The organism is Alteromonas sp. V450, from assembly GCF_001885075.1.
Lineage (GTDB): Bacteria > Pseudomonadota > Gammaproteobacteria > Enterobacterales > Alteromonadaceae > Alteromonas.
Window position 1 is genome coordinate 634,386 of record NZ_MODU01000004.1, and the last position, 57,671, is coordinate 692,056.

The following is a 57,671-nucleotide window of genomic DNA, read 5'->3' on the forward strand; positions in this document are numbered from 1 at the left end:
TTTTCACGTAAGGCATCAGCGCCTACATCGCCCGACGCACCCTTCATGGAATGGCTGTGAAATCGAATAGATTCGGCATCCTGTGCTTTTACGCCTTCGTGCAAAGCATGCTGTTTTTCTTTAATTTGAGCTAAAAACATCTCCACAATACGATTTAATAGGCCTTCATTGCCACCTAGTCGCGCAACTGCAGCATCTCTATTCCAAATTTGACTGTTAGTAGTTATGGTTACTTTATCATTCATCGCGTTTGATGTGCCCAATTGAATTGAAAGACAGCGTTAAATAATTTCATGGTTTTCCTAATAATAATAGTGTAGTCAATAAGTTATTTTTGTTGCAAGTTAAGAAGAGGGTTAGATAGACTAAAGATTAATATCAATTTATTGCTCAAGCGCGATACTTTTCTGTGTATTGCTTACTGAAGAGGTCTCGTATGGATGTTGAGATGCAAAAAGTAGTTATCATTGATGATGAACCAACAACGCTTTCAATACTGGAACACGCAGTATCGACGCTAGCGGATGTCATTCTTGTAAGCCAGAGTACGCAAGCCCTTTCCTCGATAAGAAAAACTAAACCAGATATTGTAATACTCGACATCAACATGCCCGAAATTTCAGGCTTTGATGTATGCCGTGAGCTCAAATCCTCTCAAGATATGCGTGACATCCCTGTTATTTTCATTACCTCACTTGCCGATTCTGAAAATGAGCAAATAGCCTTATCTTTAGGTGCGATAGATTTTATTACAAAGCCCATAGACATCGAGCTTTGTAAAATGCGTGTGCGGAATCATTTAACCATACAGCGTCAAAAGAAGATGTTGACGGATGTTAATAGCGCATTGGAAGCAGAAAAGAAGCAGCTAGCGATTACGCTAAAATCTATCGGTGATGGCGTGATATCGATAGATGCATCCGGCGACGTAACGTTTATTAACCCTGTAGCGCAACGGTTAACTGGTTTTTCAGAAAAAGAAGCATTATCTAAGCCCATCGAATCAGTGATGGACCTCAGAGATACGGCAACGGATGAAGCATTGCTCAATCCCGCGTTATATACGTTGGAAGTAAAGCGGCCTGTCGCAATGTCTTACGGTGCAATACTGATAAGCCGTCACGGACAACGATTTAGAGTGGAAGATACAGCGTCACCAATCATTGATGATGATGGCACTCTAAAGGGGGCAGTTATTGTCTTTCAAGATGTTTCTGAAGCAGTTGAAATGGCTGTGAAAATGACGCATCTGACTAATCACGATCAACTAACAGGATTGCCAAACAGGGTATTGCTACATGACAGGGTTGTTCAAGCAATTTCTCGTAGCTTTCACTCGAGACAGAGCATTGCGCTTTTACTTATTGATATTGATAATTTTAAGTATCTCAACGACAGCTTAGGGCATCAGGTCGGAGACTTTGTCATATCATCAGTTGCCAAACGCTTGAATAACATTATTGACGACAGAGTAACTCTTGCTCGCGTTGGTGGAGACGAATTCGCTTGTCTTTTAACAGCGGAAGACTCCCACGTTGGCGCTGATGTTGTGGCGGCTGAATTTCTTAAAACGGCTCGAGAACCCATAGAAATCGATGGCATTTCTCATCAACTTAGTTTGAGTATTGGCATAAGCTTATATCCCCAAGATGCTGTAAATGCAGAGGAAATGATGAGGCATGCCGATACTGCTATGTATCGTGCGAAGTCCAAAGGGAAAGACCGATTCAGCTTTTTTTCAAATGACCTACAGCGCGCGATGCACAATCGGCTTGATATGGAGTTAAAGTTACGTCGAGCGATTGAGGCGAACAGTCTTGCAGTATATCTACAGCCCAAATACGACTTTGAGTCAAAGCACGTTGTGGGAGCTGAAAGTTTAGTTCGTTTAATCGATGAGGACGGTGAAGTTATTTCGCCTGACCAATTTATTTCGTTAGCTGAAGAAACAGGCCTTATTCATCAACTCGGTAAACAAGTGTTGCAAAAAAGCTGCGAGTTTGTTGCTTCTTGTAGCCCTCATACTAGCGATTTTAAAATAGCGGTTAATGTAGCTGCCAAACAATTGGAAAACCCTAATTTTGCTGCGGAAGTTCAAGCAATTATAAAAGGTGCAGGTATAGCGCCAGAGTCCATCGAACTTGAAGTAACCGAGTCTGCATTAATGCACGATTTTGAACAGACCCGCTTGATTCTCGAGTCGCTGTCGGCTTTAAACGTCACGTTAGCGTTAGATGACTTTGGGACAGGCTATTCAAGTTTGTCGTATTTAAGACAGTTTCCTTTGAATGTTCTTAAAATCGACCGCTCCTTTGTTATCGATATGGACGACGAGCAGCAGGCGTTAGACATCGTCACAGCAATTGTCCGTCTTGCATTGAGCTTGAACATGACTATAGTGGCAGAAGGAATAGAAACCATGTCACAGTTTAATGCATTACAAGCATTAGGCTGTCATTTAGGGCAGGGGTATTTCCTGCACAAACCAATCGCAATGGCAGATTTTTTTGACAAATTTATTGCCAACATAGAAGTCGCATAGCAGAAGTAATGGGCCTCATCGCTCGCTTTGTCTATGACCAAATAAAAAGAACTTAATGCAAAATATTGAAGTAAAACCCTACAGTGAATGTAATATTCTTATCGTTGATGACGACGCCATAAGCAGGCTGTTGCTTGAGTCAATATTACATCCCCACTTTTTATGCAAAACGGCACAATCTGGTGATGATGCCATTGCACAATGTGAATCCCAACTTCCAGACTTAATTTTGCTTGATATGAACATGCCTGACGTAGATGGATTAACGGTGTGTTCGAAACTAAAAAAGCAGGCGCGAACCCGGAATATTCCCATCATCTTTGTTACATCGACGATGGATGTAGAATCTGAAAACGCATGTTGGGAAGTGGGGGCATCTGATTTTGTCATGAAGCCGGTAAATGCGTCGACCCTGACCCACCGAGTGAAAAATCATTTGCAGAGCAAATTGCGCACAGAGCAGTTAGCTCGAATGACCTTTTACGATCAACTCACTTCGCTTTACAACCGCCTTTATCTCACCAATGAAGTCCCATCGGTAATAAAGCAAGTTGCACGAAATAAAGGGAAAGTGGGCGCTATCATGGTAGATGTTGATCATTTCAAGCTATTTAACGATACATATGGCCACCTTGAAGGAGACGCCTGTCTACAAAAAGTGGCAACGCTTTTGGCCAAAACGGTGAAAAGGCCGCAAGATGCCGTCGTTCGCTTTGGAGGAGAAGAATTTTTGCTAATTTTGCCCTTTGTGAACGGCGAGGGTGTAAAACGTGTAGCGAGTAATTTGATACGAGCCGTTGCTGAAGCAAATATACCTCATAAGAAAGGGGTTAATGGACGCGTGTCCATAAGCGCAGGATTTGCGTGTTGGGACGCGGTAAAGGTTGTAGAAGAATCGTTAGAAGCTTTATTAGAAAATGCTGACGTTAACCTTTTTCAGGCAAAAGAAAAGGGTAGAGATCAGGCACAAGGATGGATTTAGGCAGACCCGTTCTAGCCTATTGTTTAATTTCGCGATGGTAAGCTTGGCGCTATTATAAAATGAAGAGAACTTTTTATATCAGTTTGATATTCAACACTGAATTTGGGTAGCGCATTATGGTCTATTTTGACGAACAGCATGGCGACAAACTAGAGCTAGAAGCTTCTTTGAAAGATTCGCTTCTTAAACTGCTACAAAATGGATGTGATGCGTTAGGCGTTTTTCAGGGGTTATTGGTTCAAGTAGAAAGAAATGCGTTAAATATTCTTCTCCAGGTGGGCGTGTCCCACGGTGTGAATTTCAAAACGATACCTTCATTCAGTGAGAGCGAACTTTGCGACGAACGTTTGCCCCAGAGTAGTGAAAACAGTTCTTTAGTATTTCAGCAATGGTTGAGTACATATTTCAAAGCAGATAGTTTTGTTCGAGGCCGTTTTCACGACGTTGACGGAAAAAAGCTTTGCCTCTTTTTTGTCAATGCTAACCCTAATCAAAGTAACGCTCAAAGCACTCTGCTGCTGTTAGACGAGTTACTAGACGCTACACTAGAAGCGCGTCGCATTAAAAAGGTAGAGTCCAACCAATATACACTGTTCGAAAAGCTTCAAAATGTGGCAAATATTGGCACTTGGGAAGTAGATTTAGTTTCAAACTCGTTAACGTGGTCTTCTCAAACGAGAAAGATACATGAGGTGCCAGATGACTTCAGTCCTACATTAGAGACCGCAATTGGCTTCTATAAAGCAGGCTTTGATCGCGAAGAGATAGCGCGTATTGTCGCACATACGATTGAAACGGGAGCACCATGGAGTGCAACACTGCAACTTGTTTCTGCAAAAGGTAACAGCGTATGGATTGAGACGCACGGTATGGCTGAAATGAAACACGGAAAGTGTGTTAGGTTGTTCGGCACCTGTCAAGATGTGAACAAATCAGTTCAATTACGCCTAGAGCTTGAAGAAAAAAGAAAAGAGGCTGAAGCAGCATCAAAAGAGCGGGGAATGCTCCTCTCTCGAATAAGCCATGAGCTAAAAACACCACTAAACGGCATTATGGGCATGCTGCAGGCAATTAAATTTGAAACGAAAGACAATATTCGTGTCAGAAAAGCCGATATCGCTTTGCACAGTGCCGATCGCTTACTTTCATTGATAAACGACGTTTTAGATTACACTTCAATCATCAATGGCGATTTTGCATTAAAGTACGATGATTTTTGTATTCGTTCTCTCGTGGAAGATATTGTTGATGTTTTCAAAGCTAAATGCGCGGAAAAGGGGGTTAGGCTGTATGCAGTACTCTCTTTTGACAATGACACGTACGTACATGGTGACGCGGCTCGGTTAAGTCAAATATTAAGCAACTTGTTGTCAAATGCTGTGAAGTTTACTCAAAAAGGGTACATCTCAATTCAAGTCACGTTAAAACAGCAAAATGATATTCCAATATTGCTTGCCTCTGTTGAAGATACAGGGGTAGGAATGAGAGAAAATATACTTGAGAGAATTTTTAGTCCGTTCCAAAACGATGCCATGAGCAACTCTGAAGAGCTTAATGGAAATGGACTCGGATTATCGATTGTAAAACAACTGGTTTCCAGTATGGATGGTGAGCTTGATGCTAGGTCGGAGTTAGGAAAAGGGACGTGTTTCGATATTGCAATTCCCATATCAATGGCAAGCAATGCTAGGTCAGCGCAAGCTACTATTGAATTGTCGTCCGAGATGTTGAGTATGCCGCTAGATATTCTGGTCGTGGATGATAACGACATCAATAGATTTGTATTGGCATCAATGTTAGAAAAGTATAACTATGTTCCTGACGAAGCCGAAAACGGTGAAGTAGCTGTGCAAAAAGCTCGATTAAAAAAATATGATATTATTTTCATGGATTGTGCTATGCCTGTTCTAGACGGAGTAAGCGCTGCTAAGATCATTCTTGATGAAAGGCTTTTGTCAGAGTATGGACGAATCATTGCCGTAACGGCTAATACTACAGCTGAGGACAAGCAAAAGTGCAGCGAAGCAGGTATGAATGAGTTTTTAGCAAAACCTGTTGAGCAACGAAGCGTAACACTTCAAATCAAACAAACGCTAGAGTGTAAATCTATAACCGCATAAAAAAGAGCGCACCGGTTTTTTCAGCGCGCTCTTCTGTTAACACTCAAGCTTATTTAAAACCTATAAGCAAATTTGGCGCTCCAATGACGCGGTAGCTCAGGCAAAACGATAGCCGTTCCGAACAAATCCGGGAAGTTAGAACGGAAATATTCTTCATCGGTTAAGTTTTTGACCGTTACGTTAACGCTCCAGTCTTCTGCCTGATACGAAAGTCCTGCGTTAACCAAGGTATATGAAGGTAGGGTAAGCGCACCTGAAAATCCAGAAGCAACCTCATCAGCATTAACAACGCTCACGCTTGCTGCATAACCATTTAAGAAATCATAGGTAGCCGTTAGACCGTACGTATTTTCTGGAATGCCGGCTTTAAGTGCAGAAGTGTTGCTGTAAGCCGTGTTACCGTTGGGTGTGCCGCCAAAGAAAATAGACGGATCATCGATATTGGCAAAGTCTTCAGCACCAAAGAAACCAAATTGGAAGCCACCCCCATCCAGTACGGTTAGGTTGGTCACTTCTATGTTCGTGTATACGGCGGTAAGAACAAGCTGTTCATTGACAACCCAGCGCAGCTCAAATTCAGTGCCTTCATTTAACGTAGTATTGTTCGTAACTGTCGACTGTGCATTGATATCGGTACGCTCTTGCTCATAAATTGATAATGCTACATATAAACTGTCGTCTAGGAAGGAGCCCTTCACACCATACTCGAACAGCTCTGAGGTATCAAAAAAGCCACCGGGAATGTTTTCAACATCAATGTTAGCTCCCTGGCCAGCAACGATAGTGGCTTGTTCTGCTACTGTAATATAAGGAATTAATCCAAATTCAGACTTATATGAAATACTCGCATTCCATGAAATACCGTCTTCCGTATCTTGTGCAGATACATCGTCATCACTTCCAAATAGCGTTATTCCTCCTGGCGTTGTACTTTCAGCGTCTACCGAGTCGTAGCGTAGTCCCAGTACAATATTGAGACCGTTTTCCCACGTTAAATCTGTCATGGCTGCAACGCCTAGGTTTAAATAATTACCCACGTCATAGTTTGAGTAGCCTACACCAGCGCGAGTGGCAAGAAGACGCCTGTCAAGGGCGGTAGAAGGACCTGTTAAGTCGCGTCGGTCAAAGTACTCATTTATAAAGTCGTCGCCGCTTTCAAAGTCGGTATATCTAATAGAGGGGGAAAACTGAAATTGCGCAAGAAGCGTATCGTTTTCATATTCTGTTGCAAATACAATTTTATCTTCTATAACGTAAGCATCGTGAGATTGTGAAAAGCCATAGGCATTCTCATTGAGGTTTTCATAACTTTCGTAGAAAAATTGGTTTTTAATTTCCCAGTTATCTGAGAAGTAAATCATATCAAAATATAGCGTTGTTACTTCATTCTCTAGAACATCGTCAGCGGCAATCAGGGTTTGATCTCTTCCCAATTTTGCGGTGCCGACATTGACAAGCGCCATCGCATCGCCAAAACTTGAACCGTCTTCGGTTAAGGGATTAATGTCGCCCACAAAAAGATTACCAGCAAAGTATTCAAAATGGCTGATGCTACCATCGCCATCTGCGTCTAATGGCTTAGCATCACCGGTAATATACGTACCGTTGTCGATGAGTTCTTGGGTTACACGGTTCCATCCAGCATTCTGGTTACCGTCAAATTTGTGGTACATCCCGCCAAATTCTATGCTCAGATTATCTGTGAGGTCCATATCGAATGCTGCTTGCACCACGGTTTGGTCTGTTTCACTGTTACGATAAAACGAGTCAGAGTTCTCAAGTTCGGCATATACGTAATAACCCAGATCTTTTCCTGCTACTTTACCAGGGCCGCCCACTTCAGCAGTAAGGATGTTTTTGTCCCAAGAGCCCGTCGTATAGGAAAACTGTCCCGTTGGATTGTCCAAATACTGGCCTCTGCCTACTTTTGCTGATTTGGGATTGAAGTTTAAGTATCCCCCTATTTTTGCAGGGCCATAAATGGGTGAAGCGGGACCGCGCACGATATCAACGCTGCTCGAAGCACCAATTGGCGTTGGATAGTTTCCTGGATTATCTAGTCGACGTACGCCACGGAAGTAGACCTCACCGGGAGTACCGCGCACATCCAATGAGCCAGCTACACCAAAAAACGATTGTGTAAAAGTTCCTGGTGCAAAAGCAACCAGCTCATCAATATCGGCAACGTTAAATCGCTCCATTTGTTCTTGTGAAATGGTTGAAGCGGAACGAGGGGTTTCAAGTATAGATTTACCAAAGCCAAAAACAGACTCGACATCCTGACCTGGAAGACTACCAAGCGATCCGGTTACTTGAATTTTTTCAACTTCTGGTTCATCTATCTTATTTTCCTCTTGTGCAAGCGCTTGCGTTGCCAACGTCACCGCAGCAGATATCGCACACGCTTTTGCAAGAGGAGAGAGTTTGAATGTAGTGTTTTTCATGGTTTCCTCATTTTTTTAGTTGCCCATGTTTAGGGCTTTATTTACGCAGAACTTCTTTGTGTCTTGCTCTAGGCAAGAGAGTTAGCACGATAAGTGCCAATATCCTGTCCAGCTGGTCAAGTTTTGACCTGTATATAAGTTGCTGAATTATATGGATTTTAAAATATAATGTTGTTCTTATATTGTTATTTTTTTGTAAACGAGTGAGTGATTGCATTGTGGTGCACTACTATGGTGAAACTGATGACGTCTGTGCACTATAGCGAACTTTGTTTCAACGCAGACGTGGGTGGATATTCTGACTCGATTGGTTTGCCCTTAGCGATATTATCTAGCGGTTTTGATTTTTGAGAGCTCTTGCCACCGGGTAGCGTAAGATCTAGGGCTACCGCTGTAAGCCCCGCGGATGTTACCGGCGAAAGGAGAATGTTGGATAGCCACTGAGGAAGTTGGGCAAGCGCTTCGGGAACCATCATCACGCCTATTGCCATTCCCAATGAACACGCAGTAACTAAACTGCTTCGTCTATCTAGTGCGTAGCTGGCAAGCAGTTTAAGGCCGCCTACTGCTACCATAGCAAACATAACTAGTGTTGCTCCGCCTAAAACTGGCTTAGGAATAGCTTGCAACACGCCGCCAACAATAGGAAAACAGCCAATAAGAACAAACAGGGCTGCAACAAAAAAGCCCACTTTACGGCTTGCAATACCGGTTAACTGAATAACGCCGTTGTTTTGGCCAAATGTGGTATTTGGAAAAGTGTTAAACATGCCGGCAAGTAGTGAGTTGACTCCATCTCCCAAAATACCGCCTTTTACCCTTGCTAAATAAACAGGGCCGCTTACGGGTTGCTTGCAAAAAAGGCTATTTGCGGTTAGGTCTCCGGCCGTTTCTATTGCGCTGAACAGGTAAATAAGCGCAATCGGCAATAATAAATGAATGTCAAAAGCAATGCCGAACGCAAATGGGGTAGGGATAGCCACTAATGAAAGCGAAGCGAGCCCAGAGAAATCAAGACCTTTTGTAAAGCCGACATACGTTGCACCTATAGCCATGCCAATAAAAATTGCGCTTAAGCGAAGCCAATGGTTGGTAGACGCATTTAAGAATACGATAACCAGTAATACACCAAGACCAACTGCTAAGTTCTCAGTACTGGCAAAGTCAGCGGCATGAAAGCCACCGGCTAGATCGGTCATACCTACGTTTATCAAGCTAAGGCCTATAGCAGTGATCACTATCCCCGTGGTTAAAGGGGTAATAATGCGCTTGAGTTTATTCACAAATAGGCTGAACACTACCTCAACTAACGCCCCAGCCATGGTAAGGCCAAACAGTAGGGCTAAAATATCCTCTGGCGTTCCTCCATTCGTTTTTACTTGGTTTCCGGCCAAAATCAACGCACTAATAAACGCAAAGCTAGTTCCTTGAATAGCGACAAGGCCACTGCCTACTGGGCCAATGCGCTTTGTTTGAATTGCCGTGCCAAGGCCACTAACAAACAGCGCCATACTAATAAGATAAGGTGTGTATTCAGTAAGGCCCAGCGTTGACGTGACAATAAGAGTAGGGGTTATAACACCAACGAAGCTCGCTAATAAATGCTGGAATGCCGCGGTAAGCGAGGGAAGAAATGCCGGGCTATCATGTAAGTCGTAAAGTAATTCGCTGTGATTTGAAGACATGAGCAATTTTTCTTGATGACAGTTGCTCATTAGCTGCAAGATGTTGACCAACTGGTCCGCTTATTACTTTGTTTTTAAAGTGTTGATTTTTATCGGTTTGTTGTGTATTCCGCAAAATGTTTGCAACAATAAGTAAACGTCTAAGCCCCAATATGGTGCCGAAACGAAAAAATGCGCTAATTTAGCGCATTTTGTAAAGTGACATAGGCGTTAAATTAAAAGGTAACACCCTCATCTAACGTTACAAAAATAGAGTGGCGAACTTCATTGTACATAGCCCGTGAACAGTGGCCTTCACCTTCGGTATCTTCCAGTAACAGCACGTCGCCTGCCCCAAATACATGACGCTCACCGTTAGACACGGTAAATTCTGCGCGCCCTTTTAAAATAAAAAGTAACTGTCGCGCAGGCGCAGGGTGCCACTTGAAGTCATAATCTGCGGGGGTTTCGCGAAAAATAATTTTATCTGCACCAAATTTCTCAGACAGCATGCCGATAGGCCCGCCGTCTTTTAGCGCTATCTCAACTTCACCAAAGTGGCTTTTACCCGCCTCATCGTTGTAAATCCTTGTTATCTTCATTATTAACCCTTAACTAAAACTTTGCTGATTAGAACATCACGCGTGCTTAAGCTTACCAATAGTTTTATAAAGCACTGATAAACTTGCCGCTACATCTTCTTCGGTAATAGACTCAGCCGGATGGTGGCTAATGCCGCCTTTACAACGCGTGAATAGCATGGCTACAGGGCATATATCTGCAATAGCCATAGCATCGTGACCTGCACCAGATGCAAGAATTCGCGGTGCAATACCGCTTTCCTCTACGCCGCGAACTAACGCCTCTTTTAACTGGCTATCGCAATGTACTGCAGGTGCACTGTGGGTTTGCTCGCGTGTAAGCGTTATTTGTCTAGCTTGCGCAATGTCATCAAACTTTTGCAATATTTCTACCAATACTGAATCGCGCAAATTGTCATCTTCGCTTCGAATATCTAAGGAAAAGCGTGTGCGACCAGAAATGACGTTAACGCCGTTAGGTGCATTTTCAATTTTCCCAACGGTTGCTACCACGCCCGGGCGTTGTAAGCTAATACTCTCAACAGCAAGTAGCATTTCAGCACTGGCACATAGGGCGTCACGACGCATCGACATAGGCACAGTACCGGCGTGACCAGCCATACCTTCTACCGTAAAGTTAAAGCGCTTCGCGCCAGCAATGGCACTGACCACACCCACAGGTAAGTTTTCTTGCTCTAAAACAGGACCTTGTTCTATGTGAAGCTCTATGTAACCTAAAACGTCAGTACGCGAAATGGCAGCACTATTAACAGCATCGAAATTAAGCCCAAAGTTGGCCATAGCTTGTTCAAGGCTTACGCCATTTTCATCTTTTAAATGGCGCCATTGTTCTTGCCATTTTCCTGTTAAGGCGCGGCTGCCTAACAGCGTGGTGCCAAAACGTGTGCCTTCCTCGTCACAAAAACCAACAATGTCGATGTGAAAAGGGAACTTAGTTTGTGTGCCGTCAAACATGGCCACCAGTGAAATTGCAGCGACCACGCCAAGCATGCCGTCATACTTTCCGCCGTTAGGCACAGTGTCGAGATGACTGCCCAAAATTAATCGCGGCGCGTTGGGTACACTTGATGTATAGCGTCCCCAGATATTACCCACAGCGTCTTGCCACGTAGTCATACCCGCTTCAATCATCCAACCAGAGGCGAGTTGATTCGCAAGCTTATGCTGTTCAGTTAAATAGCGCCTGTCTAGACAGGTTGGATCTTGGCTTAAGGTGCCTAATGTTTCGCACCTTGCCATAACTTGCGTAGCCAGTTCAGCAAACGCTGCGAACTTACCCATTCGCGACTCCTGCCGCTTTAGCCTTAGCATAAACGCTAAGCGCTGCATCAACCCCTTTACCCGCAGGTAGCTCAAAACCTTGCATACGAAGTACAGTTTCAAGTGACTGAAGGGTATGCAAAACGGCATCTTCTCTAGCGTTATAGCCCATAGTGCCAATACGCCAAATTTTGCCTTTTAGTGGGCCAAAGCTAGTACCAATTTCAATGTTAAAGCGCAGAAGCAAGGTTTCGCGCACTTCTTCGCCATGAACACCATCTGGAATGTGTACACCAACAACGTTGTACATCTTGTGTTTCAAATCGCCAAAAGGCTCAAGGCCCATGGCTTGAATACCGGCAAGCATGGCATCGCCGGCCACTTTGTGGCGAGCAATAACATTTTGTTGGCCTTCTTCTAAATGCACACGTGCGCATTCGCGTGCGCAGTAAAGCATACTGGCCGCTTCGGTATGGTGGTTTAGTCGCTCTTCGCCCCAATAATCCATGATCATAGGTAAGTCGAAGTAGTTTGAGCGAATTTTAGGGCCGCGTGCGGCTTCATGATGCGCATCGCGAATACCTGCTTCAACGTGATGACGGGTACGCACGGTTTTAACAAACTTGTCGCTTAGCGTAATAGGTGCGCTGCCCGATGGACCACCTAAACACTTTTGCAGGCCAACTGATACTGCGTCTAACTTCCATGCGTCTGCTTCAAGCGGGTTACCGCCTATTGAAGCTGTTGCGTCGCAGTAAAACAAAACATCGTGGGCTTCACAAATAGCACCGATATGTTCAAGCGGTTGAAGCATGGTGGTAGACGTATCGCCTTGAACAATGGCAAGAAGTTTAGGTTTTACCTCTTTTATTGCGGCTTCAATTTGCGCAGGTGTAAATACTTCACCCCAAGGTACTTCAATGGTGTGTACTTCAGCGTCAGCACGCTCAGCAATTTCGGCGAGCAAATGACCAAAACGCCCAAAGATAGGTACAAGCACCTTATCGCCTGGCTCAATCGCCGATACCAAAACAGCTTCAATACCAGCGCGCGACGTACCATCAACCAGAAAAGTTTGCTGGTTTTTCGTATTAAAAACATCGCGGTAAAGCTGCATCACCTCATTCATGTAGCCGGTCATAACGGGGTCATATTGCCCTACTAATTGGGTAGACATCGCGCTTAATACACGTGGGTAGCAGTTAATTGGACCAGGTCCCATTAACAGTCGAGGAGGAGGATTAAGTGGCGCGAACGTACTTGTAGATGCTTCGGTAGACATATGAGCACTCCTAGATAAGCACTTGCGCTAACATACGCAAGCCAGTGATGATAAGAACAACGGCAAAGATTTTCTTGAGTAAACCAGCGTCTAGTTTGTTGGCGATAGTTGCACCAAGTGGCGCAAATAACACGGTCAGCGGAACAATGCAGGCAAAGCCCAGCAAGTTTACGTAGCCGTAGGTAGCGAAGGGCGCATCAGCAGGTGTAGTACCTACAAATAGCAGGGTAAGTGCCGCAGGAAGCGAGATGATCAGGCCAACCGCTGCGGCTGTGCCCACCGCTTTATGCGCAGGGTAGTTACAAAAAGTAAGGGTAGGTACGGTTAACGTGCCGCCGCCAATACCCACCATAGAGCTAAACAGCCCAATACAGGTTGCCATAACCGACTGACCCCCACGGCCCGGAAGCCCTTTAAATAAGGCATCTTTCTTGCCAATAAGCATATTAAGTGCTGACAAGGTGGCGATTACACCAAATAGTAAAGTCAGGAATGTTGGGTTAACCACCGTTACCGCATAACTACCTGCAAGCACGCCAATTAAAATGAATAGTGCCCACGCTTTTAATAAAGCAAAATCTACGTTTCCTTTACTGTGGTGAGCGCGAATAGAGCTAACTGAAGTAGGAACAATTGTCGCAAGCGACGTGGCTGTGGCTATAACCATTGCGCTTTCTGGCGACACACCAAGGGCTTGAAATAAGAAAAACAGTACCGGCACAATAACAATGCCGCCACCCACACCGAGCATACCTGCCAGTATGCCCGCGAATACGCCCGTTCCCGCAAGCGATAATATAACCGTAAGGTTATCAATTAAAAACTGCATGTGATTTCTTTCTCTTTAACGTTTTTTGTTTTAACTATTTTGTACATGCTGCGTCTTAGTAACTACAACGTAAACGGCAAGACTTAAACGCAGTAACAAAACTAGCGATGCCCTAAATAGGCTTTACCGTCGCTTCTTGGGTCGCTTGCGCCGCTTACGGTGCCTTCTGTGTCTCGAATAATTGCGCCAGCATGGCCCATCAATTCATTGCAAGGATCTACCGTCACCATATCGTGGCCCCGAGCCAGCAAGCTCTCGCCTACATATTCAACAAGGTCTCGTTCGGCTTTTAGGTTGTGGCTTTGATCGCCCCATGTTCTGCCTAGAAGCCATCGGCCAAGAGATATTGCTTTAGCAATCGGCTGTCCGTGATAAATATGGCGCGCGAAAAGTGCTGCCTGAGTCTGCGGCTGACCTTCACCACCCATAGTGCCGTAGCTCATACGGCGACCATCAATAAGTTCTGCAAAAGCTGGGTTTAATGTGTGGAAAGGCTTCAGCCCCGGCGTTAAATATTGGTTGCTGTTAGCGTCTAGCGAGAATGAGGTGCCTCGGTTGTTCCAAACGATACCCGTTTGCGGGCTTACTACGCCTGAACCGAATTCCCAATAAAGCGATTGTATGTAGCTCACCATACGTCCTTCACTATCGCAGCAGCCCATCCAAATGGTATCGCCGTGCTTGGCTTCATGTGGCCATGGCAGGGCTTTGTCTAGTGAGATATTCTTTACCATCTCATCAAGTACATGGTCGCTCAGCAGGCTTTGTAAACTTACCGGCGTACGAGAAGGGTCGGTTACGTTTGCGTTACGTGCAATAAAGGCTTGTTTTGTGCACTCAATGAGTAGATGCACCATGTCGGCGTCGGTGCTACCTAAATGCTGAACTCTGTCATAAAGCGCCAAAATAATGAGCGACGCTACACCTTGCGTTGGTGCAGGCAAGTTATAAAGTTTGCCTTTACTGGTAGAAACTGACAAAGGCTCAACTATGGTTGCTTTGTAGTTGTTGAAGTCTTCAAGACGGATAGGGGAGCCTGCCGCTTCTAAATCTTCAGCTAGCTTTGAAGCCAACTCACCGTGGTAAAAATCATCTAACCCTTTTTCTGCTAGGTGTTTCAAGGTTTCAGAAAGCTTTGTTAGCTTTAATATTTTACCTTTTTTAAGGGCTTTACCTTTAATCAGAAACTGAGCGAAGTTTTCATCTGCACTTAGTTCTTCAAAGGTTTTATTGCTGGCATCGACTAAACTTTGCGTTACTTCAATACCCCAGTTAGCTTGGCTTATTGCTGTGTCAAACAGTGTACTTAACGGTAAACCACTTTGCCATTCATGGCTTATTTCAAGTGCAGCTTGCCAGCCAGCAACGGCACCAGCCATGGTCAGTGCAGACTTTCCGCCTCGGCTAGGGATGGCATCGCTACCTTCGTAGAACGCAGGCGTTGCGCCTTGTGCCGCCACGCCCGATGCATCAATACCAATAGGCTTTTTACCCGGTTCACTAATTAGCCAAAAACCATCGCCGCCCATACCGTTCATATGGGGGTATTCAACGGCGATAGAGGCAGCTGCTGCAACCATAGCTTCAATCGCTGTGCCGCCTTTTTCAAGAATGTTTAAGCCTACTTGCGATGCCGCAAAGTGAGGAGCAGTAAACGCGATATTAGGTTTTTCACTCATAATTATTTCCTTCAAAACTTAGCAACCACGCCGTCATTTTGAGCCCTAGTTAGTCAAGAGCTAGGCAAACTGACGCGCGTTTAGGTCTTACTTCCGCTTTCTACTTTCAACTTGAATGCGATAGGGTGCTTTATGCCTTATTTAAGTACGATTTAACTGTGACTCAAATAAGGCCAGCACACTATGCACGTTTAGCGAGTGGTTAGCTGTTTTGCTAACGCGAGAAGTGCAAGATCGTTGCCTTTTTTGCCCACAAGCGATAATCCGCATGGGGCGTTGTGTAGGGTAAACAACGGCAAATGAAGCTGAGGTAAACCAGCAAGCCCAGCTATAGCAGTAAGTGCAAGCAGAGCGTTTCTATCATTTGCCAGCGTCGTTTCATCAGCGTCGCAACGAGGTGCAACGCCGGGTGTTGTGGGCATAACCAATACATCTATTTCTTCAAACAGTGTATTTATATGGTTTATTACCACAGATTGTTGCGCTTTAGCCTGTTGTATATCTTGGGCAGTGATGGTTTTACACCAATCCAAACGCAACATAATATCTTTAGCGATATTGGGTTGAGTGACTTCAATCCATTCGCCATGCTGCTGCCAAATCTCGCTACCTTGTAATGTACGAAATGTAGCGGCAGTTTTTAATGTATCTAAATTAAGCTGTGTTTCAGGCAACTCAATGCAGTCGTTTTGCTCTGCGAGCGCTGAAAGCCAGGTTTTGCATAGCGATTTGTGAGCAGTTTGCTCGAACAAATGGGCTGCTATGCCAAGTTTAGGAGCTTCTGATATTTCGCTTTGCGCTGCGCTATTCAAACAAACGTTTGCAACCTTAGTTAGCGTGTCTAGGTCGCGGGTCATCCAGCCTACAGTATCAAACGAAGGCGCAAGTGCTACCATATTGTCGCAAGCAACTGCGCCATGAGTGGTGCGAAGCCCCCACAACCCTTGATAGCTAGACGGCACCCGAATAGAGCCGCCCGTATCTGTACCAAGACCAATGTCGGCAAGGTGGGCGCTAACAGCTACTGCAGAGCCCGACGAAGAACCTCCAGGAATATGTGCTGGCGCCACTGGGTTTACGAGCGTTTCGTAATGTTTATTTTGCCCATGTAGGCTGTAGGCCAGTTCATCGGTAATGGTTTTACCTTTAAACGCGGCACCTGCCCCCAGTATGAGTGCCACACAACTATTTGTACTTTCTGGTATAGGGTGCGTCGCTAACCAGTCAGGATTACCCGCCGCAGTTGGTAAACCCTGAATATGAAACAAATCTTTTACCGCTAGGCCCAAGCCACACAGCGCTTGGTGTGCATGGTGGCGCTCACCTGTCGGGCAACAAGCCGCTGCTTGCTTTTGCCCAATACTAGATGACGAAGTTTCATCCTGAATGGGGTCATAGCGGTTAAGGGTTGCTTTTAGATTGTTAATTGCCTGCGTGAACGTTGCATCACAGGGCTTCAGTACAAAAGGAGAGCTCACAGCGCATTCTTATTAGTTGATGTTTCTTTATTCGTCTTTACTTCATGAAACAACTGTTTCATTAAAAAGTCAATAGAAACGATCGTTACTCTGGCATAAATCGAGAAAGATAAAATGGAAAACGTAAGTTAAGAAATGCTAAGCCGCTAAATTAGTTACGTCTAAAAACAACGTAAATAGGTGAAACAGCAACAAAAACATTGGGTGGAATGCATTATGGTGTACTTTAGAAGCAGGCACGTAGGTCAAAAGCCCAAAAGTAAAAACTTAGAACAAAACCTACACGATTATTAGAACCCTTGAGGATACTTGTTCAAAAACGCCACTTCGTCAGGAGTGGACTTCCTTCCTAAAATGGCGTTTCGGTGAGGGTAACGGCCAAACCTCTCTATAACGTGCTGATGACGTTTTTCAAAGGTAAATTCTTGTTCTAAGCCGTCTTGAGAGAACAGTTCCATGGCCACATCATGAATAGCCAGCGATTCGCTGTGCATAAATGGCATGTAAAGAAACGCTCGCTGTTGAACAGTGAGCACCTTATCTGCTTCCACGCTCACGGCCTCTTGGGCAAGTACGAGCGCGATGCCATCAGCGCTGAATGCGTTTGGCTTGTTGCGATAAATGTTTCTCGAAAATTGGTCGAGAAGAATGATTTCGGCTAATCTACCCGTTGCGGTAGCGCGCCAAGGCCATAATTCGCCAAGGGTCGCAGCTTTATGCAGCGAGGAAAATCGTGATGTAATTGTTTTGTCTAGTGCCGTATCTTCCGTAAACCATTGTTCAGGCGATAATTCCCCGAACCAAAAGTCTAGCACACCGTTAGCTTCTTCCATGACCACTTGCGTTTTATCCATTTTTACCTCAACAACACGCTCACACCAATACAACTTCAGTCTTAAGTCGATGTGACTTTTACCTAGTTTTTAGTTAAAAAGTTCAATTTTCGCTTGCAAAAAAGAAATTCTCTGCTACCAAAATTAAAATAGTATTGCTTAAAAAGTGTGCTAAGGGAAGTGTTACCTTTTAGGACTCTCTAATTCATCCATTTGAATATAAATATCGGTGATGGCGTCAACACGGTCTGCTGCCTTGCTGCCTAAAGCTTCATAGGTAAGGTTACACAGTGATGCGACTAAGCTCATTGGTGCAGCATAGCTATCAAAAGGCGAGTCACTGCCAATATGGGTGACAATGAGGTGATCGACATCGTGGCGATAACCTTGTCCTGTTGGGTCGGTGATAAGTACGGTTTTACAGTGCTTTATACTATTTAAAACAAACTTAAATTGGCGGGTTCTACGACGAAAGCCAAAAAGCACCACAACGTCGTTTTTGGTTAGGTCAATAATATCTTCGCTCAGGGTCTGTCCAGGCTGTGGAAGCACGCGAACCGACCCCCTTATTTGTTTAAGCTGCTGTCGAAAATGGAGGGCAATGGGGTAAGCGTTGCGAAACCCAATTAACGTAACCTGGCCGGCTGATGCGAGTAATGTTGCAATGTCGCTTAATGCTTCAGACGACGTACCTTCGAACGTATTGGCTAGGTTTTTACTATCACTCTCATGTTGCAAAACGCCACTTGAAGGGCTTACCACCGGCACGCCTTGCTCACGAAGCTGCACAAGGGCTTCTTTGGCTTGTTGGTGTGAATCGAAGCCTAATTGTCGAAAGAAACGACTTACAGTCGCTTTCGACGTTCCCGTTTTTTCGGCTATCAGTGATGTTGATTGGCTTAATACGGCAATGGGGTTTTGTTGAATATAATGCGCTATAGATTTGCCCGAAGGGGATAACGAGGCATAGTGTTTTTCAATTTGTTGTAAAACGTCGCTAGGGCTTTTTTTTGTCATTGGTGTCGCCTTATACATCTCGCGCAATTATTTCACGACTTTTGTGCGATATACAAACACTACGTGAAAATGGCCGACTATCTCGTATCAATTACGATTAAGGTGTTAGCTAAAACAACTACGAACCGCCCTTATCCATACCCTGATCTTGCGCCATGAAGGGCCCATTCACATTTAAAAAATGTAAACCTAATAATAGCTTACATGCACTACATGTTTTATAGGGCTAAAGTAGCATCTAATTACTTACTCAAGCTTTGCAAATTGGCACTACACTTTCATATAAATTAATCGTGAAAATTCATAAAAGTGTCATCGGTTGGTAATTGTATTGTTGATCTGTCTTCGGTTCTACAGGCGCAAAAATTCTGGAGAATCATCAAACAGGATCAGCAAGACTTAGAGAAAGAGGTAAGTTGTGGCAAAGTTGTGGTCCGAATTGATCGTGTTATTTGTAGCGATCCCTTTTGCCGTTCTCTACTGGATTAAGCATTTTGCAAGTTATCTCATGCCTATTTTAGGGGTGATGGGGCTTTGCTGTTTAGCGGTCTTGTTAGCAGATAAACAATTTAAACGGTTTAAATTGTGGCATTGGGAAGACTATCGAATACATTTTAAAAGTACGCTTAGATTATTTTTGCCATGGGCAAGTTTACTGGCGCTGGTAGTTTACTTTTTAAAACCCGAACTGTTTCTTCACTGGCCTATGAATCAGCCGTGGATGTGGGTGGCGACCTTGCTGATTTATCCCATCGTTTCGGTGATCCCCCAAGAGATTATTTTTCGCACCTATTTCTTTCATCGCTATAAGCAAATTTTGCCCTCTAAGTACGCGAGATGGGCGTTAAGTACTTTTTTATTCGGTCTAGCACATTTGGTATACGGTAATTGGGTAGCGGTTGTGATCTCTTGGATTGGCGGGGGCATTTTTGGTTACCGGTATATGCAAACCAACTCAACGCCGGTTGTAGTTGTTGAACATGCCCTTTGGGGAAGCTTTTTGTTTACCATTGGGTTGGGATCTTATTTGGTTATTGCGTCGTAGATATTTGTAGTAAAAATCAATACACATGAACGCCAAGGAGTAAGGTGATGTTCAGTGCTCAGCAACTATTATTAATCGATATTCTTAACAAGCGAGTAGGGCTTTCTTTTACGCAAACCGATACACCTTCAAGCGAACGTTTTATACAAACTTTGCTTCAACAAAGCGAAGAAGGTGGCGCAATAAGCAGTTTATCCAGTGCACAGTCGCTACTCTCTCAGCTTTGGGATAGCTTTATTTATCGCTTACCTGGCTTGGCTTTAGGTTTGGTTATTATGGTGGCGTTTATTTTACTAGCGCCACATATTGCCAAGGTAATAGTAAAACCGTTAACACGCACAACCACCTCTGCGCTGCTGCGTTCGGTTATACAGCGAAGCGTTAGCTTGGTGTTAATTCTGCTTGGCATTTATCTCTTCTTGTTTTTGGCCGGGCTAACCGCGTTTGCCATCGCCGTGGTGAGCGGCACTGGCGTGGTAGGGCTTATTCTTGGCTTCGCTTTTCGCGATATTGCAGAAAACTTTATATCAAGCTTACTTCTGACTATCCAACGTCCCTTTAGAATTGGTGACATCGTTCAAATTAACGATTTCACCGGAATTATTCAAAAAGTCACGGCGCGGGCTACTACCCTGGTTGACTTCGATGGTAATCATATTCAAATACCCAACGCCACAATCTACAAAGGGGTCATTAAAAACCTAACGGCCAACCCGCTTATGCGAGGACAGTTTATTATAGGCGTAGGGTATGATTCTGATATTCAGCAGGCACAGCGAATAGCGCAAAATATCACAGCAAGCCAGGACAACGTTTTAAAAGATCCTGAACCGCAAGTTCTGATAGATGAATTAGGCTCGTCTACTTACAACATTAAGGTTTATTTTTGGGTAAATGTAGAGAAAACCAGTGTGTTGAAAATGGCGTCAGTGCTAATGCGTAAAATAACCCAAGCATTCTTAGACGCTAACATTAGTATGCCTGATGACGCGAGAGAGCGTATATTCCCAGAGGGCCTGCACCTTCGTGTTGAAAAAAATGAAGCGACAGCTTTGCAAAGAAGAAAAGAAGAAAGCCTAGAAGATAAGGGAAGCGGGTCTTCAGGGATCTCTGGTGACCGAAAAACAGCCTATAAGGACAAGGTTGACAATGCAAACTCTCAGGTTAAAAGCAGTGAAAGCCCTAGTATAGAAAGCAATGATGAGAGTAAAAATACATTAGGTCATGGCGCCGCCGGTGATTATTCGGTTAACCCAAACGATGCGATAGCGCAAAGCGCCGGGCGAAAACACAATAGTGACCATAAAAAACCAGCTTATAACGAAATTCCTGAAGAGCGCATGTCAGCACAAGATGACGTATCGTCAGAAGCGCATGAAATTAGAGAGCAAGCCCGCAGATCGAGAGATCCTGAGGCAGGTGAAAATATTCTTTAGTGCAAGCTTTATCCAAATTAAACGGGTGCGACAGGTGATAAGTTGCACCTACCAAGAAAGTTTTGCCATAGTTTCACATGTGCTTTCATGGCGTTGCTGTATTCGGTAAAACCGTCTTGTGTTTGTTGCTTGATATAGCGTTTAAATTCTTCATGCAGCAACGGTTGTGCAAGCCAGTCCTCCCATAATGGAGCCATCTTATAGTGGTACTGATTCACCAAACTACCTACGGGCTGTATTTGCTCAATAAAAAACAAATAAAACACATTGCGTAATATTTTAGCGTTGTCGCTGGCGCGTCCCTCTGGGCAACTCACGGCATCAAGCTCACTAGCAAGCATGCTTGTAAGCAGCGAGAGGTTTTGCGTTAACGTTTGCTGGGTGTGCCAAAGCGTGGCGGGTAATCGGGCTGAGCGTATAATTTGAAGCTGCTGCTCTAACTCGCTGCTGTCTATAGGGCGTTCGTTTTTGTTGTTTAGGCTATCAAGGTAATACAGGGCATTAACACTCGACAGGGCATCTTTGTTATTTTCAACCGACATTAAGCGTTCAGGAGTATTAAGTGCTAAACGCAATTCCTGACTTCCCTGGATAAGGTTTGCCCACGTCTTGCTATAATCTTGCGACTTTTGCTCACGCCACGACGCAATGGTCGCGGCCAGTCCCGCATTGTTTGTGTTAGCGCTATCAGCTTCAGCAAGTGCTGCTTCACAATTTTTTAGCGCCGTAAGCAGCTTGCTTTCATACGCCAATCTTTGCGATGGCAGCTGGCTTTTGCCCAACGACGTATTGCGCTCGGCCACAACAGTACCTAATTCACAATCTTGCAGAGCATAAAATTCACGCAGATTAATGCTTACCCCTTCAATATTGTGTTTAAGCGTGGTCGAGTCAGCAAGCTTGGGAAGCGGTGTGGTGATTTTTTCATTAAAGGTGTCGGGTAGGGAAACATCGAGCACACGAGAAAGCCGAGCTGCATAATCTTCAATGCTTTGTTTAACGGTACCGCCTCCAAAACAGCCAAGTAAGGTAAACAGCCCCACACTAATAATGCCAACCCGGGCCATGTCTTTTATCTTGCGAACGTTACGTTCTAACCCATTAAGATGAAGAGCATTTACCCAAGAAGCCTTCACGCTGATGCTCCGGTATAAAGGCCGCGCCCACCATCAACGTAAATGATTTGGCCAGTAATGTAAGACGCCGATGTTAGAAATGAAAGGGTATTGGCAATATCTTTAGGTGTACCGAGTTCGCCAAGTGGAATACTCGACAACAATTTGTCTTTTTCTTCACTACCCATTTCACGTTCTGGCCACAGTATTGCCCCTGGTGCAATGCCATTAACCCGCACATGTGGCGCTAGATCTATCGCTAACGATTGGGTAAGCGAGGCAAGGCCCGATTTAGCAAGCAAATAAACGCTATGCTTGGGAAGTGGGCGGTCAATATGCATGTCGACCATGTTAACAATACAGCCCCTGCTTTCCTTCAATGCCGGCACCAGCGCTTGCGATAAAAACAGCGGGCCTTTTACGTTGCTACCTATTAACGATACCCAATCATCTTCCGAAATTTCACCCACTGGCGTAGGGTAAAAACTAGACGCATTGTTAACTAAAACATTAATCTTACCCCAAATGCGAAGAGCCTGCTGACCAAGCAAGGTTACTTCATCTGAGTTACACAGGTTTGCTTGCAGGCAGGTAGCGGAATCTGCGCGCTGACTATTTAGCTTTTCGGCTAGTGCAAAGGCATCGTCTTTAGAGTGCCCATAATGAATGATAATGCGATAGCCTTCGCTATGAAGCTTACACGCCATGGCGGCGCCTATGCGTTTTGCTGCCCCTGTGATTAGCGCAACAGGGCCTGAGTTTGTCATAATAAAAGCTACTCTCTATTTTAAATCTTCATATTTTTATATGCTGTTCTTACACATGTTAAGCACTATTTAATGCAGGCTTTCTACGGTAATTCACACATAAACTGGTTAACAAAAAACAAAATACAGGCTAGTTCATAGGTCACTTTGTATATAGCTGCTTTATGTTAAGCTATGCTCGGCGCTATATACGAATTAGGAGCTGTAAATGTCGTCTATTACTTGTCTGGCTTGCGCAATGTAATGCGTGCCGAATAATAACCCGTGATTTAAAATATGGTAAAGCTGGTAAATTGGTTTTCTTAATTGGTAATTTTTTTCAATCGGCGTGTGCTGGTTGTAGCCTTCAAAAAAGGTTTGCGGAAAGCCTCCAAACAATTCAGCCATGGCAAGGTCGGTTTCGGCGTCACCAACATACACGGCAGGGTCAAATAACACCGGCCCTTTTTTATTAAAGCCAGCATTGCCGGCCCATAAGTCACCGTGCAATAGCGAAGGGTGGGGCTGATGCAAACTTAGAAGATGCCTCACTTTCGTAACGATAGTGTCTATGTTGCCGTTTTCTGTTGGCCACAACCCATTTGAAGCTAACCGTTCTAGCATGCTGCCTATGCGTTTCTCGGCGAAAAAATCTGCCCATGACGCCATGCGACCATTGGTTTGCACACTGGCCCCTATGTAATTGTCATGCGGCCAGCCATAGCTGGTGTAGGCATTTACTGCGTGTAGCATAGCCAGCTGCTGCCCTAGAGTGAAATAGTCAGGCGCCGTAGGTTCGATAAATCGCACATGAGAAAGTACCAAATATTCTATATTAGGCGTTTCATTAGCAGTAATGCCATGACATATGACTTTTGGCGTGGCAATGGTTTGGGTGTCAGCGATAGCGGTAAGCCCCTCGGCTTCATGAGACAATTGCTGAGTATCATCATACTTTCGGGTCTTAACGAAATAGCGATGGGTTGTATCTTTTATGATGTAACTGTCGTGAGTATCTCCGCCACTTACTTGCTCGGCCTTTTGGCAGCTAAAAAACTGTTGGGTCTTATCTGAAATATGCTCGCTGATAAAATGCCACATATTACACACTCTGCTCTATTCATTGCTTCAGCTTGAGAAGGTTTGATATATAATGCGCTCGCTCAATCACCCGTACTCCATCTGTATTAAAGTATGGAATAAAATGGGTAAAATGCATAAATTCCTGTTTCAAAATCTTGCCGATTGAAGAACAAAGTAACTCTTATTCGCTAATTCGGGCTTTTCAATATTGAAGTTGACCATACACTGGTTATAATCCACCACTTGCTTATCGCGGCCTACTCTAGTTCAGGTCTATTTACCACGCAGAATAAGAATAGTTGTTCGTTGAATACGTGTGTTTTGATAATGCAAGTTTCGAGTGCTTTAAGTTGAGCAAGTTGATATTGCGATGAAGCACGATTTATTTTTTAAAAAATGCATGTGGCGCAGAGTAGGCGTCACCACTGTAAAGGAATTAAAATGCCTGTAATTACCCTTCCTGATGGAAGCCAACGCGCTTTCGAAAATGCTGTTTCTGTACTCGATGTTGCAAATGATATTGGCCCTGGTTTAGCCAAGGCAACCATTGCAGGAAAAGTAAACGGTGAGTTAGTTGACGCCGTTGATATGATTGACGCGGACGCACAACTTCAAATAATCACTGCAAAAGACGATGAAGGTCTAGAAATTCTTCGTCACAGTTGCGCGCACTTGTTAGGTCACGCTATCAAACAACTTTGGCCTAACACCAAAATGGCTATCGGCCCAGTTATCGACAACGGTTTCTATTACGACGTTGATATGGAAGAAAGTCTTACCCAGGAAGATTTAGCCAAACTAGAAAAGCGTATGCTTGAACTGGCTAAAACCAATTACAACGTGGTTAAGAATAAAGTGAGCTGGCAAGAAGCGCGCGACGCATTTGAAGCGCGCGGAGAAAGCTACAAAATGGAAATTCTTGATGAGAACATCAGCAAGGACGACCGCCCAGCACTTTATCACCACGAAGAATACACAGATATGTGTCGTGGACCTCACGTGCCAAACATGAAGTTTTGCCATCACTTCAAACTGATGAAAGTGGCAGGTGCTTACTGGCGTGGCGATAGCGACAATAAAATGCTTCAGCGTATTTACGGTACTGCCTGGGCAGATAAAAAGCAGCTTAAGTCTTACCTACAGCGTTTGGAAGAAGCAGAAAAGCGTGACCACCGTAAAATTGGTAAAGCACTTAACTTGTTCCATTGGCAGGAAGAAGCGCCAGGTATGGTGTTCTGGCACAACGATGGTTGGTCAATTTACACAGAGCTTGAAAGCTTTGTACGAAAAAAACTGCGTGAATATGGCTATGACGAAGTAAAAGGCCCGCTGATGATGGACCGTACGCTTTGGGAAAAGTCGGGCCACTGGGACAAGTATGCTGACAACATGTTCACTACGGAGTCTGAAAAGCGTGAATATGCCGTTAAGCCTATGAACTGTCCAGGCCACGTACAAATTTTTAACCAAGGTTTGAAATCGTACCGTGACTTACCGCTAAAAATGGCGGAGTTTGGTTGTTGTCACCGCAACGAACCATCGGGTGCACTACACGGCCTCATGCGTGTTCGCGGCTTTACGCAAGACGATGCTCACATTTTCTGTACTGAAGAACAGATCCTAGAAGAGGTGAGTGGCTGTATTAAGATGGTGTACGAGACATACGCCGCGTTTGGTTTCGAAAATATCAAAGTTAAGTTGTCTACTCGCCCAGAAAAGCGCGTAGGTGCTGACGAGATATGGGACAAATCAGAAGCTGCGCTTGCAGATGCACTTAAAGCCAATGATATCGAGTTCGATTATCAGCCCGGAGAAGGTGCGTTTTACGGACCAAAAATTGAGTTTACGCTGCACGATTGCTTAGACCGTGCATGGCAGTGTGGAACTGTACAGCTAGATTTCTCAATGCCAGGTCGTTTAGGCTCTACTTACGTCGCGGAAGATGGCGAACGCAAAGTGCCGGTAATGATTCACCGCGCTATTTTAGGTTCACTAGAACGCTTCATTGGTATTTTGACCGAAGAATTTGCGGGTTTCTTCCCGCTGTGGCTAGCTCCTCAGCAGGTTGTGGTGATGAATATTACCGACAAACAAGCTGAATATGCATCAGATTGTGTAAAAAAACTGCAAGAATTAGGTTTTAGAGCAAAGTCTGACTTGCGAAATGAGAAGATCGGCTTTAAAATCCGCGAGCATACATTGAAGCGTATTCCGTATATGCTAGTAGTGGGCGATAAAGAAATGGAAGCGGGCGAGGTAGCAGTGCGCTCTCGACGCGGCGACGACCTAGGCAAAATGCGCCTGGAAGACTTTATTGCCATGGCTCAACAAGAAGTTGTTGAAAAGACGATTAAGTAGTTGAGCAAATTGTGTATAATGCACAATTAAGGTGTCTGCTTTTGGTTTAACTTTAGGTCAATCGACCTCCCAGAAGCAGACAAAAGAATTAAATGTTTGGAGGAATAGCACATTAAAGGCGCTAACAACAAGGCTCAGGGCGACAAAGCCCGCATTAACGATGAGATTAAAGCCAGAGAAGTAAGACTAATTGGCAAAGACGGTGAACAGGTTGGTGTAGTTTCTTTAGCAGAAGCTACTCGTAACGCAGAAGAAGCGGGCCTAGATCTAGTAGAAATCAGTCCGAATGCCGAGCCGCCAGTCTGTAAAGTTATGGACTATGGCAAATTCCTCTTCGAAAAAAGTAAAGCTCAAAAAGAGCAGAAGAAAAAACAGAAGCAAATTCAGGTCAAGGAGATTAAATTTCGCCCTGGCACTGATGAAGGCGATTACCAGGTCAAACTGCGCAACCTGCGTCGCTTTCTTGAAGGTGGTGATAAAGCCAAAGTTACGATCCGCTTCCGCGGTCGTGAAATGGCGCACCAAGACATCGGTATCGATCTACTAAACCGCGTTAAAACCGATTTAGAAGATATCGCTACATGCGAGTCTTTCCCACGTCGTGTGGAAGGCCGTCAGATGATCATGGTGCTAGCCCCAAATAAGAAGTAGTAATGGTCTAAAGTTTTAAGGAATCTGCACCCTTAAACACCTTGCTGCTAAACATTAACCGGTATGAAGTGACTGCAACACGAAAAATACCGATACTAAACAATGCGGAGTTTTAGCAATGCCTAAAATGAAAACTGTAAGCGGTGCCGCCAAACGTTTTAAGAAAACGGGTTCTGGCCGCTTTAAAAGCAAACAGTCTCACTTACGTCACATTCTGACTAAGAAGAGCTCTAAGCGTAAACGTCACCTTCGTGGCAAGAAACTGGTTCATGACTCTGATACCAAATTGGTTCAGCGCATGTTGCCTTACGTATAAGACTTAGGAGACTGATTAATGGCTAGAGTAAAACGCGGCACTATCGCACGTGCTCGTCACAAAAAAGTCCTCAAGCAGGCAAAAGGTTATTACGGCGCACGTTCACGTGTATATCGCGTAGCGGTACAAGCTGTAACTAAAGCTGGTCAATATGCTTACCGTGACCGTCGTCAGCGCAAGCGTCAATTCCGTCAACTATGGATTGCACGTATCAATGCTGCTGCTCGTCAAAATGGTATGTCATACAGCCGTTTCATTAACGGTTTGAAGAAAGCGTCTGTTGAAATCGATCGTAAGATCCTTGCCGACATCGCAGTACATGACAAAGCAGCTTTCAGCGCACTAGTCGAAGCGGCTAAAGGCGCATTAGCTTAATTATTAACTAATTAAGTTTAAGTTCTTTCGGGGAAAGGCGAGCAGGATGCTCGCCTTTTTCTTTTCTGCCTCTATGAAATAGCACCGCCAGGCTAAGATCCCTTCAAAAAGTCATTTTTTAATAGAAAATTTGTCAATATCAGTTATCTAGGCTAGCCCTTATAACAGTCACTCGTGTAAACTATCGCTTTTATTTCAGGCAAGCCTTAGCGCACAGAATAATTCTTCCTATGCTTTGGCCATGCAGTCATCATGTAAATTGAGGAAAACATGGAGCTTGACGCTATTATCAATCAGGCACAAAGCCAGATTGACGCTGCACAAGACGCAGCTACATTAGACCAAGTTAGGGTCGAATTCATGGGTAAGAAAGGTAAACTTACCGACTTACTTAAAGGGCTTGGAAAGTTATCTAACGAAGAACGTCCTGCCGCGGGCCAAAAGATTAACCAAGCTAAGCAGGTTATTCAGCAAGCTATTTCTGCAAAAGGCGAGTTTTTACGCACTGAAGAGCTTAACAAAAAGCTAGCAGAAGAAGCCATAGATGTAACGTTACCTGGTCGTACAGAAAAGCCAGGAAACTTACACCCGGTTAGCCGCACAATTGCGCGCATTGAATCTTTCTTTGGTGAGCTTGGTTTCTCGGTAAAGACCGGCCCTGAAATTGAAGATGGTTTCCACAACTTCGACGCGCTGAACATTCCTGCGAATCACCCAGCGCGTGCCGATCACGATACCTTTTATTTCAACCCAGACATGATGCTTCGTACGCAAACCTCTGGTGTTCAAATTCGTACTATGGAAGCGGAAAAGCCACCATTGCGTATTATTTCGCCAGGCCGTGTGTATCGTAACGACTACGATCAAACCCACACGCCAATGTTCCACCAAGTGGAAGGTTTGATGGTTGATAAGAATGTTAGTTTTACCGATCTTAAAGGTATTTTGCACGACTTCTTACATCACTTCTTTGAAGAGTCGTTAGAAATTCGCTTCCGTCCGTCATATTTCCCGTTTACTGAGCCTTCAGCAGAAGTAGACGTAATGGGTAAAAACGGTCAGTGGCTTGAAGTATTGGGCTGCGGCATGGTGCACCCAAATGTACTTAAAGCTGTGGGTATCGACCCAGAAGAGTACACAGGTTTTGCCTTTGGTATGGGCGTAGAGCGCTTAACTATGCTTCGTTACGGTGTTAACGACTTGCGCGCGTTCTTTGAAAACGATCTTCGTTTCCTTAAGCAGTTCAACTAAGGCAGAGAGTACACATGAAATTCAGTGAAAAATGGTTAAGAGAGTGGGTTAACCCGTCGCTGTCGGCACATGAGCTGTCTGAACAGTTGAGCATGGCTGGCCTAGAAGTAGACGGCGTTGAGCCAGTGGCAGGCGATTTTAAAGGCGTGCTAGTAGGTGAAGTGGTTGAGTGTGGTCAGCATCCTAACGCCGATAAACTGCGCGTAACTAAAATAAACGTAGGTGGCGATGAGCTACTTGATATCGTTTGTGGTGCGCCTAACTGTCGTCAGGGCATTAAAGTAGCGGTAGCGGTTGTTGGCGCTGTATTGCCAGGCGATTTTAAAATTAAGAAAGCGAAGCTTCGCGGCGAGCCGTCGTTCGGCATGCTTTGTAGCTTCTCTGAGCTAGGTATTAGCGACGACCACGACGGCATAATCGAGCTTCCAGCCGATGCACCTATTGGCGCAGATATTCGCGATTACCTTGGTCTTGATGACAACGCCATTGAAGTAGACCTTACACCAAACCGCGCAGACTGTTTGGGTATTCGCGGTATTGCCCGTGAAGTTGGCGTACTTAATAACCTTGACGTGTGCGAGCCTGAAGTAGCTACCCTAGACGCAACTATTGATGATAAATTATCAATTACGTTAAGCGCTGACGACGCGTGCCCACGTTATTTGGGCCGTGTGGTTAAGGGCGTTAATGTTAAAGCAGCATCGCCACTGTGGTTAGTTGAAAAGCTACGTCGTTGCGGTATTCGCAGCATCGACCCCATTGTTGATGTGACTAACTTTGTATTGTTAGAGCTTGGTCAGCCAATGCACGCGTTTAACCTAGCCAGCATTGAAGGCAACATCAACGTGCGTATGGCAAAAGAAGGCGAAACGCTTACGCTACTTGACGAAACCGAAGCTAAGTTACAAAGCAATACGTTAGTTATTGCTGATGACAACAAAGCGTTAGCTATGGCGGGTATTTTCGGCGGCTTACACTCTGGTGTAACTTCTGAAACACAAGACATTTTGCTTGAAAGTGCGTTCTTTAGCCGTGATGCGATTATGGGCCGTGCCCGTCAGTACGGTTTGCATACTGATGCGTCGCACCGCTATGAGCGTGGTGTAGACCCGCTACTTCAGCGCAAAGCCATGGAGCGCGCTACTGCACTGGTACTAGAAATTTGCGGTGGTGAAGCTGGCCCTGTTGTTGAAGCCGTGGCTGAAGACAAGCTACCCAAGCAGGCTACGGTTACGCTTCGTCGCGAACGTTTGTCTCGTGTACTAGGTATTAGCATTGACGATGCGAAAGTAACGGAAATGCTAAACCGCCTTGGTTTAGACGTTACGCAAACTGAAGCAGGCTGGGAAGCGGTTGCGCCAAGCTATCGTTTCGATATTTCAATTGAAGAAGATTTGATTGAAGAAATTGCGCGCGTATACGGCTACAACAACATTCCAAACGTGGCACCAAAAGCGACGTTGGCAATGCTACCTTCGCAAGAAGCCAAGCTGCCGCTAAACACTATGAAGTCGTTGCTACTTAGCCGTGGCTACAATGAAGCAATTACTTACTCGTTTGTAGACCCTAAAATTCAAAACGCATTATTCCCAGACGTAAAAGGTATGGTGCTACCACACCCAATTTCATCTGATATGTCGGTAATGCGTGTAAGTTTATGGCCGGGTTTGCTAGGTGCGACTGCTTATAATCAAAAGCGTCAGCAGCAACGTGTTCGCATGTTTGAAACCGGATTACGCTTTATTCCTCAACAAGATGCGCCAAATGGTGTATTGCAACAGCAAGTAATTGGTGGTGTAGTAGCAGGGCGTCGTAATGAAGAACATTGGGACTTGGGCGACAGCCCGGTTGATTTCTTCGATGCAAAAGCCGATGTTGAGGCGTTATTGGCACTTACAGGCAGAACCGGTGAGTTCCAGTTCGTTACAGGGCAACACAGTGCGTTACACCCTGGCATGACGGCAAAAATTTTGCTTAATGATGAAGAAGTTGGCTATATTGGTGCTATACACCCGCAGTTCACTAAATTGCTTGGTGTTAACGGCCGTGTATTTGTGTTCGAACTAGTGGTAGATGCCATTACCGATCGCAAGTTACCGTCAGCTGTACCAGTATCGCGCTTCCCATCGAATCGCCGTGATATTGCTATTACGGTTAAAGATGAAGTGCGTGTAGGGAATGTTCTTTCTTACATAGAAAATATTGGCGTAAATCAACTAGTTGCTCTAAACTTGTTTGATGAGTACAAAGGCAAGGGAATTGAGCCTGGCTACAAGAGCCTTGCTTTGTCACTTCATTTACAAGATCCGGATAAAACCTTGGAAGAAGCTGAGATTCAGCAAGCTGTAGATACTGTGGTTAAAGGTCTGGAATCTGAGTTTGGGGCCGCGTTAAGAGAGTAAACTATGGCATTGACCAAAGCCGAGATGGCTGAACACCTATTCGAGAAACTAGGCATTAACAAGCGTGATGCGAAGGATCTGGTAGAGCTTTTTTTCGAAGAGATTAAAGGCGCTCTGGAATCTGGTGAGCAAGTAAAACTGTCAGGTTTTGGCAACTTTGACCTGCGTGATAAAAACGAACGTCCTGGCCGTAACCCTAAAACTGGTGAAGACATTCCAATTAAAGCGCGCCGAGTGGTGACATTCCGCCCAGGTCAAAAATTGAAAAGCCGAGTCGAAAACTCTGCACCTGTCGACCAATAATCTTTAGGTCGTTACAATACTGAAAAAGAGCGGGATCTCTCGCTCTTTTTGTATTGCTTCTTTTATACAGTGCACCCGCACTGAATTTCATATGCAATTTCTTTGGAGGAAAGTGTGAAAAAAGCACTTGTTGTTCTTGCTATTATTGTTTTCGCTACCTTTGCATGGTTTGCTTATTTGTCGGTAGATGCAGACAACCGAGATCAAGATGCAGCGCAAGTTCCACTTATAACGGTAATGGAAATTCTGCACGCAAGCGATTTGCAGGCAGGCGTTAAGCAGGCTGTTAAAAACGGCAATGAAGAAAACGTAGACGCGTGGATGGCTCAGGCCCGTGAAGTAGGGCAGGCTGCTAACTTGTCACCTGAAGATATGGATTATCTTAATTCAGAGACGGCGAAAGACTACGTAATTTTTAATGCCAAACGCCAGCTGTATAACGAAGCCTTTGAAGCACGCTATTACGCGCTAGAAGATGTAGATGTGCTTAAAGAGCAATATCCTGAAGCCAAAGACTTGTTTGCTCGCACAGATGCGTTGATTGAAAAACGCGACGCAATTATTCAACAAATTGCGGTAGCTATTTCGGGCAACGAACAGCCTGATGAAGCGGCGCTTGAAGAAGCGCGCAAACAGTGGTTAGCGCAGGCGAGTAATTAAGCAGTCGCATAACCAAAAGCTGCATTGTGAGTTTTCGCTAACGCAGCTAACCATATATTGGGTTGTAATAAGTTAATTTACCGAAATATCCGCAAATTTAGCGCTTGTTAGCAAAGCTAAATCGGCAGGAGAAAGCGCCACTTCTAACCCTCGCTTTCCCGCGCTTACGTGCATAGTAGCAAGGCCTTCAGCACTTTTGTGAATTACGCTGGCTAACCGCTTTTTCTGGCCCAACGGGCTCACACCGCCTAAAACATAGCCCGTGCTTGCAATAACTGCATCAGCATTGGCCATTGCAACTTTTTTGACCCCTAACGCTTTAGCCATTTTTTTCTCGCTGAGTTTCTGGCTAACCGGCACAATCGCCACCGCCAGTTTTTTATTGTCATCGCAAACAACCAGTGTTTTAAATACCTGGTCTACGTCAAGCTCTAGTTTTTCAGCAGCTTCTAACCCATATGATGCAGTATTAGTATCGTGCTCGTATTTCAATACCGTATGTTTTATTTTTTCTTTTAACAGCAACGTGATGGCTGGCGTCATTCGCTTTCCTGTTTGTAAAATGTTCTAGAGTGTATGATTTTACCTGGTAGAAGTGGTGTAGCAGCATGACTCGCATAATCATCAAACCCTGCTCTGAAAAAAGACGACAGAGGATGACCAGACTGACCACCGGGTAAAGTGAGTATGGCATCGTCTAAATGTCCTGGACTCACAAAGAATCGCTCAGAAGCACCAAAAGAAGGAGCCTGAACGGCCGGCATATAAGTGTCGCCAAAGCCTTTTACCTTTGCCATATTTAAGTATTGTCCAAGGAGGGGAATTTGACCTGCAAAAGGATGTTCAATTGATAGTTGGTTTACATTACCCCACGCTAGCATTTCCATATTAGCGTCTTTGGGAGAGTAATTATCAAGTAGCGTGTGTTTTGTGCGGCGATAAGCATCCACTAAGAGTTCGTCAAACGTTTCTGTGTCTTTAGGTAGCCAGCTCTCTGGTTGACTGTAAATAAGTTGCCATGCGGCCGGTTCAATACCGCGTAGCAGTGTACGGCTCTCTACGCCTTGAGCATCAAGCTGAGATAGTATGCCGCCAAAGAGTGTTTGAATGACTTCCTGCCTGAAATGTTTTACCAAGGTGTAACCTACAGAGTCCTCACATGCACACGCCTTCCATGAGTTCAAATACGCGAGGTCTGATTTAAATTCCACATCCTGCAGTTCTAGCAACCCGTAGAGTAGGTTGTGCCATGGAATAAGAAACTGTGCATGGTTATCTAACTGAATGGCGTAAAAGTCATTTTCAGTAAACGTATCTTTTTCGAAAAGACGGTCGCGGATCTGCTGTCCACGCGCCCCAAGTGCATATCCGCCGTCACCAAATCGGTTAAAATCATGACTGGAAATGACGCGTGCGTTTGCGGTCCAGATCCGACCCATTTCAGGGTTTACAACCTGAGGAAGGACTTCTGCACGCGCAGCAGGGTGCCGTATTTGCTGTTCAGTTACTGACCTAAATGAAGCTTGTTTTCTTTCCATTACCGCACCACCTGGCAACCATGCGGCTCTACCCTGACTGTCTACTACGACGAGATTTTGCGTTGGTATTGCGATGCGCTTACCAACTTGGATTGCGTCGTTTACATTGCGAGCAAGGCCGAAATCAACAATGCTCAAGTTCGATGAAAATGGGTGATGCGCCACCCAGTTTAGCGCATATCTCTTTCCATTTAGCTCTCTAACGGGACCATACTTGCTTTTCTGTATTTTGAACTCATGTTCACCATTGGGCAGAAGTATGCGTTCGGTTATCGTTTCAACAGGCGTGTCTTCATCAAGTGCTATCCAGTCTACATTGTCTAAGTTCGCGTTGGTAAAGCCCCATGCGATATGATTATTGGTACCTACTACAATTCCAGGTAAGCCCGGCAGTGAAACGCCAGTTATCTGTACGTCCTTACCAGATTCTTGATAGTTAAGTTGAGCGCGATACCAAATGACAGGTACACGGAGGCCCAAATGCATGTCATTGGCCAGTAAACCTGAGCCAGACTGAGTGTGTGCTCCTGTGACTGCCCAGTTGTTACTCCCAATGTCAGGCAACTCAGTACCTTGATATTGCGCTCGCTTGGCAGCAGTATTAGTGTCATGACTTACCGCAAGTAAATCGCTTTGGTTTGTATTTATCTGCTTGCCTTCTTGGTGGAGAAACGCAGTGTTAGAGAGGGCCGCCTCCGGATAATCAGGTACTTTTCCTTCAAAGCGCGGGATAATAGAAGCATCTAATGCGGCTTGGTAGTTGCTTGGCTGCGTGATGAATTGATAGATAGCATCGCCAAACGTGCTTTGTAGTGCGGTTCGCGCCAAGTCGAAGTCCACCTGACTACCTTGAAGGTCTAGGTACATACTATAAATGACTAAAATACTGTCTGTAGGCTTCCATTGGTTTATCTCAACGCCAGCTGCGATATATTCGAAGGGTGGAAGCGTCAATTCATCAATGGCGGCATTAACGCCGTGGGCGTAGCGTATGAGTAACTCTTGCTGTTTCGATGGTAAGTTATCAAAAACGGTATAAGCACGCTGTTGAAATTGATGAAAACGCGCCGCTTTATCAATTTCAAGAGCAGCGTCGCCCACCCATTGTGACAAGCTGCCCGATGCAGATCTACGTTGAAGATCCATTTGAAAAAGCCTGTCTTGTGCATGTGCGAACCCCAAAGCATAAGCTGCATCAAACACATTGCTGGCTTCTATTACGGCATGTCCTATTTCATCGCGAGAAAGTGACGTCGGCTGATCTACGTGATGTGTCTTACTATTCCCATCAAGGATCGGCAAGCTCAAATGAAGGGTAAGGTAAAGTGTAGCAGAAAGAATTATCACCAAAGTGACAATCGCTAAGAGTAACCATTTAAGCCAATTTATCACGTGTAAAACCCCGTTTTTTTCTCTATCCTAACGACAGATTGAGCAAAATAGAAGTGATGTTTTATGACATTGTTTAAGGTGGTCCTGTGGGACCGTTGATGTTGGATTGTAAGGCAGAGGAACTTCTGCCTGAAGAGAGAGAAAAACTTGCGCATCCAGTGGTAGGAGGCGTTATTTTGTTTACGCGCAACTACCATGACAAACGTCAGCTTTCTGCGCTGATCAAGGACATCCGTGCTAGCGCTAACAGGCCCGTTCTCGTAGCGGTTGACCATGAGGGAGGACGAGTACAGCGGTTTCGCCATGAGTTCACATTGTTGCCTGCCATGGGGGATTTGTCTTCAGGTAATAAGACGACGATGCAAAGCGATGCTTATGCCAAAGCCTGTGGGCTCATAATGGCATACGAGCTAAAAAGCCTTGATATTGATTTTAGTTTTGCCCCCGTTTTAGACATTAACGGTGTTTCGCAAGTTATCGGTGACAGGGCGTTTGCTGACAATTCTGATGACGTAGTAAGGTTGGCCGCTGCACTCATTGAAGGGCTGAAAATGGTCAACATGCCCGCTGTAGGAAAGCATTTTCCGGGACATGGCAGTGTAGCTCCTGATTCGCACATTGCATTACCCGTAGATGAACGTGACTTTGCGCAAATTAACAGCACCGACATGATAACCTTTTCACGTTTAATACAGAAAAACCTCTTAGACGGTGTGATGCCGGCGCATGTTATTTATAGCAAGGTATGTGGTGATCCTGCGGGTTTCTCTGATTATTGGTTACAAACGGTACTCAAGCAGAGATTAGGCTTCAGGGGCGCTATATTTTCTGATGACTTGTCGATGCATGGTGCCAGTGTTGCTGGTAGCTATATTGACCGCGCTGAGGCTGCAATAAAAGCCGGGTGCGATATAGTACTGGCCTGCAATAACCCAAAAGGGGCAGAAGAAATTCTCGATGGATTGGAGAGCAACGTTGCGCAACAAATCACAAAGTATGGCGAACCTAAAAACAATGCGTTGCATTTTTATGGACGCAAGATGCCTACTGGCCTGAAAAATAAGTACGCGGATGCATTGTCACTGCTTAACAAGCTGTAAAAACGCATCATGTTTCGCCCACTGAACGTTCGATGGGCGAGTTTTCGAGCATTACATTGAACCTGTTTACTACTCAGATTCAGTTGCGGGGCGATTGTAGCGTCGTATCTGTACGACAAATCCGAAAAGTGGGTGGTCGAAATAGTGGAGTTGCTTACTGATAACGCGGCGCTGCTCGGTAAGCGGCACCGACACTAACTTATATTTCTCAGGCTGTTCGTTGTTTGCGATGCTGTTTTTCTGGTGTGAACGCTTTGTCGTATCCATCAACTCGTTTTCAGAAAAATAGCTCAGCGGTACAGGTTGTCGGTAGAACATATCTCCATCGATATGTAGGTAAGGAACGCGATTAATATACTTTAGAAAGATTTTTATCGTGCCGTCTACCTCCCAGATTGGGGTGCGTAACGACGGATCAGTCATATCAGATAGGTCTTCATCGGCTAATATCGGGGTATTAAGCGTATTAAGTGCATGGAATGGGACGACATCAGGTGAATCAAGGCGTGAATCTAACCTTACGAAAAAGTCGTTAGCAGCACTCATTGCGCTTCTTGTGTCTTCATCGGCCTTAATATACTCGCTCGATGATACCATGGTAGCATCAGCTTCACGGTTGTATCGCTGTTCTCCGTCTAAATTGAACTGACTTGCGTAGTTAGCTCCACCATACAGTCTAACATTGAACGCTTTATCTTTACCGAACAAAACGGGTTGTCGCCACGTCACGTGGAAAAGGCGCTCCAAACTGGAGTTCGACCTAATCTGGCGTGATATTGACGTAAGTGCCTGCTGTTCGCTGGTAAGTAGGTGAGCGCCCGTTGCTTGCGGCCAATCATGCCCCTCTACAGTAATGGGGAGGTTATTGGGCGCGGGAAGCTTGTTATTGGGTGTATTGACATACCACACCGTTGTAATGTTGCCACCTTGATTATCCCAATCCATTGAGATGTAAGGGGACTGAGTCTCGCAGTAAGAAAACGATGGAACAGATATTTGGCCTAAGTCATCAACGCCAAAAAAACTCAGCCAATGCTCAGCTATGTCCTGGGCGTCTGGCACTTCGTCGTCCATTTCTAAATCGACGCTTGTATTATTGTCTAAAGCGGTTTGAATACTTTGATAATATCGACTATCGCTTTCGCCTGAGGCTCGTTTTTCGTCAACACCGGGTAGGGGCTGTTCCTCGCTGTCCGGGTAACGTTTACTGCTATTCGCGTTCGCCATTAATGTTGTGTGTTCAGCAACCGCTTCGTAGGCCATAAAGGTAGAACTAAGCGAATTTTCTGACCATGTATGATTGCTATCACTGCAGGTTTTCAAACCTTGTTTGAGCCAACTAATATCCGGCGCAATCACATCGCTGATTATATCTGCTTCGGCGCGCGGCGCAGCGAGAGTATTTGCAAGTGAAAACTGCTCTTCTAAACTATTAAGAGAAGCATTGCGTTTGAAGGCGATAACCTCAATATCGAACCACCAGTCATCATTAGCCTGTAATGGGACTGAATTAAAAGCAAGCGCGCTAAATGGTATAAATAAACAGCACCAGCGGAATAACTTCATGTTACCGCGACTCCTTTGCAAAATCGGCAATAATATCGCTAATAAACGCGATGCGCTCTTTAGCTGTTTCGGTCTTTTTCACCAAACGCAGTTTTTGGCTTCCTTCAAACTTAAAGGTGTTGGGTTTGGTTTGTACCAAGCTGATAATAAAGCCCGGGTTGACCTTGGTAGTTTCTTTAAACTCTATGGTACCGCCTTGGGCCGACAAGTCCACTTTTAGAATGCCTAAGTCTTGGGCTTTTAGTTTAATTTCAGCCACCTCTATCAAGTTTTTAGCAGGCTCTGGTAACAGACCAAAACGGTCGATACATTCAACCTGGAACTCGTCAATATCTTCTTGCGTTGTGCAGCTTGCCAAGCGTTTGTATAGCGATAGGCGGGTGTTAACGTCGGCAATGTAGTCTTCAGGCAACAGGGCTGGAATACGTAATTCAACCTCGGTGTGGCCTGATGTTGCATCGTCTAATGACGGCTCTCTACCTTCTTTAAGCGCGTTAACGGCTTTATCAAGCATGTCCATGTATAAGCTAAAACCAATGCTAGCAATTTGGCCTGATTGGTCATCGCCTAACAGCTCGCCCGCACCACGAATTTCTAAGTCGTGGGTAGCAAGGGCGAAACCTGCACCTAAATCTTCAAGCTGAGATATCGCTTCTAAACGTTTTACCGCATCTTTGGTCATGCGCTTTGGATGGGGCGTTAACAAGTAGGCGTATGCTTGGTGATGGGAACGACCCACACGGCCGCGAAGCTGGTGTAGCTGCGCCAAACCTAAATGGTCGGCTCTATCCATAATAATGGTGTTGGCACTAGGTACGTCGATACCTGTTTCAATGATAGTGGTACACACTAACACGTTGTAACGCTGGTGGTAGAAGTCGCTCATTACGCCTTCTAGCTCGCGCTCGCGCATTTGACCGTGGCCCACTGCAATACGGGCTTCGGGAACAATTTCGGCAATTTCTTCGGCTGTTCGTGCAATGCTATCCACTTCATTGTGAAGGAAGTAAACCTGACCACCACGCAAAATTTCACGCATAATGGCTTCGCGAATAACGGCTTTGTTACGCTGCTGCACAAAGGTTTTAATTGATAAACGACGTGCAGGGGCTGTGGCAATAATCGATAAGTCGCGCATGCCAGATAGCGCCATGTTAAGCGTACGTGGAATAGGTGTAGCGGTAAGGGTTAGAATATCGACATCGGCACGCAGTGACTTAAGCTTCTCTTTTTGACGTACGCCAAAGCGGTGTTCTTCGTCGATGATCACAAGGCCTAAGTCTTTATATTTAATATCGCTAGACAGTAACTTATGTGTGCCCACTACGATATCTACTTTGCCTTCGCCGATACGCTCAACCACAGATTTTTGCGCTTTGCCGCTTACAAAGCGGCTCATGACTTCAATTTCAAACGGCCATGCCGCAAAACGGTCTTTAAAGTTCTCATAGTGTTGCTGCGCAAGCAGGGTGGTAGGCACTAATATGGCCACCTGTTTACCAGCATTAGCGGCAAGGAAAGCAGCTCGCATTGCAACTTCAGTCTTACCGAAGCCAACGTCACCACATACTAAACGGTCCATTGCAGATGGGCTTCCCATATCGTGCATAACCGCAGCTATGGCTTGGGCTTGGTCGGGCGTTTCTTCAAAAGGGAAGCTGTCTGAAAATGCTTGGTAGTCGTCCCAATTAATCTTGTAGGCAAAACCTGGCTTGGCTGCACGGCGGGCGTATACATCTAAAAGCTCGGCGGCTACGTCACGTACTTTTTCAGCGGCCTTTTGCTTGGCCTTTGACCATGCGTCAGAGCCTAGGGCGCTAACTGGCGCGCTGTCTGCGTCGCCACCGGTGTAGCGTGAAATTAAGTGAAGCGAGGCCACGGGCACATAAAGCTTAGACTGCTTGGCGTACTCAATACACAAATATTCGGTTGCTACACCGCCTGCATCTAGTGTTTGTAGCCCTAGATAACGGCCAACGCCGTGATCTAAGTGTACAACCGGTTGGCCAATAGAAAGTTCGGCCAAGTTACGGATAATGGCGCTTTCGTCGGTGGCAGTGCGTTTATCGCGAAGACGACGCTGACTAACTTTCTGGCCTAATAGCTCTGTTTCTGTAATGAATAACAGCTCGCCTTCCTGAGTTTGCCAGCGAAAGCTGTTATCAACCATACCCACCGTGATACCAATAGTATCGTGGCTTGCTGTGAAGTCGCTAAAGCTATCAACAATCTTTGGCTTAATGCCCGCTTTAGCCAGAACGGTTAGCAAGCCTTCTCGTCTGCCTTGGGTTTCAGCACAAAACAGTACTTTAGCCCCGTTGTCAGTGGCGTGATTTACGGTTTTAATAAGTCGTTCAGCAGGTACTTTTTTCTGCGAGTTAATCGCAATGTCATCAAGCTTTTCACACTGTAGGTTGGTAGAGCCTTGTTTTTCTTCAAGTACCTTGCTGGAAAGGGATGCTCTAGGCCACTGTTTAATGGCCCCGAACAGCTCGTTAATAGGTAAAAATAGTTCGTCTGGCGCGAGCAATGGGCGGGCTAGGTTGTAGCGATATTGCTCGTAGCGTTCTTGCACGTCGGCCCAGAAAAATTCGCTAGCGTCCTGCACGTCGCCGTGAAGTAATAACAGGCTTTTCGGGTGAAGGTAGTCAAAGAGCGTGGCGGTTTTTTCAAAGAAAAGGGGGAGGTAATACTCCACACCGCTTGGCATGGTGCCTTTGCTTACCTGAGAAAATACGCTCTCAGATGCATTGTTTGCATCGAACTTTTCTAAAAACTGCTGGCGGAAAAGGGTGATTGCTTCTTTATCTGTTGGGAATTCACGGGCAGGTAACAAACGAATTTTATTTACCGCTTCGCCTGAGCGTTGAGTTTCAGTATCGAAATAGCGAATAGAGTCGATTTCATCGTCGAATAAATCTATACGAAACGGCTGGTCGCTTCCCATAGGAAAGAGGTCGATAATGCTGCCGCGTACAGAAAATTCGCTGTGGCTCATTACTTGGCTTACATGCAGGTAGCCAGCTTGCTCTAGGTTTCGTCTGAATTGATCTCTGTCTAATGTGTCGCCCTTATTTAGCATTAGTAGGTACTTTGCTAAATAGTCGGTAGGGGCAAGACGCTGCATTAACGTGTTAACGGGCACAATAAAAATGCCTTCACCTTGCTGGGTAAAACGGAACAGAGTTTCTAGTCGCTGAGAAACGATGTCTTGATGGGGTGAAAACGAATCGTAGGGCAGCGTTTCCCAATCTGGAAATAAGGTAATGGGCGTATTTTTTGTATTATCGCTCAAAAAGAACGCTATTTCTTTTTCAAGCTTCATTGCCGAGGGAGTGTCGGCGGTAATCAGTACAATCGGGCCTTGATACTGGCTAAGGGCTTGGCTTATACATAGCGCGGCGCTACTGCCTTGAAGTTGGCCCCACTGTTTGTGATCTTGTGATGAGGCTTCTTTTTTAGGCGCAGGTAATGGAAGCGATAATAAAGTGGCTGTCATGACGTCCTGTTTTTTAAGTGCAAGATGAGTTGTACGGCTTATATACTGTTGTTAGGGGTTATTCAGATCCCGCTTTTTTCTCTTTCGCCCGTTTTCTTAACTGTTGAGTTTGAATATGTAAACTGGCGCGAACTAGAAGCTCCTGATCTTGCTCTCGAATAGTATTAAAAATAAAAGCGATATGGTAACTATCTTCTACTTGCTCGCAAGTAATAACTTCGCCATAGCAAAAAATAGCGGCCGCTTCTGCATCAAGAAAAAGTTTAAGTTCAGCTTTGAGACCTATTTCTAACGGCGATGAAGTTTCAATAACCACGCCGCCGCCACCAAATTTAACAGACTTATGCCGCAATCCCGGGTCGTCTTGTTGATGGAGCACGAACGACATCATTAGGTCTATTTTGCGAGATTGAAGATTTAAAAACTCAGCGAGTGTCTCTGCGTGATCACCTAAATTTCTTAGTGGGCGAAGTGCCTGGGCTTCTATCGCAGCCATTTCGCTGGCAATGCGAAACGCATAGGGCATAGCATCTTCAATATGCTCTTCATCAGGGACAGCTTCATCTACATCTAAAGGGCGCATATTCACGTTTATGCTATGCACAATTGAGAAGTATTCATCGAATTGGGCTTTTTTTTCTTCTATGCTCATAGTGTTCACAACATTCCTCGGCCACTAATTCTTGTGCAGCCAGTAGCTTACACGTAGTATAGCTACTTTACTATTTTAGGGGTAACCCGTCATCTTAGCTTTCGCCATTTATCTTGTCGTGGCACAAATAAGTTGAGCTTACGACGAGTCGAATAACCGATTTACTGTAAAACAGGTGCTATGTTTTATCCTCTCTCAGCGTTTATTGCTTACCGGTATGCTAAATCTAATAGAGCCAGTCAGACGAGTTTCGTCTCATTCATTAATCGTTTTTCTGTCGCAGGTATTGCGCTCGGTCTGACAGCGTTGATCATTGTTGTATCCGTTATGAACGGATTGGAAGGGCAATTGAAGCAGCGCATTTTAGGCATTGTCCCGCATATTGAAGTTGCTTTAACGCCTACAGAATTTGTGAATAAAGTGAACAGCATCACTCATGCTGATAATCATCATCGCGAGAGTGAAAAAACACTAGCGCAAGACAATGAAGCATCTAATTCTGAAAGATCGCTTGTTGAACCTTTAGGAAATTTAAGTAAAACAATAACGGGAGTGATAGCGCATATGCCCTACAGGGAAGCTGAGGCGGTTGTCCAGTCTCGCTCGGATTTACGTGGTGTGCAGGTTCACGGCGTACTTCCTTCTACCATGCTCGACAATACGCTAGTGGCAAAGCAAATGGAGTTCGGCTCTTTTGACGCACTAACACCCGGCAGTTTTAACGCCATTATCGGACGTGCATTGGCCGTGAAGCTTGATACACGATTAGGCGATAAACTCAGAGTAATGGTTGCAGGAGCCAGTGTTTACACTCCGTTCGGTAGAATGCCAAGTCAGCGGCTTGTAACCGTGGTGGGTGTTTTTGATATGGGCTCTCAGATGGATGATAAAGTTATCTATATGAATGTTCATGACGCCAACCGTTTAATGCGTGATCCGAAGGGCCAGGGAATGTCAGTACGCTTGTTTTTAGATGACGCTTTCGATTATTTAACTGTAATAAAAACGCTGTCTGATTCTATGGATATTTCAAAAAAGCATGTTAAAACGTGGCGAGAAAGGCAAGGACCGCTTTTCGATGCAGTTAAAATGGAAAAAAACATGATGATGTTAATGTTGCTACTTATTGTAGCGGTTGCCGCATTTAACATTGTCTCGGCATTGGTCATGGTAGTCACAGAGAAACAAGGAGATATTGCGGTTTTACAAACTCAGGGAATGTTGCCTCGCACAATAATGTGGATATTTGTGCTCAATGGTTTATTCAATGGATTAAAAGGCGCAGGCATTGGCTTACTGTTGGGGGTGTTAATAACGCTGCAACTGAATAATATTTTAATGCTCATAGGCTCGCCGCTAGCTCTTGCAGCTGATGGAAGCGGGCTCCCAATAGACATGAATATCGTCCAAATAGTCAGCATAACGGGGCTATCTTTATTACTATGTGTGGCCGCAAGTTTATATCCTGCATTGAAAGCAATGAAAATACAGCCATCTCAAGCGCTACAAAACGAATAATTCGTTGAAATTACCGTGCAAATATCGACGGAATTCTCTATACTCGCGGTCTTTTACACTTTGCCTAGTGAGACGTTATGAACAAGAATTTTATCACCTCGCAATCGCTTTTACAGGATTCCTTTCGCTTAGCGGCAAAGGTTTATGAAGACGGCTTCCGTCCAGATTTTATCATCGGTATTTGGCGTGGTGGTGCTCCAATTGGCATAGCAGTGCAAGAGTTTTTTGAGTTTAAAGATACGTCTACCGATCACATTGCGGTGCGCACATCTTCCTACTACGGCATCAACAAACAATCAAAGGAAATTAGAGTGCACGGCTTGCACTATCTGGTTGAAAATGCCAATGCTAACGATAAGTTATTGATTGTTGACGATGTTTTCGATTCTGGCCGTAGTGTTGATGCACTTATTAAGCAAATCAACAAACTGATGCGCCTTAATATGCCAAAAGATATCAGAATAGCGTGTCCATGGTACAAGCCTCAAAATAATACGACTGATATTGTCCCTGACTACTATGTCAATGAAAGTGATGAATGGTTGGTGTTCCCTCATGAAATCGCAGGCCTTTCCGAGGAAGAAATTCGCGAAGGTAAAGGTGAGCTTGCAGATGTTATGGATATTTTATTTGATAAATAAACTGCCCAGGCATTAAGTAGTGTTACGCTGAAGCCGCATTTTCATGCGGCTTTTTACCCTCTTTTGCTATTGGAAAGGTAAGTGTAAACGTTGTGCCGACATTCACTTCACTCTCCACGCTAATACTTCCACCCATCGCCTCGACAATCGAGAATGATATGTACAGCCCTAAACCGGTTCCTTTTCCCGTAGGTTTGGTTGTATAAAAAGGTTCAAATAGCTTTGGAAGTTCATGTTTTTCAATGCCGCATCCCGTGTCTTGTATTTTTAGATACACGCACTTGTCTTTTTTGTTTTCAGCGCTGATAAGAGTAAGTATTCCGCCACTATCCATGGCCTGCGCAGCATTCACGAACAAATTGACAAGCACTTGGTTCAGTTTACCTGTTTTGCCGTAAACTAATGGCGTATCTTGTAAATCTTGCACGATTTTTACTTTGTGTTTCAGTTCACTGTTGACCAGTCTTAGCGCGTGAGCAACGCATTCACTAACGTTGACCGTATCATCCTCGCTAATATCGGCATCGTGCGAGAAAGAACGAAGACTAGTAATGATATCGTTAACTCTGTTGAGGCCATCTTCTGATTCATTACAGATATCTGCTATCTCATCACTAAGAGAATCAATTTTGTTTTCCTGCTTCCACTTTATGGCCTGCTTCATAATGTGATTGCGTTCGCTATCAGAAACGCTAGCGGCAAGTGAAAGGACAATATTTTGCATGCTAGAGAGTGCAGGCAACACATTTTTAAGGAAGTGCATATTGCTGTTTATAAAAGCGATGGGATTGTTTATTTCATGTGCAACACCGGCCGCGAGAAGACCCAATGACGCCATTTTTTCTGCATCGATAAGGCTTTTTTCGACTTTTGCTTTTTCTTCTTTCAGGCGAACCGTTTCAAGAGCCATTAATTTGGCCTGCATGCTCATCGCAATTTGTTCGGTAAAGGTTCTGTAACGATTCGCCATGTCAACGTACTCTTGCGTGTAAAAGCCCAGAGTATCATGACAAAAAACAATGACAGCACGTTCCTGATGAACATTGAATGGGCAATAAAGTACTGATTTTACTGACGTATCGAAAAGGTGAAGATGTTGTTTCCACGAAGGTTGTGATGTGATGTTGAATAATGCAACCGGCGAACTTTTAACTGCCCTTGAAAGCGTGTCATCAATTTGCCAAAGCGTGCCAAGTAATGGAGCATGCGTACTATTAGTACAGCACAGTGTTCCTTGGCTATCGTTTTCTAAAACAAAACACGCTTTGTAGTGGTATAGCTTTTTGAAAATATGAAAAATCTTGTCATAAAGGTCTTTCTCATTTTTAGCCGTAAGTAATGCACGCGTGCCCTCTAGTAATGCATCGCTTTCTCGTTTATGCGCTTCTGCTTGTTCTTTTAACCTGTAGACTAACGCTAAGTCTTCCAGTAGGTTCTCATAATCTTTTGTCATACGGAGAACACTACCGCTGAAATCATAAGGTTTCCGTGCCTGTTTCGACCATCTAAAAACCTACCTTGTTCGCCAAAAGTAAACGTGCCGCAAAATGGAATGCTGTCAAACTCTTTGTGAAGCGCTACCAGCATTTTGTCAATTTCGTCCCCCACCATCAGCCTGCATCCAGCGCAATAAATCATTAGCACACCTACAGGTTTTCTACCCTCAGGAAGAAGCATAATAGCATTGCTGACGACTCGCTCGGCTCGCGCGGTTAGGCTAGAAATACTCCCTTCCATTAGCACAAGTTCTTCGTTTTCTAACACTTCAGAAAAAACGTTGAGTGCCCCATTTTCATCGACTTGATCTGGGTGACACAATAAATAATTAACTGCTCCGTTGTTTAACGTAACGGGTCTCCCTAACGGTGCAGACGAGGTGAGCCCCAAAATTTGACCACCAGATAACTGGTTATTAATGAGCCCGTTGGTGGCGTCGTTATAAGCTATGCTAGCTGGCAAACCATTGAGTTCTACAAGCTTTCTTCCTACTGCTTTTGTGAGAGTAAAAGTAGTATCAGTTGGTTTGTAACCGGAACTGTAGCTAAAACTGATAGGTGTAGAAGGATACATGACAGCGACGATAACAGTGTCGGAACCACCTGTATTTTGCGCGGCGTTATACCATTCTCCAGAGACTGTATTGTCGGCACAAGAGCCCCCAAAGACAGGGATATGTTCTCCGACAACACTAGCGATACCACGTAAGGTTTGTTCTTCTTCACCGGTGCACAATGCGCACCAGATGAGTGAAGGGCTTTCAAACGGCCGCTTGGCGTTTTCAAGCGCGTTTAAAATAGCGTTCCTACCTGCTTCAAAAGCAGTGCTATTTGATACTTCTGCACTGCCGACTCCATAAGCGCCGTTTTCGTCTGAAATGCAAAACATACTCACTGAGGCACTGGGGGTCTGTATATCAGCATTACAATGCAAAGCGCCTAAACAAGACGAAGACACGAGAAAAGATGCGCAGTGTCGTGAGATTGCTGTGGCAATCTCCTGATAATGAACCAAGCAGTTGCTATAACAAACAATTAATTCATAGTGACTATTGCTTAGCTTTTGTTGGACATCGGCACTTAAATCTAACCCAGATTTTTTTTCAATACTAAATGAGTCAACATTCATTCTGAAGGAAACCTACTATTCGATTGTTTAATAATAGACCGATTTGAAAAAAAGCGACTCAATCTTTAGTTGTAAGCTTGTGATTTACTTATCCAAATAGAATTTATCGTGGAAAGTATATACCCACGCAGGGTGATAAATAACGAGAAGTGTAATTGCCATGCCATTGAGCAAGGCCTCTGGGAAAACTAATAATGGAATGAGAAGTACATAGTTATCGAAAATAACATCCCAGGTATAGATACCATCTGCGAAGTAAAACATACCCAAACAAATGGTCTTCAGTGCAATGGATAGTGCCGCTGGAAAAAATGCGCACACGAATATATACACGAAAAGTTGCCTTGGAATATGGTGAAAAGACAGCATATAAAATAGGTAAGTTATGGAAATGGGTAAAATATTTCCAAGCAATCCAGCAACACCAAAGTTGGCCCAGTTTCCATAGCCAACGAGATAAGCACCTAAAAAAGCGATGAGTGATGAAATAACCGCTAGCCTGAAGCCTAACATTAAAGTGACGACGGTTAGGCCTAAAAAGTGAACATCTAGGCCGTCAAAAATACCGGCTTTGAATAACCAAAGTACGAACAAAGAAGCAGCGGCCCCAAACACAAGATGTTGTTGGCGTTTGTTGTTAGCAAAGTGTACGAGGTCCGTATACCTAAATGCAGATACTAGGAATATTCCATAGGCTAACAAGCCAAAAATTTGCAGTGTACTCACCACTACTCCTCGTTCGCTATCTTGAGTTCTTTAAACCGCGTAGGTCGCCCAAATTGGGGCATGATCTGAAGGTTTTTCTATTCCTCTTAATTCATAATCGATGTCTGCTAATTCAAGCTTTTCATGGAGCGATTTGGTGGCTAGGATCAAATCGATTCGCAGGCCTCGATTGTCGTTAAAGCCTTTTGAGCGGTAATCAAACCATGAAAACTTCTCGTTAGTGCCAGGATTCAAAGTGCGAAAACTGTCTTCAAAGCCCCAATCTAACAAGGTATTCAGCCACTCTCTTTCTTCTGGCAAAAAACTACATTTACCGGTTCGTAACCAACGCTTTCGATTTTCTTCCCCAATACCAATGTCTAAATCAGTGTGAGAGATATTCATGTCACCCATAACAATTATGTTGTCGTCAGGCGAGTGATGGTTATTTAAATAAGCCATTAAATCTTGGTAAAATTTTCGCTTTGCTGGGTACTTGGTCTCATGCTTTTGATTTTCGCCTTGCGGGAAATAGCCGTTGAGCACTGTTACGGGCTGCCCTGAACTATCCGTGGTTTTTAGCATTATCATCCTGCGTTGAGCATCTTCATCATCTGTTGGGAAACCCATTGAAACTGAGATGGGCTCTTTTTTAGAAAGAAACGCTACGCCATAGTGGCTCTTCTGACCGTGAAAATGCACGTGGTAGCCCATAGATGCTATTGCATCAACCGGGAATTGCTCATTGTGTACTTTGATTTCCTGAAGACCTATGACGTCTGGATCGTGCTTATCAATGACGGCTTGAAGCTGGTGCAGACGAGCGCGAATACCATTGATATTAAAAGAAATAACTTTCATGCTGTTTAATACTTATGTCGAAATGCGAAAAACAAGAGCTTACCAGAATTATCACAAGCAATTAATGGCTAAGTGCCTAATGATAGAGCATTATAGAGAGGATATTGATTAAGTTTATTTATATCAGGTTGAGTGTGTGAACTTCTCATTTTTTTGGGATTGACTACCTAAATTAATAAGAATTTCGAACCAGTCATTCGCGTCATTTACAACGCGGCTAGCAAAATCTTCAGTCTTATCAGTAAACTCCGGCAATAATTCATCTACACCTTGCTTGTATGACACCCAAGACTTGGCGCAACTTGCCATACAACGGTAATAGTTCGTGGGGATTGAACGTTGCAACTCTTGTAAGCGCCTTAAAATAACATTAGCCCCCATTGACGAGCCTAACCAAACGTACATACCTGAAATTGCTTGTGTAATCGATGACTCAAATAGGCCATCATTTATCAGCGCCAATTGTGTTGTATCGGTGGCTGCTAGATTACCGCAAAAATGTTGATGTGGTGTTGTTTTATCGGCTTCTTTCAACAGCTTATTTATTTGTTGGGTGTCTTGTTGTATTGCGTTTAACACTTCCTCTGTATTAAGAAAGCCGGTATTGACAAAAAAAGGGTGAAATCTTTGTGCTTTCTTAACTGCGCGTTGAACGCATTGGTGAAAAATTCCCATCACACAGAGCACATCGCGATAAGTCTCGAGGCAAAACGTTTGTTCGTTATGATAGAGATTAAACGGATAAGAGTCCTCTAAAGCTTGGTGACTCGCTTGGGTGTCTTGTTTGAGTTGCGTAAATAAATTTTGCATTGGTACGTTGTAATTCTACTTTCAGTTACATGGTGCATATTTTTAAGTATTGAACCTAATATTGCGAAGCGTTCTTAACAGGTGTCTTTTAGCATCATTTACGTACGAAGAAGTACGTGCGTTTTCTGCCTTATTATGGGTGTCTATGTATTTGAAAATCAATATCTTGTTTGTCTTTAATTTAGTAGCAATTCAACGGTAGTGTTTAACAAAAGCCCTTCTTTGTGATTTACACCCTTATAATGCAGCGAAAGATTTGGCGTTGTTTATTGCGCCAATGCACTTTGTGAGTATACTTGCGGCAAATTTGTTGAAAGGTAGAAATTGTGTTCCCAGAAACCATATCGGAAAAATTGAGTGACGCCGTCATTGAACAAGCAATGAAGTTAACTGCAGAAGATAGACAAGAGTTGGTGGTAAGCTATGCAGAAAAGTCAAAAGAATTGTGGCTTGTTCAAGGGGCTGAGGGATTTGTTATGTTTGAGGGAGAACAACAGGTGCAGCTTCCCATCTTTCCTCATAAAGATTTGACCGACACGTTTATATCGATGAATGGTATTGAGGGGCAAAGCGTAAGTATTACGCTAGATGAATTTAAATCGACATGGCTGCCGGGGCTAGAAAAAAACGGCGTAGAACTCGTGATGTTTCCTACCACAAGCGATGCTGAAAATCTCGTAATGACAGCAAATGATTTACTGGCAGCGTTTGATAATTAACGGTTGATTTTTTAACTGTTAGCTAGGGAATACTTTAATGCAAGACAATGACTTATTACCCCTCGCACGCTCCTTGGCTCAGTCGAAAGGGTGGGACTTATTTACCCGCAATCTCATGATAGCCGGAAAGTCATTGCAACCTCTATCAGAAGAAATGCGTAATGAAAAAAACGCAGTTGAAGGTTGTGAAAGCCCTGTTTGGTTGTGTATTGAAACAGAAGCAGGCGTGTTGTACGCCTATTCACCCAGTAAAATTATCAGGGGTGTACTGGCAGTTCTACTTGAAAAAGCAAACGAACTGACACCCGTGCAAAGAGCGGTGTTTGATTTTGATACCTATCTAAGGCAGTGTCAGTTGACGCGTTACTTGAGTCAGTCTCGTGGAAACGGAATTAAATCAGTCATTGACCGATTAAAAGTGCTTTAACTTTTGTTTTTCGCCTCTATCCACTGACTCATATATTTTGTGGCGGTTAGGGTTTGATGCCATACCAGGCCCTGTAAAAATAGCGGCTTGCGATGGACATCAATATTATTAGCAATTTCCAACATTATATCTGTAAGTGTTGCTTTTGGTACGTTTTCAACAAATCGTTTGAGCACAAACTCACTTTTTTCGCTTTCAGATAGCCAAGATTGATAATTTGAGTACAGATTAACCGCAGCGCTTACGAATTCCTCTACTGCCCCTTCTTTTTCTAATACCGCCGGGCAAATTTTTCCTGGCCAGGTGTGATGAGCTTCATCGCTATGTATTATCCCTTCAGCCCCAACCCATGTGGTGATGCTTGGTGTTTTACAAACCATTGCGTCAAGAAGCTTTCCTTTTATACCTGCGCCGAAGCGGATAGGGGAGATTAAAATCTTTGCGTTACTCATCACTTCACAGGCATTATCTGCCCAGCCCTTTATTAAAAAGCCTTGCTTGCTGTTGTGTAACTGCATGGCCTTTTTGGGTAAATAGGAGCCGTAAATATGCAGTTCAGCATCAGGAAGCTGACGTTTTATAGCAGGCCATATGTGCTGTTTTAATTGAAGTACAGCGTCCCAATTCGGCGCATGACGAAAGTTACCAATATGTATGAAATGTGACCGATTTTCGAAGGTAGGTAATTCGCTGACATGTTTTTGGACGGGCAGGGGGCTGTAATAAAGCTGTTTTGGTGGTACCCGATAGTGGTCTGTCAGCAAATGCAATTCGTGGTGAGAAATAACAAGGGTAAGATCACTGCGTAATATTGAAGCGATTTCTCGCTGAGACAGTTCAGTATTCAGGTCGGCTGCAAGGGCATCACCATTACGTTTTACGCTGTCATGGCGTGCTTGCCTCAAACTGTGAAGATCTTCGGTATTCAGTATCCTGACTGCGTTAGGACAACTCTCCTTTACGCGCCATGAAAACTGCTCTTCCGTCATGTAGCGGTCAAATATTACAATGTCTGGATTTATTTTTTTTATAAGGTGGTCAAAGCTACTGCAATTAAGGGCAACTTGCTGGCAAGTTACTCCTAATGATGCCAGGTCGGCTTTGTGGTCGCTGTCTGTTGCTGCTGTGAGAAATGTCAATTCAAATCCGGCTTGACGACATGATTTTAAAATCGAAAGCATGTTTTGTCCGGCAGCAGACGATTTCGGCTCGGGCCATACATACCCAATTACCACTGTTTTTAGCATCTTTAGTTACACAATTTAGCTGTTTATTTCTGTTAATAGTTTATCACGTTTTCTAACGCATCCACTTGCGTTCCTTTTCCCTAAAATAGCTAATGCTAAAAATCTATTACAATGAGATTTTTTGATAAAAAGAGATTGCTTGTATATGTAGAGGGTTGTAAAAGATATACTTCTTTCTCAATAAGGAAAACAAAAAAGCCATAAGCCAAAACAGTTTATGGAACAAAACCATCTAATTTTGCTGTAGAAGTCATACTTTTTTACTAGGCGTAAAATATTGACCAGCAAGTAAATTCGACCTATACATAATTAATAGGCATTTCTGAAAATCGATATCAACGACTGCGAGCTGCATCGGAGAAAAGTGCACAAATGAATCTAGATGAAATCGTATCAAAAGCGGAAAATTTATTTGTACTGCCCGAATCGGTCACACGCCTGAAAGCTTGCATGGATGATGAGGCGTCTAGCATCAATGATATCGGGGATATCATTTCATTCGATCCTTCTCTTGCTACTCATCTGTTACGTGTTGCTAACTCTGCTTTATATCGTTTCCCCAACAAGATAGATACTATCTCAAAAGCGGTTCAGGTTGTTGGAACTCGGTCGACTTACGATTTGGCTTTAGCTTACGGCGTGAGTCAAGCCTTCAGTGATGTTGATGGCCAAGATATTGATTTAGATAAATTTTGGGAGCAAAGCGTCTCTTGTGGTTTGTTGTCTAAATATTTTGCTGATATGCGCAATATCCGAGAGCCAGAGCGCTATTTCGTGGCTGGTTTACTACATAATATTGGCGAGCTGGTAGTGGTGTCTATAATGCGAGATTCAGCAATACGCTGTCAGGCATTTAATGCGCGTGTAACACCTGCTGAACTACAATTTGGCGTGTTGGGTTTTACTTATGCTGCATTGTCTGCGCGATTAGCAGAGAAGTGGGGCATACCAGAATCCATCTACGCGCCCATTTCAACGATACATAAAACGGAAGACAGCGGCTCGAAAAGTGTCGATCAACAGATACTACAACTTTCCTACGTGTTAGCGCTGGATAATGTAAATCCAGAGATCTATCCTAGCTATCACAATTTAAAGCCCGAACTTCATGAGCCACTTTCATTAGAGCGTGAAGACCTAGAAGATGCACTCGATATCACCAACTTGCAGTGTATTTCGGTGATATCGTTATTTAATCCCAATGCCTTCATGCTTTATTGAAGTAATTAGCGCAAGCGACTAGTCAAACACTGCCACTGTTTGGCGACTGATCGCTATAACCTCATTGTCTTTATCCCAGATAGTTGCCTCTGTATGCCCGTAGCCATCAGCCGCTTGCCGAGTATGCGCTTTGTAAGCAAACCAGTCTGTTGGCGTGACGGGTTTGTGTGGATGAATGAACTCAAGGTTCCAACTGACAGTGCTGGCGGGCGCTGGCAATTTCATCATTTGAAGAAGCGTTGGAGGCCATGCATCTATCATAGTAATAATGTGTGCATCTGTTATGCACTCGGGCGCATGCTTAAAACGCATGAAGCCATTATAGTGACTGGTTTTTCTTCGCGTAAATGGTATGCCACCGTCTTCAATCGCCAAGTCGAAATACCGCAAAAATTTCGGTGTCACTTTGGGAATTTGAGGAATAAACTTGGCTTTATTAGGGGCTGGCATCTCGTGCGTGTCGGTGTTAATCACGTTAATGGAAGATTGTCTCGCGACACCGAAGCAGGCTTGTGAAAAAACGCAGCTTTTTCCCTCTTGAATGGCATGAGCGGTGAACTGTGAAACATTCTTACCGGTTCTAAGTAGTGTTACTTCTATTGAAAATGGCGTTTCTAATGCCAGTGGCCCAACAAAGTTTGTGGTAAAGGACCGTAAAACACGTTTATCGGTAATTTGTTGCTTTACCGCACTGTAAAGCATGCCCGCAGAAATACCACCAAATGCAGTTCTGCCTTGGCCCCACGTTTTGGGTATAATTAAGCCATCCACTTTCCATGAGTTTTCAGATGTTTGAGATAATTGCGGGATATTGAGAAGTTCGTCTACTGTCATGTGATTTCATGTGGTCTGATGAGTGGAAGAGTTGTAATCCTACCTCAACCCCTAGACGACGAAAAGACTCTCTTAGAAATTTTCGTTATGTTAACAAATAAGTAACAATAAGTTGTGATTTTTTTAACCAGATGCTTAGACTGGGATTCCATCATTAATAAGGACTGATATGGCCCAATCGCATGTCGAAGGGGTTTCTGCTAGCTCGGCAGGAGCATCCAAAAGTTATCGAAACTATGTGTTATTTATTCTTACATTGGTATATGCCTTTAACTTTATAGATAGACAGATTATTGGCATCTTATCACCCTTTATCAAAGCGGACCTTGGTTTAGATGATGCGCAATTAGGTTGGCTAAAGGGGATTTACTTTGCGTTGCTTTATACAGTAATGGGGATACCCATAGCATGGTTGGCTGACAGGTATAGCCGTGTCAATATTATCGCTATATCTTTGACGCTTTGGAGTGGTTTCACCGCCGCATCAGGGCTTGCAGCGAACTATCTTCAGTTAGCATTAGCCCGAATTGGGGTGGGAATAGGCGAGGCGGGAGGTAGCCCACCATCACACAGCATAATTTCCGATTTATTTCCCAAAGAAAAACGGGCCGGGGCACTTGCCATTTACTCGTTAGGAATTCCTTTTGGTGTCATGCTTGCATTTTTTGCATCGGCATTTTTTCTCCAGGGAGGCTCTGCCGACTGGAGAATAGTAATGTACAGCGTAGGAATACCAGGCGTATTGCTGGCTTTATTGCTCAAGTTCACGGTGAAAGAGCCTGCTCGCACAGCATCGGTACAACAGGCTGACGGCGTCAATAAGCCAAGTGTAAAAGCATCTTTAAAAATGCTGTTAAAAATTCCGACGTGGTGGGGGATGGCACTTGGTATTTCATTTGGATCGTTTGGCAATTATGCTATTTCTACGTGGGTTATTGATTATTATGTGCGCGCTTTTGCCGGGCTTGATATTACACAGCTGCTAATTGTATTTGGAATTATCAATGGAACGGCTTACGCTTCAGGCGTATGGTTAGGCGGCTACATTGCAGATCGCTGGGGTAAGCACAATAAAAAAGCATACGCGTTGCTGCCTGCAATAATGCTGATAATAGGTCTTCCCGCATTATATATTTCACTACAGGTAACTGACTTATGGTTATCGGTAGGTTTGATGGCGTTGTTGTTGTTCACCAGTGGATCGTATTTAGGGCCGAGCTTTGCCATGGCACAAACACTGGCGCCGCTGAACGTTAGAGCAATGTCTACAGCTTTGTTTTTCTTTGTACTTAACATTATAGCGCTTGGTGGCGGGCCTACCTTGACTGGGATAATTAGCCAGGCACTTGTCCCTGAACTCGGTGAAACAGAGGCTTTACGGCAAGCTTTGATATATTTAGTTGTGCCCTATACGCTTTCTATCGCTGTATTTCTATGGACGAGCACTAAAATCGTGAAAGACTGGGAAATGGCGGAATCGAGAGGGTTATAGTACTATTGCGCGCGACGCAAAGGGGGCAGTGTACGCCCCCTTATTAGTTTTAATTGGAGCAAAAATTTGACCTCGTCTGAACTAAGCTTTCATTTTGCGCATGCAAACGGGTTTCCTGCCGGCAGCTACAACACATTATTTAGTGCCCTCCCAAGGCATTTTCGCCGTATACATGTAGAACGTTTTGGTCACGACCCCGCGTTACCGGTTAATGGAAATTGGCGTAACCAAGTACTTGAGTTGATAAGGCACGTAAAAAAAGAAAACAAAGATCCTAGAGGTGTTTACGGGATAGGACATTCGTTTGGTGCTGTAGTGACTTACATGGCAGCCTGTGAGGCTCCCGAGTTGTTTAGAGGGCTTATCTTATTCGATCCGCCATTAGTTGTTGGGCCGCTAAGTCACTTTTTTAAATTCGCTAAATACACGCCTTTGATTAATAAACTTACTCCAGCAAAATTAGCGCAAACTAGAAAAACATCATGGCCAAGCTCTACAGATATGGTGGCGTATTTTCACGGGAAATCGTTATTTAGAGATATGGACAAGCGATGTGTGAGAGATTACGTAACAGCAGTAACAGCGCGTAAAGGCGACAATATTTCACTGACATTCAAAGCAGACGTTGAAGCAGCACTCTTCAGAAACGTACCACACAATCTAGCCAAATATACTGGAAAACTGAAATGTCCAGCGGTCCTGGTAACAGGGAATAAAAGTAACGTATGTAAACCTGAAATGTACATGCGCTTAATGAAACAAAACGCTATTGAACATACTCAACTCCCTGGAGGGCATATGTTTCCTCTAGAGCAACCAGAGATGGTTGCTGAATTTATTACTAGCACTTTAAATGAATGGAACAAAGAGTAGGCCCAACCGTTCTCGAACTGAGCCTTAATATCGGTGGATTAATTGACTAATCTACTTCGCTTTAATTAATCCACCAACAGGTTGCCCTAGCATTTCTCGCGTAACAAGGACGACTCCTTTTTCAGATACTCGAAACCCGCGAGAACGGTCTTGTTCATGATCATAGCCAATGGTGGTGCCCTCGGGAATGACACACCCCCTGTCAATGATCACTTTCTTCAGTTTACAATGACGCTTTATTTCAACATCGGGTAGGATAACGGCGTCTTCAATTAAGCCGTAAGAGTGTACTCTTACGTTAGAAAAGCAAATGGAGGATCTCAGTGTTGAACCTGAAATGATGCATCCGCCAGATACCACGGAATTAATGGCTTCACCACGTCGGTCATGATCTTCCCAAACAAACTTTGCAGGGGGGAGTTGCTCTTGATATGTCCATATGGGCCATTTTCTATCATATAAGTTCAATTGAGGTACTGGTGCCACCATTTCCATATTCGCTTCCCAGAACGAGTCGATAGTGCCCACATCTCGCCAGTAAGCGTTATCTCCGCCGCTTTTTTCGAATGGATAAGCATATACGGGGTGGTCTGCTATGATTGATGGAATAATATCTTTACCGAAATCTCTTTGGGAGCCCATATTCTCAGCGTCAACCCGCAACTGCTCGAAAAGGAACTCTGTGTCAAAAACGTAATTGCCCATCGACGCCAGGCAGCGAGAGCTATCGTTAGGGAGGGGGGCTGGATTCGCTGGCTTCTCTTGAAATCCGTTTATCCGATAATTTTCGTCTACAGACATCACGCCAAAAGCCCCTGCAGCTTCCTCGATAGGTACGGACATACAGGAAACGGTCATCTTTGCACCAGACTCTTTGTGTTTAGCCAGCATATCACCGTAGTCCATTCGATAAATATGGTCACCTGATAAAATCATGACATAAGTAGGCAACTCATCGCGAATGATATCTATATTTTGGAATACTGCATCAGCTGTACCTTCATACCAGTTGTCTGAAAAGCGCTGAGACGCGGGCAATATTTCAACTGATTCACCAAGTTCTTTTTTAAAGTGGCCCCAACCACGAACAAGGTGTCGTATGAGTGAATGCGACTTGTATTGTGTAACAACGCCAACACGACGAATTCCCGAGTTTACGCAATTCGATAAAGGGAAATCGATGATTCGAAATTTACCACCAAAATAAAGCGCGGGTTTTGCACGCCAATTTGTGAGCTCGTGCAGCCTTGAACCCTTACCACCTGCTAAAATTAAAGCATATGTATCGCGTGTTAGGTTACTGATATAACGAGAACTCTGGTCTGCCATTTCCTAAAAACTCCTGTAACAAAACGATAAATTTAATTTGGTAAAAATAAACACTAAATAGGGGAGAGCTAACACGAAAAATCGGTGTAGCCTGTAAAGATAATCATTCGCTCAATCCATATTACACAAGATCAATTAGAAAGACAGTC

The 57,671-nt window shown here is 44.3% G+C and carries 48 protein-coding genes (1 of these 48 only partly in view); 21 read left to right on the plus strand and 27 right to left on the minus strand.

Annotation, left to right across the window (positions count from 1 at the left end):
- Positions 1 to 245, minus strand: the 5' portion of a protein-coding gene (locus BK026_RS02835; RefSeq protein WP_143142076.1) for an Hpt domain-containing protein. The gene continues 115 nt to the left of window position 1, outside the view; 245 of the gene's 360 nt are visible here — the first part of the coding sequence; its start codon is at positions 243 to 245; its stop codon lies beyond the left edge, outside the window.
- A gap of 203 nt (positions 246 to 448) precedes the next feature.
- Here BK026_RS02835 and BK026_RS02840 point away from each other — a divergent pair, with 203 nt between their 5' ends.
- The 3 genes from BK026_RS02840 (at position 449) to BK026_RS02850 (ending at position 5,644) form a co-directional block, all read left to right on the plus strand.
- On the plus strand, positions 449 to 2,542 hold the full coding sequence (locus BK026_RS02840) for an EAL domain-containing protein (RefSeq protein WP_256253625.1): 2,094 nt from the start codon (positions 449 to 451) through the stop codon (positions 2,540 to 2,542).
- 55 nt (positions 2,543 to 2,597) lie between these two features.
- The gene (locus BK026_RS02845; RefSeq protein ID WP_071814457.1) at positions 2,598 to 3,524 is read left to right on the plus strand and encodes a diguanylate cyclase; all 927 of its coding nucleotides are present in this window, start codon (positions 2,598 to 2,600) and stop codon (positions 3,522 to 3,524) included.
- Between the two features lie 116 nt (positions 3,525 to 3,640).
- Positions 3,641 to 5,644: an ATP-binding protein gene (locus BK026_RS02850; protein ID WP_071814458.1), complete on the plus strand. Its 2,004-nt coding sequence runs from the start codon at positions 3,641 to 3,643 to the stop codon at positions 5,642 to 5,644.
- A 53-nt stretch (positions 5,645 to 5,697) separates the two neighbouring features.
- On the opposite strand, the gene BK026_RS02855 is transcribed toward BK026_RS02850, so the two are convergent.
- The 10 genes from BK026_RS02855 to BK026_RS02900 form a co-directional block, all read right to left on the minus strand.
- Positions 5,698 to 8,088, minus strand: a complete 2,391-nt coding sequence (locus tag BK026_RS02855) for a TonB-dependent siderophore receptor (RefSeq protein ID WP_071814459.1) — start codon at positions 8,086 to 8,088, stop codon at positions 5,698 to 5,700.
- A gap of 257 nt (positions 8,089 to 8,345) precedes the next feature.
- On the minus strand, positions 8,346 to 9,773 hold the full coding sequence (locus tag BK026_RS02860; protein WP_071817458.1) for a uracil-xanthine permease family protein: 1,428 nt from the start codon (positions 9,771 to 9,773) through the stop codon (positions 8,346 to 8,348).
- A 215-nt stretch (positions 9,774 to 9,988) separates the two neighbouring features.
- Positions 9,989 to 10,354 (minus strand): AraC family ligand binding domain-containing protein, encoded by a 366-nt coding sequence (locus BK026_RS02865; RefSeq protein WP_071814460.1) that lies wholly within the window; start codon positions 10,352 to 10,354, stop codon positions 9,989 to 9,991.
- 36 nt (positions 10,355 to 10,390) lie between these two features.
- Entirely contained in the window at positions 10,391 to 11,635 is a 1,245-nt protein-coding gene (locus BK026_RS02870; protein ID WP_071814461.1) for an allantoate amidohydrolase, read from the minus strand.
- Positions 11,628 to 12,896 carry an alanine--glyoxylate aminotransferase family protein gene (locus tag BK026_RS02875; protein WP_071814462.1) on the minus strand — a complete coding sequence of 423 codons (1,269 nt, stop codon included), beginning with the start codon at positions 12,894 to 12,896 and terminating at the stop codon, positions 11,628 to 11,630. Before BK026_RS02875 ends, BK026_RS02870 begins: the two co-directional genes overlap by 8 nt.
- 10 nt (positions 12,897 to 12,906) lie before the next feature.
- Positions 12,907 to 13,725, minus strand: coding sequence for a sulfite exporter TauE/SafE family protein (locus BK026_RS02880; RefSeq protein ID WP_071814463.1), 819 nt, complete (start codon positions 13,723 to 13,725; stop codon positions 12,907 to 12,909).
- Positions 13,726 to 13,826: 101 nt separating this feature from the next.
- Complete coding sequence (locus tag BK026_RS02885; protein WP_071814464.1) at positions 13,827 to 15,404, minus strand: gamma-glutamyltransferase family protein; 1,578 nt, start codon at positions 15,402 to 15,404, stop codon at positions 13,827 to 13,829.
- A gap of 191 nt (positions 15,405 to 15,595) precedes the next feature.
- Positions 15,596 to 16,882, minus strand: a complete 1,287-nt coding sequence (locus BK026_RS02890; RefSeq protein ID WP_071814465.1) for an amidase — start codon at positions 16,880 to 16,882, stop codon at positions 15,596 to 15,598.
- A gap of 290 nt (positions 16,883 to 17,172) precedes the next feature.
- Positions 17,173 to 17,736, minus strand: coding sequence for a DUF924 family protein (locus BK026_RS02895; protein ID WP_071817459.1), 564 nt, complete (start codon positions 17,734 to 17,736; stop codon positions 17,173 to 17,175).
- A gap of 162 nt (positions 17,737 to 17,898) precedes the next feature.
- Positions 17,899 to 18,732: a MurR/RpiR family transcriptional regulator gene (locus BK026_RS02900; protein ID WP_071814466.1), complete on the minus strand. Its 834-nt coding sequence runs from the start codon at positions 18,730 to 18,732 to the stop codon at positions 17,899 to 17,901.
- A gap of 418 nt (positions 18,733 to 19,150) precedes the next feature.
- On the opposite strand from BK026_RS02900, the gene BK026_RS02905 reads away from it, so the two are divergent.
- Both BK026_RS02905 and BK026_RS02910 read left to right on the plus strand, forming a co-directional pair.
- On the plus strand, positions 19,151 to 19,777 hold the full coding sequence (locus BK026_RS02905) for a CPBP family intramembrane glutamic endopeptidase (RefSeq protein ID WP_071814467.1): 627 nt from the start codon (positions 19,151 to 19,153) through the stop codon (positions 19,775 to 19,777).
- 47 nt (positions 19,778 to 19,824) lie between these two features.
- Entirely contained in the window at positions 19,825 to 21,213 is a 1,389-nt protein-coding gene (locus BK026_RS02910; RefSeq protein WP_071814468.1) for a mechanosensitive ion channel family protein, read from the plus strand.
- Positions 21,214 to 21,230: 17 nt separating this feature from the next.
- On the opposite strand, the gene BK026_RS02915 is transcribed toward BK026_RS02910, so the two are convergent.
- The 3 genes from BK026_RS02915 to BK026_RS02925 form a co-directional block, all read right to left on the minus strand.
- Positions 21,231 to 22,280, minus strand: coding sequence for a DUF3080 family protein (locus BK026_RS02915; protein ID WP_071814469.1), 1,050 nt, complete (start codon positions 22,278 to 22,280; stop codon positions 21,231 to 21,233).
- Positions 22,281 to 22,345: 65 nt separating this feature from the next.
- Positions 22,346 to 23,095, minus strand: a complete 750-nt coding sequence (locus tag BK026_RS02920; protein ID WP_071814470.1) for a pteridine reductase — start codon at positions 23,093 to 23,095, stop codon at positions 22,346 to 22,348.
- A 195-nt stretch (positions 23,096 to 23,290) separates the two neighbouring features.
- Positions 23,291 to 24,175 carry a fructosamine kinase family protein gene (locus tag BK026_RS02925; RefSeq protein WP_071814471.1) on the minus strand — a complete coding sequence of 295 codons (885 nt, stop codon included), beginning with the start codon at positions 24,173 to 24,175 and terminating at the stop codon, positions 23,291 to 23,293.
- A 423-nt stretch (positions 24,176 to 24,598) separates the two neighbouring features.
- Here BK026_RS02925 and thrS point away from each other — a divergent pair, with 423 nt between their 5' ends.
- The 8 genes from thrS (at position 24,599) to BK026_RS02965 (ending at position 32,473) form a co-directional block, all read left to right on the plus strand.
- Positions 24,599 to 26,515, plus strand: a complete 1,917-nt coding sequence (gene thrS / locus BK026_RS02930) for a threonine--tRNA ligase (RefSeq protein ID WP_071814472.1) — start codon at positions 24,599 to 24,601, stop codon at positions 26,513 to 26,515.
- A 111-nt stretch (positions 26,516 to 26,626) separates the two neighbouring features.
- On the plus strand, positions 26,627 to 27,166 hold the full coding sequence (gene infC, locus BK026_RS02935) for a translation initiation factor IF-3 (protein WP_071814473.1): 540 nt from the start codon (positions 26,627 to 26,629) through the stop codon (positions 27,164 to 27,166).
- Positions 27,167 to 27,284: 118 nt separating this feature from the next.
- A complete protein-coding gene (gene rpmI / locus BK026_RS02940; protein ID WP_012518091.1) occupies positions 27,285 to 27,482 on the plus strand; it encodes a 50S ribosomal protein L35 in 198 nt (65 codons plus the stop codon).
- Positions 27,483 to 27,500: 18 nt separating this feature from the next.
- Positions 27,501 to 27,857, plus strand: a complete 357-nt coding sequence (gene rplT, locus BK026_RS02945; protein WP_012518092.1) for a 50S ribosomal protein L20 — start codon at positions 27,501 to 27,503, stop codon at positions 27,855 to 27,857.
- A gap of 270 nt (positions 27,858 to 28,127) precedes the next feature.
- Positions 28,128 to 29,108, plus strand: a complete 981-nt coding sequence (gene pheS, locus BK026_RS02950) for a phenylalanine--tRNA ligase subunit alpha (protein ID WP_015066912.1) — start codon at positions 28,128 to 28,130, stop codon at positions 29,106 to 29,108.
- 14 nt (positions 29,109 to 29,122) lie between these two features.
- Positions 29,123 to 31,510: a phenylalanine--tRNA ligase subunit beta gene (gene pheT, locus BK026_RS02955; protein WP_071814474.1), complete on the plus strand. Its 2,388-nt coding sequence runs from the start codon at positions 29,123 to 29,125 to the stop codon at positions 31,508 to 31,510.
- Between the two features lie 3 nt (positions 31,511 to 31,513).
- A complete protein-coding gene (ihfA, locus tag BK026_RS02960; RefSeq protein ID WP_014949129.1) occupies positions 31,514 to 31,813 on the plus strand; it encodes an integration host factor subunit alpha in 300 nt (99 codons plus the stop codon).
- A gap of 114 nt (positions 31,814 to 31,927) precedes the next feature.
- On the plus strand, positions 31,928 to 32,473 hold the full coding sequence (locus tag BK026_RS02965) for a hypothetical protein (RefSeq protein WP_071814475.1): 546 nt from the start codon (positions 31,928 to 31,930) through the stop codon (positions 32,471 to 32,473).
- Between the two features lie 72 nt (positions 32,474 to 32,545).
- Here BK026_RS02965 and ybaK read toward each other — a convergent pair whose 3' ends face one another.
- Positions 32,546 to 33,016, minus strand: coding sequence for a Cys-tRNA(Pro) deacylase (ybaK, locus tag BK026_RS02970; RefSeq protein ID WP_071814476.1), 471 nt, complete (start codon positions 33,014 to 33,016; stop codon positions 32,546 to 32,548).
- Entirely contained in the window at positions 33,013 to 35,403 is a 2,391-nt protein-coding gene (locus BK026_RS02975) for a penicillin acylase family protein (RefSeq protein WP_071814477.1), read from the minus strand. Before BK026_RS02975 ends, ybaK begins: the two co-directional genes overlap by 4 nt.
- A 98-nt stretch (positions 35,404 to 35,501) precedes the next feature.
- On the opposite strand from BK026_RS02975, the gene nagZ reads away from it, so the two are divergent.
- Positions 35,502 to 36,503, plus strand: a complete 1,002-nt coding sequence (gene nagZ, locus BK026_RS02980; protein WP_071814478.1) for a beta-N-acetylhexosaminidase — start codon at positions 35,502 to 35,504, stop codon at positions 36,501 to 36,503.
- 69 nt (positions 36,504 to 36,572) lie between these two features.
- On the opposite strand, the gene BK026_RS02985 is transcribed toward nagZ, so the two are convergent.
- From BK026_RS02985 to BK026_RS02995, 3 genes are read right to left on the minus strand one after another with little or no spacing between them, the layout of a single operon-like run.
- A complete protein-coding gene (locus BK026_RS02985) occupies positions 36,573 to 38,069 on the minus strand; it encodes a CsiV family protein (RefSeq protein WP_071814479.1) in 1,497 nt (498 codons plus the stop codon).
- A gap of 1 nt (position 38,070) precedes the next feature.
- Positions 38,071 to 41,568, minus strand: a complete 3,498-nt coding sequence (gene mfd, locus BK026_RS02990; protein WP_071814480.1) for a transcription-repair coupling factor — start codon at positions 41,566 to 41,568, stop codon at positions 38,071 to 38,073.
- Positions 41,569 to 41,626: 58 nt separating this feature from the next.
- Positions 41,627 to 42,220: a PilZ domain-containing protein gene (locus BK026_RS02995; RefSeq protein ID WP_371264943.1), complete on the minus strand. Its 594-nt coding sequence runs from the start codon at positions 42,218 to 42,220 to the stop codon at positions 41,627 to 41,629.
- Between the two features lie 180 nt (positions 42,221 to 42,400).
- Between BK026_RS02995 and BK026_RS03000 the strand changes: the two genes are divergently transcribed.
- Together BK026_RS03000 and BK026_RS03005 are read left to right on the plus strand one after the other, a co-directional pair.
- Positions 42,401 to 43,738 carry a lipoprotein-releasing ABC transporter permease subunit gene (locus BK026_RS03000; protein WP_071814482.1) on the plus strand — a complete coding sequence of 446 codons (1,338 nt, stop codon included), beginning with the start codon at positions 42,401 to 42,403 and terminating at the stop codon, positions 43,736 to 43,738.
- Between the two features lie 77 nt (positions 43,739 to 43,815).
- The gene (locus tag BK026_RS03005) at positions 43,816 to 44,379 is read left to right on the plus strand and encodes a phosphoribosyltransferase (protein ID WP_071814483.1); all 564 of its coding nucleotides are present in this window, start codon (positions 43,816 to 43,818) and stop codon (positions 44,377 to 44,379) included.
- Between the two features lie 22 nt (positions 44,380 to 44,401).
- Here the strand turns inward: BK026_RS03005 and BK026_RS03010 are convergent, their stop codons facing one another.
- The 5 genes from BK026_RS03010 to BK026_RS03030 all read right to left on the minus strand — a co-directional run bounded on the left by BK026_RS03010 (position 44,402) and on the right by BK026_RS03030 (position 49,380).
- Positions 44,402 to 45,832 (minus strand): sensor histidine kinase, encoded by a 1,431-nt coding sequence (locus tag BK026_RS03010; RefSeq protein ID WP_071814484.1) that lies wholly within the window; start codon positions 45,830 to 45,832, stop codon positions 44,402 to 44,404.
- Complete coding sequence (locus tag BK026_RS03015) at positions 45,829 to 47,004, minus strand: FIST signal transduction protein (protein ID WP_071814485.1); 1,176 nt, start codon at positions 47,002 to 47,004, stop codon at positions 45,829 to 45,831. Before BK026_RS03015 ends, BK026_RS03010 begins: the two co-directional genes overlap by 4 nt.
- An 84-nt stretch (positions 47,005 to 47,088) precedes the next feature.
- Positions 47,089 to 47,730, minus strand: coding sequence for an energy-coupling factor ABC transporter permease (locus BK026_RS03020; protein WP_071817460.1), 642 nt, complete (start codon positions 47,728 to 47,730; stop codon positions 47,089 to 47,091).
- 30 nt (positions 47,731 to 47,760) lie between these two features.
- Positions 47,761 to 48,570 (minus strand): exodeoxyribonuclease III, encoded by an 810-nt coding sequence (gene xthA, locus BK026_RS03025; RefSeq protein WP_071814486.1) that lies wholly within the window; start codon positions 48,568 to 48,570, stop codon positions 47,761 to 47,763.
- 123 nt (positions 48,571 to 48,693) lie between these two features.
- Positions 48,694 to 49,380 (minus strand): hypothetical protein, encoded by a 687-nt coding sequence (locus BK026_RS03030; protein WP_071814487.1) that lies wholly within the window; start codon positions 49,378 to 49,380, stop codon positions 48,694 to 48,696.
- Positions 49,381 to 49,706: 326 nt separating this feature from the next.
- Here BK026_RS03030 and BK026_RS03035 point away from each other — a divergent pair, with 326 nt between their 5' ends.
- Both BK026_RS03035 and BK026_RS03040 read left to right on the plus strand, forming a co-directional pair.
- Positions 49,707 to 50,099 (plus strand): DUF2750 domain-containing protein, encoded by a 393-nt coding sequence (locus BK026_RS03035; protein ID WP_071814488.1) that lies wholly within the window; start codon positions 49,707 to 49,709, stop codon positions 50,097 to 50,099.
- A 37-nt stretch (positions 50,100 to 50,136) separates the two neighbouring features.
- The gene (locus BK026_RS03040; protein WP_071814489.1) at positions 50,137 to 50,526 is read left to right on the plus strand and encodes a SufE family protein; all 390 of its coding nucleotides are present in this window, start codon (positions 50,137 to 50,139) and stop codon (positions 50,524 to 50,526) included.
- Here BK026_RS03040 and BK026_RS03045 read toward each other — a convergent pair.
- The gene (locus tag BK026_RS03045; protein WP_071814490.1) at positions 50,523 to 51,773 is read right to left on the minus strand and encodes a glycosyltransferase; all 1,251 of its coding nucleotides are present in this window, start codon (positions 51,771 to 51,773) and stop codon (positions 50,523 to 50,525) included. The two genes, BK026_RS03040 and BK026_RS03045, sit on opposite strands and share 4 nt — an antisense overlap.
- Before the next feature lie 372 nt (positions 51,774 to 52,145).
- Between BK026_RS03045 and BK026_RS03050 the strand changes: the two genes are divergently transcribed.
- Complete coding sequence (locus BK026_RS03050; protein ID WP_071814491.1) at positions 52,146 to 52,994, plus strand: HDOD domain-containing protein; 849 nt, start codon at positions 52,146 to 52,148, stop codon at positions 52,992 to 52,994.
- A gap of 18 nt (positions 52,995 to 53,012) precedes the next feature.
- On the opposite strand, the gene BK026_RS03055 is transcribed toward BK026_RS03050, so the two are convergent.
- The gene (locus tag BK026_RS03055; RefSeq protein ID WP_071814492.1) at positions 53,013 to 53,828 is read right to left on the minus strand and encodes an acyl-CoA thioesterase II; all 816 of its coding nucleotides are present in this window, start codon (positions 53,826 to 53,828) and stop codon (positions 53,013 to 53,015) included.
- A gap of 169 nt (positions 53,829 to 53,997) precedes the next feature.
- Between BK026_RS03055 and BK026_RS03060 the strand changes: the two genes are divergently transcribed.
- Together BK026_RS03060 and BK026_RS03065 are read left to right on the plus strand one after the other, a co-directional pair.
- Positions 53,998 to 55,320 (plus strand): MFS transporter, encoded by a 1,323-nt coding sequence (locus BK026_RS03060; RefSeq protein WP_071814493.1) that lies wholly within the window; start codon positions 53,998 to 54,000, stop codon positions 55,318 to 55,320.
- 66 nt (positions 55,321 to 55,386) lie between these two features.
- Positions 55,387 to 56,193, plus strand: coding sequence for an alpha/beta fold hydrolase (locus tag BK026_RS03065; RefSeq protein WP_071814494.1), 807 nt, complete (start codon positions 55,387 to 55,389; stop codon positions 56,191 to 56,193).
- 51 nt (positions 56,194 to 56,244) lie between these two features.
- On the opposite strand, the gene glgC is transcribed toward BK026_RS03065, so the two are convergent.
- Positions 56,245 to 57,522, minus strand: coding sequence for a glucose-1-phosphate adenylyltransferase (gene glgC, locus BK026_RS03070; protein WP_071814495.1), 1,278 nt, complete (start codon positions 57,520 to 57,522; stop codon positions 56,245 to 56,247).
- Positions 57,523 to 57,671 lie beyond the last annotated feature (149 nt).

Bases quoted from the DNA above. Each gene is read 5' to 3' on its own strand.
- glgC (WP_071814495.1), bottom strand. From the start codon at position 57,522: ATGGCAGACCAGAGTTCTCGTTATATCAGTAACCTAACACGCGATACA.
- BK026_RS02895 (WP_071817459.1), bottom strand. From the start codon at position 17,736: ATGGATAAAACGCAAGTGGTCATGGAAGAAGCTAACGGTGTGCTAGAC.
- BK026_RS02855 (WP_071814459.1), bottom strand. From the start codon at position 8,088: ATGAAAAACACTACATTCAAACTCTCTCCTCTTGCAAAAGCGTGTGCG.
- BK026_RS02840 (WP_256253625.1), top strand. From the start codon at position 449: ATGCAAAAAGTAGTTATCATTGATGATGAACCAACAACGCTTTCAATA.
- BK026_RS03055 (WP_071814492.1), bottom strand. From the start codon at position 53,828: ATGACAGTAGACGAACTTCTCAATATCCCGCAATTATCTCAAACATCT.
- BK026_RS02875 (WP_071814462.1), bottom strand. From the start codon at position 12,896: ATGTCTACCGAAGCATCTACAAGTACGTTCGCGCCACTTAATCCTCCT.
- BK026_RS03015 (WP_071814485.1), bottom strand. From the start codon at position 47,004: ATGAATGTTGACTCATTTAGTATTGAAAAAAAATCTGGGTTAGATTTA.
- BK026_RS03060 (WP_071814493.1), top strand. From the start codon at position 53,998: ATGGCCCAATCGCATGTCGAAGGGGTTTCTGCTAGCTCGGCAGGAGCA.
- BK026_RS02995 (WP_371264943.1), bottom strand. From the start codon at position 42,220: ATGAGCATAGAAGAAAAAAAAGCCCAATTCGATGAATACTTCTCAATT.
- BK026_RS02920 (WP_071814470.1), bottom strand. From the start codon at position 23,095: ATGACAAACTCAGGCCCTGTTGCGCTAATCACAGGGGCAGCAAAACGC.
- BK026_RS02885 (WP_071814464.1), bottom strand. From the start codon at position 15,404: ATGAGTGAAAAACCTAATATCGCGTTTACTGCTCCTCACTTTGCGGCA.
- BK026_RS02910 (WP_071814468.1), top strand. From the start codon at position 19,825: ATGTTCAGTGCTCAGCAACTATTATTAATCGATATTCTTAACAAGCGA.
- BK026_RS03045 (WP_071814490.1), bottom strand. From the start codon at position 51,773: ATGCTAAAAACAGTGGTAATTGGGTATGTATGGCCCGAGCCGAAATCG.
- BK026_RS03050 (WP_071814491.1), top strand. From the start codon at position 52,146: ATGAATCTAGATGAAATCGTATCAAAAGCGGAAAATTTATTTGTACTG.
- thrS (WP_071814472.1), top strand. From the start codon at position 24,599: ATGCCTGTAATTACCCTTCCTGATGGAAGCCAACGCGCTTTCGAAAAT.
- BK026_RS02870 (WP_071814461.1), bottom strand. From the start codon at position 11,635: ATGGGTAAGTTCGCAGCGTTTGCTGAACTGGCTACGCAAGTTATGGCA.
- BK026_RS03040 (WP_071814489.1), top strand. From the start codon at position 50,137: ATGCAAGACAATGACTTATTACCCCTCGCACGCTCCTTGGCTCAGTCG.
- ihfA (WP_014949129.1), top strand. From the start codon at position 31,514: ATGGCATTGACCAAAGCCGAGATGGCTGAACACCTATTCGAGAAACTA.
- BK026_RS03030 (WP_071814487.1), bottom strand. From the start codon at position 49,380: ATGCAAAATTTATTTACGCAACTCAAACAAGACACCCAAGCGAGTCAC.
- BK026_RS03005 (WP_071814483.1), top strand. From the start codon at position 43,816: ATGAACAAGAATTTTATCACCTCGCAATCGCTTTTACAGGATTCCTTT.
- pheT (WP_071814474.1), top strand. From the start codon at position 29,123: ATGAAATTCAGTGAAAAATGGTTAAGAGAGTGGGTTAACCCGTCGCTG.
- ybaK (WP_071814476.1), bottom strand. From the start codon at position 33,016: ATGACGCCAGCCATCACGTTGCTGTTAAAAGAAAAAATAAAACATACG.
- rplT (WP_012518092.1), top strand. From the start codon at position 27,501: ATGGCTAGAGTAAAACGCGGCACTATCGCACGTGCTCGTCACAAAAAA.
- xthA (WP_071814486.1), bottom strand. From the start codon at position 48,570: ATGAAAGTTATTTCTTTTAATATCAATGGTATTCGCGCTCGTCTGCAC.
- nagZ (WP_071814478.1), top strand. From the start codon at position 35,502: ATGTTGGATTGTAAGGCAGAGGAACTTCTGCCTGAAGAGAGAGAAAAA.
- BK026_RS02850 (WP_071814458.1), top strand. From the start codon at position 3,641: ATGGTCTATTTTGACGAACAGCATGGCGACAAACTAGAGCTAGAAGCT.
- BK026_RS02845 (WP_071814457.1), top strand. From the start codon at position 2,598: ATGCAAAATATTGAAGTAAAACCCTACAGTGAATGTAATATTCTTATC.
- BK026_RS02900 (WP_071814466.1), bottom strand. From the start codon at position 18,732: ATGACAAAAAAAAGCCCTAGCGACGTTTTACAACAAATTGAAAAACAC.
- mfd (WP_071814480.1), bottom strand. From the start codon at position 41,568: ATGACAGCCACTTTATTATCGCTTCCATTACCTGCGCCTAAAAAAGAA.
- BK026_RS02925 (WP_071814471.1), bottom strand. From the start codon at position 24,175: ATGTGGCATTTTATCAGCGAGCATATTTCAGATAAGACCCAACAGTTT.
- BK026_RS03010 (WP_071814484.1), bottom strand. From the start codon at position 45,832: ATGACAAAAGATTATGAGAACCTACTGGAAGACTTAGCGTTAGTCTAC.
- pheS (WP_015066912.1), top strand. From the start codon at position 28,128: ATGGAGCTTGACGCTATTATCAATCAGGCACAAAGCCAGATTGACGCT.
- BK026_RS03000 (WP_071814482.1), top strand. From the start codon at position 42,401: ATGTTTTATCCTCTCTCAGCGTTTATTGCTTACCGGTATGCTAAATCT.
- BK026_RS02880 (WP_071814463.1), bottom strand. From the start codon at position 13,725: ATGCAGTTTTTAATTGATAACCTTACGGTTATATTATCGCTTGCGGGA.
- BK026_RS02915 (WP_071814469.1), bottom strand. From the start codon at position 22,280: ATGGCCCGGGTTGGCATTATTAGTGTGGGGCTGTTTACCTTACTTGGC.
- rpmI (WP_012518091.1), top strand. From the start codon at position 27,285: ATGCCTAAAATGAAAACTGTAAGCGGTGCCGCCAAACGTTTTAAGAAA.
- BK026_RS02985 (WP_071814479.1), bottom strand. From the start codon at position 38,069: ATGAAGTTATTCCGCTGGTGCTGTTTATTTATACCATTTAGCGCGCTT.
- BK026_RS02865 (WP_071814460.1), bottom strand. From the start codon at position 10,354: ATGAAGATAACAAGGATTTACAACGATGAGGCGGGTAAAAGCCACTTT.
- BK026_RS02860 (WP_071817458.1), bottom strand. From the start codon at position 9,773: ATGTCTTCAAATCACAGCGAATTACTTTACGACTTACATGATAGCCCG.